This window comes from Micromonospora sp. NPDC005710 (assembly GCF_040630995.1).
Lineage (GTDB): Bacteria > Actinomycetota > Actinomycetes > Mycobacteriales > Micromonosporaceae > Micromonospora.
This window is the reverse complement of record NZ_JBEXYP010000002.1, coordinates 296,071-353,741: the sequence shown is the minus strand read 5'-3', so window position 1 is coordinate 353,741 and position 57,671 is coordinate 296,071. Positions and strand designations below refer to the sequence as shown.

50 protein-coding genes (2 of these 50 only partly in view) are annotated in these 57,671 nt (G+C 71.8%); 31 read left to right on the top strand and 19 right to left on the bottom strand.

The window, feature by feature from the left end; translation table 11 throughout:
• From ABZ406_RS03945 to eccCa, 3 genes are all read right to left on the bottom strand, one after another.
• Nucleotides 1–250, bottom strand: the beginning of a protein-coding gene (locus ABZ406_RS03945; RefSeq protein WP_357755825.1) for a phosphatase PAP2 family protein. It extends 542 nt beyond the left edge of the window; the window shows 250 of its 792 coding nt (coding positions 1–250); the start codon lies at nt 248–250; its stop codon lies off the left edge, out of view.
• A gap of 52 nt (nt 251–302) precedes the next feature.
• The gene (mycP, locus tag ABZ406_RS03940; protein ID WP_357755824.1) at nt 303–1,643 is read right to left on the bottom strand and encodes a type VII secretion-associated serine protease mycosin; all 1,341 of its coding nucleotides are present in this window, start codon (nt 1,641–1,643) and stop codon (nt 303–305) included.
• A 74-nt stretch (nt 1,644–1,717) separates the two neighbouring features.
• Complete coding sequence (eccCa, locus tag ABZ406_RS03935) at nt 1,718–5,695, bottom strand: type VII secretion protein EccCa (RefSeq protein WP_357755823.1); 3,978 nt, start codon at nt 5,693–5,695, stop codon at nt 1,718–1,720.
• A 101-nt stretch (nt 5,696–5,796) separates the two neighbouring features.
• Here eccCa and eccD point away from each other — a divergent pair, with 101 nt between their 5' ends.
• Nucleotides 5,797–7,200 carry a type VII secretion integral membrane protein EccD gene (gene eccD, locus ABZ406_RS03930; RefSeq protein WP_357755822.1) on the top strand — a complete coding sequence of 468 codons (1,404 nt, stop codon included), beginning with the start codon at nt 5,797–5,799 and terminating at the stop codon, nt 7,198–7,200.
• Between the two features lie 31 nt (nt 7,201–7,231).
• On the opposite strand, the gene ABZ406_RS03925 is transcribed toward eccD, so the two are convergent.
• Nucleotides 7,232–7,738: an inorganic diphosphatase gene (locus tag ABZ406_RS03925; RefSeq protein WP_357755821.1), complete on the bottom strand. Its 507-nt coding sequence runs from the start codon at nt 7,736–7,738 to the stop codon at nt 7,232–7,234.
• Nucleotides 7,739–8,262: 524 nt separating this feature from the next.
• Between ABZ406_RS03925 and dacB the strand changes: the two genes are divergently transcribed.
• From dacB to tilS, 3 genes are all read left to right on the top strand, one after another.
• On the top strand, nt 8,263–9,732 hold the full coding sequence (gene dacB, locus ABZ406_RS03920; protein WP_357755923.1) for a D-alanyl-D-alanine carboxypeptidase/D-alanyl-D-alanine-endopeptidase: 1,470 nt from the start codon (nt 8,263–8,265) through the stop codon (nt 9,730–9,732).
• A 93-nt stretch (nt 9,733–9,825) separates the two neighbouring features.
• Nucleotides 9,826–10,896 (top strand): zinc-dependent metalloprotease, encoded by a 1,071-nt coding sequence (locus ABZ406_RS03915; protein WP_357755820.1) that lies wholly within the window; start codon nt 9,826–9,828, stop codon nt 10,894–10,896.
• 10 nt (nt 10,897–10,906) lie between these two features.
• A complete protein-coding gene (gene tilS / locus ABZ406_RS03910) occupies nt 10,907–11,899 on the top strand; it encodes a tRNA lysidine(34) synthetase TilS (RefSeq protein WP_357755819.1) in 993 nt (330 codons plus the stop codon).
• 9 nt (nt 11,900–11,908) lie between these two features.
• Here the strand turns inward: tilS and ABZ406_RS03905 are convergent, their stop codons facing one another.
• Entirely contained in the window at nt 11,909–12,871 is a 963-nt protein-coding gene (locus ABZ406_RS03905) for a helix-turn-helix domain-containing protein (RefSeq protein WP_357755818.1), read from the bottom strand.
• Nucleotides 12,872–13,009: 138 nt separating this feature from the next.
• On the opposite strand from ABZ406_RS03905, the gene ABZ406_RS03900 reads away from it, so the two are divergent.
• The 4 genes from ABZ406_RS03900 (at nt 13,010) to folE (ending at nt 17,084) form a co-directional block, all read left to right on the top strand.
• Complete coding sequence (locus ABZ406_RS03900; protein ID WP_357755929.1) at nt 13,010–13,159, top strand: hypothetical protein; 150 nt, start codon at nt 13,010–13,012, stop codon at nt 13,157–13,159.
• A 100-nt stretch (nt 13,160–13,259) separates the two neighbouring features.
• Nucleotides 13,260–13,835, top strand: coding sequence for a hypoxanthine phosphoribosyltransferase (hpt, locus tag ABZ406_RS03895; RefSeq protein ID WP_357755817.1), 576 nt, complete (start codon nt 13,260–13,262; stop codon nt 13,833–13,835).
• Between the two features lie 529 nt (nt 13,836–14,364).
• Nucleotides 14,365–16,383: an ATP-dependent zinc metalloprotease FtsH gene (gene ftsH, locus ABZ406_RS03890; RefSeq protein ID WP_357755816.1), complete on the top strand. Its 2,019-nt coding sequence runs from the start codon at nt 14,365–14,367 to the stop codon at nt 16,381–16,383.
• A 35-nt stretch (nt 16,384–16,418) separates the two neighbouring features.
• Nucleotides 16,419–17,084 carry a GTP cyclohydrolase I FolE gene (folE, locus tag ABZ406_RS03885; protein ID WP_357755922.1) on the top strand — a complete coding sequence of 222 codons (666 nt, stop codon included), beginning with the start codon at nt 16,419–16,421 and terminating at the stop codon, nt 17,082–17,084.
• Between the two features lie 66 nt (nt 17,085–17,150).
• Here the strand turns inward: folE and ABZ406_RS03880 are convergent, their stop codons facing one another.
• Entirely contained in the window at nt 17,151–17,795 is a 645-nt protein-coding gene (locus ABZ406_RS03880) for a hypothetical protein (protein ID WP_357755921.1), read from the bottom strand.
• 103 nt (nt 17,796–17,898) lie between these two features.
• Nucleotides 17,899–20,460: an FtsK/SpoIIIE domain-containing protein gene (locus ABZ406_RS03875; RefSeq protein ID WP_357755815.1), complete on the bottom strand. Its 2,562-nt coding sequence runs from the start codon at nt 20,458–20,460 to the stop codon at nt 17,899–17,901.
• Between the two features lie 195 nt (nt 20,461–20,655).
• Here ABZ406_RS03875 and ABZ406_RS03870 point away from each other — a divergent pair, with 195 nt between their 5' ends.
• Nucleotides 20,656–21,219 carry a hypothetical protein gene (locus ABZ406_RS03870; RefSeq protein WP_357755920.1) on the top strand — a complete coding sequence of 188 codons (564 nt, stop codon included), beginning with the start codon at nt 20,656–20,658 and terminating at the stop codon, nt 21,217–21,219.
• Nucleotide 21,220: 1 nt separating this feature from the next.
• Here ABZ406_RS03870 and ABZ406_RS03865 read toward each other — a convergent pair whose 3' ends face one another.
• The 7 genes from ABZ406_RS03865 to ABZ406_RS03835 form a co-directional block, all read right to left on the bottom strand.
• Nucleotides 21,221–21,820, bottom strand: coding sequence for a hypothetical protein (locus ABZ406_RS03865; RefSeq protein WP_357755814.1), 600 nt, complete (start codon nt 21,818–21,820; stop codon nt 21,221–21,223).
• Nucleotides 21,821–21,833: 13 nt separating this feature from the next.
• Nucleotides 21,834–23,009: a M23 family metallopeptidase gene (locus tag ABZ406_RS03860; protein WP_357755813.1), complete on the bottom strand. Its 1,176-nt coding sequence runs from the start codon at nt 23,007–23,009 to the stop codon at nt 21,834–21,836.
• The gene (locus tag ABZ406_RS03855) at nt 23,006–23,563 is read right to left on the bottom strand and encodes a hypothetical protein (protein ID WP_357755812.1); all 558 of its coding nucleotides are present in this window, start codon (nt 23,561–23,563) and stop codon (nt 23,006–23,008) included. The genes ABZ406_RS03860 and ABZ406_RS03855 overlap by 4 nt, the downstream gene beginning before the upstream one ends.
• Complete coding sequence (locus tag ABZ406_RS03850; protein ID WP_357755811.1) at nt 23,560–25,515, bottom strand: MFS transporter; 1,956 nt, start codon at nt 25,513–25,515, stop codon at nt 23,560–23,562. Before ABZ406_RS03850 ends, ABZ406_RS03855 begins: the two co-directional genes overlap by 4 nt.
• Before the next feature lies 1 nt (nt 25,516).
• Nucleotides 25,517–28,960: an ATP-binding protein gene (locus tag ABZ406_RS03845; RefSeq protein ID WP_357755810.1), complete on the bottom strand. Its 3,444-nt coding sequence runs from the start codon at nt 28,958–28,960 to the stop codon at nt 25,517–25,519.
• A gap of 70 nt (nt 28,961–29,030) precedes the next feature.
• Entirely contained in the window at nt 29,031–29,393 is a 363-nt protein-coding gene (locus tag ABZ406_RS03840) for a hypothetical protein (protein WP_151488070.1), read from the bottom strand.
• 13 nt (nt 29,394–29,406) lie between these two features.
• Nucleotides 29,407–29,721 carry a hypothetical protein gene (locus tag ABZ406_RS03835; RefSeq protein ID WP_089018638.1) on the bottom strand — a complete coding sequence of 105 codons (315 nt, stop codon included), beginning with the start codon at nt 29,719–29,721 and terminating at the stop codon, nt 29,407–29,409.
• Between the two features lie 356 nt (nt 29,722–30,077).
• Here ABZ406_RS03835 and folP point away from each other — a divergent pair, with 356 nt between their 5' ends.
• The 7 genes from folP to ABZ406_RS03800 all read left to right on the top strand — a co-directional run bounded on the left by folP (nt 30,078) and on the right by ABZ406_RS03800 (nt 34,672).
• Nucleotides 30,078–30,974, top strand: a complete 897-nt coding sequence (folP, locus tag ABZ406_RS03830) for a dihydropteroate synthase (RefSeq protein ID WP_357755809.1) — start codon at nt 30,078–30,080, stop codon at nt 30,972–30,974.
• The gene (folB, locus tag ABZ406_RS03825; RefSeq protein WP_357755808.1) at nt 30,971–31,339 is read left to right on the top strand and encodes a dihydroneopterin aldolase; all 369 of its coding nucleotides are present in this window, start codon (nt 30,971–30,973) and stop codon (nt 31,337–31,339) included. Before folP ends, folB begins: the two co-directional genes overlap by 4 nt.
• Entirely contained in the window at nt 31,336–31,863 is a 528-nt protein-coding gene (gene folK, locus ABZ406_RS03820) for a 2-amino-4-hydroxy-6-hydroxymethyldihydropteridine diphosphokinase (protein ID WP_357755807.1), read from the top strand. The genes folB and folK overlap by 4 nt, the downstream gene beginning before the upstream one ends.
• A gap of 19 nt (nt 31,864–31,882) precedes the next feature.
• Complete coding sequence (locus ABZ406_RS03815) at nt 31,883–32,419, top strand: DUF3180 domain-containing protein (RefSeq protein ID WP_357755806.1); 537 nt, start codon at nt 31,883–31,885, stop codon at nt 32,417–32,419.
• Nucleotides 32,420–32,538: 119 nt separating this feature from the next.
• Nucleotides 32,539–33,753 carry an ABC transporter permease gene (locus ABZ406_RS03810; RefSeq protein WP_357755805.1) on the top strand — a complete coding sequence of 405 codons (1,215 nt, stop codon included), beginning with the start codon at nt 32,539–32,541 and terminating at the stop codon, nt 33,751–33,753.
• Between the two features lie 53 nt (nt 33,754–33,806).
• A complete protein-coding gene (locus ABZ406_RS03805) occupies nt 33,807–34,115 on the top strand; it encodes a hypothetical protein (protein ID WP_357755804.1) in 309 nt (102 codons plus the stop codon).
• Nucleotides 34,116–34,123: 8 nt separating this feature from the next.
• Nucleotides 34,124–34,672 carry a hypothetical protein gene (locus tag ABZ406_RS03800; protein ID WP_357755803.1) on the top strand — a complete coding sequence of 183 codons (549 nt, stop codon included), beginning with the start codon at nt 34,124–34,126 and terminating at the stop codon, nt 34,670–34,672.
• A 54-nt stretch (nt 34,673–34,726) separates the two neighbouring features.
• Here the strand turns inward: ABZ406_RS03800 and ABZ406_RS03795 are convergent, their stop codons facing one another.
• Entirely contained in the window at nt 34,727–35,731 is a 1,005-nt protein-coding gene (locus ABZ406_RS03795) for an ABC transporter ATP-binding protein (protein ID WP_357755802.1), read from the bottom strand.
• Between the two features lie 2 nt (nt 35,732–35,733).
• Between ABZ406_RS03795 and ABZ406_RS03790 the strand changes: the two genes are divergently transcribed.
• The 4 genes from ABZ406_RS03790 to ABZ406_RS03775 all read left to right on the top strand — a co-directional run bounded on the left by ABZ406_RS03790 (nt 35,734) and on the right by ABZ406_RS03775 (nt 40,195).
• Nucleotides 35,734–36,420 (top strand): ABC transporter permease, encoded by a 687-nt coding sequence (locus ABZ406_RS03790; protein WP_238658416.1) that lies wholly within the window; start codon nt 35,734–35,736, stop codon nt 36,418–36,420.
• A complete protein-coding gene (locus ABZ406_RS03785; protein WP_357755801.1) occupies nt 36,417–37,157 on the top strand; it encodes an ABC transporter permease in 741 nt (246 codons plus the stop codon). Before ABZ406_RS03790 ends, ABZ406_RS03785 begins: the two co-directional genes overlap by 4 nt.
• Before the next feature lie 200 nt (nt 37,158–37,357).
• A complete protein-coding gene (locus ABZ406_RS03780; RefSeq protein ID WP_357755800.1) occupies nt 37,358–38,362 on the top strand; it encodes a glycine betaine ABC transporter substrate-binding protein in 1,005 nt (334 codons plus the stop codon).
• 108 nt (nt 38,363–38,470) lie between these two features.
• The gene (locus ABZ406_RS03775; RefSeq protein ID WP_357755799.1) at nt 38,471–40,195 is read left to right on the top strand and encodes a hypothetical protein; all 1,725 of its coding nucleotides are present in this window, start codon (nt 38,471–38,473) and stop codon (nt 40,193–40,195) included.
• 18 nt (nt 40,196–40,213) lie between these two features.
• Here ABZ406_RS03775 and ABZ406_RS03770 read toward each other — a convergent pair whose 3' ends face one another.
• Together ABZ406_RS03770 and ABZ406_RS03765 are read right to left on the bottom strand one after the other, a co-directional pair.
• Nucleotides 40,214–41,401: an NADH-quinone oxidoreductase subunit D gene (locus tag ABZ406_RS03770; protein ID WP_355005951.1), complete on the bottom strand. Its 1,188-nt coding sequence runs from the start codon at nt 41,399–41,401 to the stop codon at nt 40,214–40,216.
• On the bottom strand, nt 41,398–42,651 hold the full coding sequence (locus ABZ406_RS03765; RefSeq protein ID WP_357755919.1) for an SAM-dependent methyltransferase: 1,254 nt from the start codon (nt 42,649–42,651) through the stop codon (nt 41,398–41,400). Before ABZ406_RS03765 ends, ABZ406_RS03770 begins: the two co-directional genes overlap by 4 nt.
• A 320-nt stretch (nt 42,652–42,971) precedes the next feature.
• Between ABZ406_RS03765 and ABZ406_RS03760 the strand changes: the two genes are divergently transcribed.
• From ABZ406_RS03760 to ABZ406_RS03730, 7 genes are all read left to right on the top strand, one after another.
• On the top strand, nt 42,972–43,946 hold the full coding sequence (locus tag ABZ406_RS03760) for a Rossmann-like and DUF2520 domain-containing protein (RefSeq protein WP_357755798.1): 975 nt from the start codon (nt 42,972–42,974) through the stop codon (nt 43,944–43,946).
• 109 nt (nt 43,947–44,055) lie between these two features.
• Nucleotides 44,056–44,904, top strand: coding sequence for a pantoate--beta-alanine ligase (panC, locus tag ABZ406_RS03755; RefSeq protein ID WP_357755797.1), 849 nt, complete (start codon nt 44,056–44,058; stop codon nt 44,902–44,904).
• Between the two features lie 44 nt (nt 44,905–44,948).
• On the top strand, nt 44,949–45,377 hold the full coding sequence (gene panD / locus ABZ406_RS03750; protein ID WP_357755796.1) for an aspartate 1-decarboxylase: 429 nt from the start codon (nt 44,949–44,951) through the stop codon (nt 45,375–45,377).
• 96 nt (nt 45,378–45,473) lie between these two features.
• Nucleotides 45,474–46,370, top strand: coding sequence for a septum formation family protein (locus tag ABZ406_RS03745; protein ID WP_357755795.1), 897 nt, complete (start codon nt 45,474–45,476; stop codon nt 46,368–46,370).
• Between the two features lie 108 nt (nt 46,371–46,478).
• Nucleotides 46,479–48,173 carry an L-aspartate oxidase gene (locus ABZ406_RS03740; RefSeq protein ID WP_357755794.1) on the top strand — a complete coding sequence of 565 codons (1,695 nt, stop codon included), beginning with the start codon at nt 46,479–46,481 and terminating at the stop codon, nt 48,171–48,173.
• Nucleotides 48,170–49,066, top strand: a complete 897-nt coding sequence (nadC, locus tag ABZ406_RS03735) for a carboxylating nicotinate-nucleotide diphosphorylase (protein WP_357755793.1) — start codon at nt 48,170–48,172, stop codon at nt 49,064–49,066. Before ABZ406_RS03740 ends, nadC begins: the two co-directional genes overlap by 4 nt.
• 17 nt (nt 49,067–49,083) lie before the next feature.
• Nucleotides 49,084–49,842, top strand: a complete 759-nt coding sequence (locus ABZ406_RS03730; RefSeq protein ID WP_357755792.1) for a type III pantothenate kinase — start codon at nt 49,084–49,086, stop codon at nt 49,840–49,842.
• Between the two features lie 36 nt (nt 49,843–49,878).
• Here the strand turns inward: ABZ406_RS03730 and ABZ406_RS03725 are convergent, their stop codons facing one another.
• Nucleotides 49,879–50,619 (bottom strand): class I SAM-dependent methyltransferase, encoded by a 741-nt coding sequence (locus ABZ406_RS03725; protein ID WP_357755791.1) that lies wholly within the window; start codon nt 50,617–50,619, stop codon nt 49,879–49,881.
• Nucleotides 50,620–50,706: 87 nt separating this feature from the next.
• Between ABZ406_RS03725 and lysS the strand changes: the two genes are divergently transcribed.
• From lysS to ABZ406_RS03710, 3 genes are all read left to right on the top strand, one after another.
• Nucleotides 50,707–52,215: a lysine--tRNA ligase gene (gene lysS, locus ABZ406_RS03720; RefSeq protein WP_357755790.1), complete on the top strand. Its 1,509-nt coding sequence runs from the start codon at nt 50,707–50,709 to the stop codon at nt 52,213–52,215.
• Nucleotides 52,216–52,327: 112 nt separating this feature from the next.
• Nucleotides 52,328–52,672: an Lsr2 family protein gene (locus tag ABZ406_RS03715; protein ID WP_357755789.1), complete on the top strand. Its 345-nt coding sequence runs from the start codon at nt 52,328–52,330 to the stop codon at nt 52,670–52,672.
• A gap of 521 nt (nt 52,673–53,193) precedes the next feature.
• Nucleotides 53,194–55,737, top strand: a complete 2,544-nt coding sequence (locus tag ABZ406_RS03710; protein WP_196920089.1) for an ATP-dependent Clp protease ATP-binding subunit — start codon at nt 53,194–53,196, stop codon at nt 55,735–55,737.
• A gap of 452 nt (nt 55,738–56,189) precedes the next feature.
• Here the strand turns inward: ABZ406_RS03710 and ABZ406_RS03705 are convergent, their stop codons facing one another.
• Nucleotides 56,190–57,101, bottom strand: coding sequence for an A/G-specific adenine glycosylase (locus tag ABZ406_RS03705; protein WP_357755788.1), 912 nt, complete (start codon nt 57,099–57,101; stop codon nt 56,190–56,192).
• Between the two features lie 96 nt (nt 57,102–57,197).
• Here ABZ406_RS03705 and ABZ406_RS03700 point away from each other — a divergent pair, with 96 nt between their 5' ends.
• Nucleotides 57,198–57,671: the 5' portion of an ACT domain-containing protein gene (locus tag ABZ406_RS03700; RefSeq protein WP_355419506.1), read on the top strand. 39 nt of this gene lie beyond the right edge of the window; 474 of the gene's 513 nt are visible here — the first part of the coding sequence; it begins with the start codon at nt 57,198–57,200; its stop codon lies beyond the right edge, outside the window.

Genomic DNA, 57,671 nt, shown 5'->3' with positions numbered 1-57,671 from the left:
GGACCACCCAGGCCGGGTGGTCCTCGGCGTAGCCGTGCAGCGCGTCGGTGACCGTCGCGTCCAGCCGGTGCAGTGGCGCCCAGGCGTCGAGCACCAGCAGGGTGAGCAGCGCGAACGGCACCAGCACCAGGAACGCCGCCGTCGCGGCCAGGGTGAGTCGCAGCCCCAACGCGTGGTCGCTGTCGAATCGGCGACGCCGCCAGGACGGTTGGCCGGTGGGCGCGAGGGTGGGCGGCCGGTGCGTACTCATTGGTTCGTTCTACCCGGTCGGGCGCTCGGTCAGGCCTGCCGGGTGGTCGCGATCATCGGGATCGCTGGCGGAGCCGACGGACCATCAGTGCCGCACCGCCGACCAGTGCGACGAGAAGAACCACAGTCGTCCACACCTGCTCCGGCGCGGACGTGTCCTGACCGCCGGCCGCCCGAGCCGTCCACCGGCTCTGCTGACCGGATGCGGCGAGACCGAGCGGGTCACTACCGGCACCGGCCACCGGATCGTCATCGGCCGTGCCGGGCGCCGGACCGAAACCGGTGACGCCCGGCGACGTCTGGTCGTCCAGCGGGTTGGCGATCACCGGAGGCACCTGCGCGGTCAACGCGGCCACCGGGTCGACCACCCCGTACCCGAAGCGGTCGTCCCGACCGGTCGGGCCCAGGTCCCGGGCCGTGGCCACCAACCGGTTGACCACCTCACCCGCTGGCATCTGCGGATAGCGGGACCGGACCAGCGCGGCGGTCGCGGCCACCAGCGGCGCGGCGAAGCTGGTGCCCTGCACCCGCCAGTACCCGCCCGGAGGCTTCGCGCCGACCAGCCCGCTGGCGGGTGCGGTGAGCACCGTCGCCCGGCCGGTGATCGAGCCGGACCAGAGGTTGTCACTGCTGCGCTCGAGACCCGACACCGCGATCACACCCGGCTCACGGGCCGGGTACCAGACCTTCGTGCTGTTGGAGGTGGCCAGGTTGCCGGTGCAGGCCACCACCACCACGTCCCGGACGAAGGCGTAGTCCAGAGCGGCGGCCAGGGCCGGGCTGTCACCGCTGCCGCCCAGCGACAGGTTGATCACGCGGGCACCGTTGTCGACAGCCCAGCGGACCCCCTGGGCGACGATCAGCGCGTCGTCGTAACGGTTCTCCTCGTCGAGCACGCGGACCGGCAGGATCCGGGCGTCCGGGGCCAGACCGACCACACCCCGCTTGTCGTCGCTGCGCCCGGCGATCAGGCCGGCGACAGTGGTGCCGTGCCCCACCGGATCCGGACCCGGCGCACCACCGGGGCCGACCAGGTCCTTGCCCGGCAGCACCTGACCGACCAGGTCGGGGTGGTTGCCGTCGACTCCTGAGTCGACCACCGCCACCGTCACGCCCCGGCCGGTCGAGCTGCGCCACGCTGTCTCGGCCTGCAACTCGTCGAGCTGCCACTGCTCGTCGCGGACCTGGTCGGTGCGGGCGACGGCGTCACCGGGGGCGAACGCCATCGGCGCGCCGGCGAGCTGTCCACCGTTCGTGGGCGCGGCGACGGGCACGGCCGCCACCGTCGGGGCCACCACGGCAAGCGCCGCGGCAACGCCGAGCAGCGCCCGGCCGGTCGCCCGTCGAGCCGCTGACGGACCGCTGTACCGCACCCCAGTCACATCCTCAGTCATCCATCCCGACGGAACCATGACGATCGGAGATTACCGGTTTCCCCACCCGTCACGGGAAGAACCGGCGACTCAGGTCATTGCGGCGGCAGTTGCGCCAGCTGAACGAGACGCACCCCCTCCCGCCGGGTGACCAGCCGGCCACGCCCCGGCGGCAGCGGTCCAGGTCGCACCGGCCCGACGAGTGCGCCCTCCTCCGGGCTGCCCGCCATCACCAGGCCGGCTGTCGACAACTCCCGCAACCGCTGCACGAGCGACTCGTACTGGGCGCGGCCCGCCCCACCGGAACGACGGGCCAGCACCAGGTGCAGCCCGATGTCCCGGGCGTGCGGCAGGTGCTCCTCAAGTGCACGCAGCGGGTTCGCCGGGCCCGCCGCCACCAGGTCGTAGTCGTCCACGAGCACGAACAGCTCCGGCCCCGACCACCACGACCGGTCCCGCAGTTGCTGCGGGGTGACCTCCGGCCCGGGGGCCCGCCGCTCCAGGTAACCGGCGGCCGACTCGATCAGGTCGGCGGTGTGTGCCGCTGCGGTGCCGTACCCGATCAGGTGTGGTGTGTCGATGGCGCCGAGCAGGCTGCGCCGGTAGTCGACGAGGATCACCCGGGCCTGCTCGGGAGTGAACCGGGTGATGATCGACGTGGCCAGCGCGCGCAGGAACGACGACTTGCCGCACTCCGAGTCCCCGAAGACCACGAAGTGCGGCTCGGTGGCGAAGTCGAGCAGCACCGGGCGCAGGTCCGCCTCCGCGATTCCGATCGGCAGCCGCAACCCGGTCGTCGAGGTGAGGTCCAGATCCGCGTACGGCAGCACCGGCGGGAGCAGCCGCACCCGAGGCGCCGGGGCTCCCGCCCACCCGTCGGAGGCCCTCTCGACCAGGTCGGCGGTGTCCGTGCCGGCGGTACCGAGCTGAGGCAGCGCGGTCAGGAAGTGCAGGCCCTCGGCGGTGACCCCCCGTCCGGAGCGCTCCGGCACGTTGGCGGCGGCACGCCGAGCCACCAGCGAGTCGGACGGGTCACCGAGGCGCAGCTCCAGCCGGGAGCCGAACAGATCCCGGATCGCCGGACGGAAGTCCATCCAGCGCAGCGCCGTGGCGACCACGTGCAGCCCGTACGACAGACCACGGGTGGCCAGGTCGGTGACGAGTGGCTCCAGGTCGTCGTACTCGCCGCGGATGGTGCTCCACCCGTCGATCACCAGGAACACGTCGCCGTACGGGTCGGTGCCCGGCTGACCAACCGCCGCCGCTCGGCGCTGCCGGTACGCCGCCATCGACTCCACGCCCAACTCGGCGAACCGACGCTCCCGGTCGACCAGCAGGGTGGTCATCTCGCCGACGGTGCGTCGGACGGCCGTCGGGTCGGCGCGGCCGGTCACCCCACCCACGTGCGGGAGGTCGCGCAGCGCGGCCAGCCCGCCGCCACCGAAGTCGAGGCAGTAGACCTGCACCTCGGCCGGGGTGTGGGTGAGCGCCAGCGCGCAGATCAGCGTGCGCAGGGCGGTGGACTTGCCGCTCTGCGGCGCACCGACCACCGCGACGTGCCCGGCGGCACCGTCCAGTGTCAGCCAGAGCAGGTCCCGGCGCTGCTCCAACGGTTTGTCCACCACCGCCATCGGCACTCCCAGCGCGCCGTGCAGTTCCGGGTTGCCCACTGTGAGCCCGCGCTTCGGGTGCACCTCGACCGGGCCGAGCAGCTCGTCCAGGGTCGGCGGCTGACCGAGCGGTGGTAGCCAGACCTGGTGCGCCGGTGGACCCTGTCCGACGAGACGGTCCACCAGCAGGTCGAGCAGTGTCCTGCTGCCCTCCTCCTCCGCGTCCACTGGCACGACCGGGGCGGCCGGCTCGGGCACCGGTACGACGTGGGTGGTGAAGGTGAGCAGCCGTGCGCCCCCCTCGGCGGCGACGTCGCCCGCCGCGGTCCGACGGCGGACGGCACCGGAGACGTACGCGGCCTTGAACCGGGCCAGCGGGTCGGTGCCGGCGCGCAGGTAGCCGTGGCCGGGCGAGCGGGGCAGCTCGTGTGCGTCCGCCACCCCGAGCACCGTCCGGGACTCCAGGGCCGAGAAGGTGCGCAACCCGATCCGGTACGACAGGTGGGTGTCCAACCCGCGGAGCCGGCCCTCCTCCAGACGCTGGCTGGCGAGCAGCAGGTGCACGCCAAGTGACCGGCCCAGCCGGCCGATCTGCACGAACAGATCGATGAAGTCGGGCTTGGCGGAGAGCAGTTCCGAGAATTCGTCGCAGATCAGCAGCAGGGACGGCAGCGGGACCAGCGGGCTGCCGGCCGTCCGGCCCCGCTCGTAGTCGCGCAGGCTCGCGAAGTTGCCGGCCCGGCGCAGCAACTCCTGCCGGCGGACCAGCTCCCCGTTGATGGCGTCCACCATGCGGTCGACGAGGGGCAACGCGTCGGCCAGGTTGGTGATCACGGCAGCGGTGTGGGGCAGCCGTTCGAACGAGGTGAAGGTGGCACCGCCCTTGAAGTCGACGAGCACGAAGTTGAGCTGTTCGGAGCTGTGCGTGGCGGCCAGCCCCAGCACCAGCGTGCGCAGCAGTTCGGACTTGCCGGAGCCGGTCGCCCCGATGAGCAGGCCGTGCGGGCCCATGCCGTCCTGGGCGGACTCCTTGAGGTCCAGCTCGATGGCGCCGCCGTCCGCGCCCACCCCGATCGGCACCCGCAACCGGTCCCGGGCCGAGCGCGGCAGCCAGCCCTGTTCCGCAGTGAAGTTCTCCGGGTCACCGATACCGAGCAGCTCGGGCAGGCCCAGGTCGGCCTGGAGCGGGGCGTCCGGCCCGCGGGCCGCGCCGGCGAGCCGCAGTGGGGCCAACCGTCGGGCGACCGCCTCGGCGTCGGCCAGGTCCAACTGGTCGGCGGTGCCCACCTCGGCGTGCCCGTCGGACGACAACGAGTGCAGTCGCCGGCCGTGCAACTCCAGCAGCAGCGCGTACCTGTCGAGCAGCCGGGGCGGTGGGGTGTCCAGGTCCAGCACGGTGACCGCGTCGATGCCGCCGTCGCCGGTCAGGTCGCTGGCACCGGTCAGGTCACCCCCGTCGAGGACCACCACCACGTGTGGACCGTCGGTGGCCGGGCCGGCCGGGCTGAACCGGGACCTGGTGGCCAGCACGTCGGCAAGCAGCGACTCCAACTCGGCGGCGGCGCTGGTGACCAGCCGTACCGGGCCGAGCGCGTCGGTGCGGCTGGGATGGTGGGCGTGCGGGAGCCACTTCACCCACTCCCAGCAGGCGCGGCGTTCCGGTCCGGCGCAGACCGCCACGAGCAGCTCGTCGGGGGCGTGGAAGACCGCCAGCTGGGTCAGCACGGCCCGGACCAGCGCCTGCGCCGCCGGGTCGCCGGTGGGCGGCCCGGCGGTGGTCGGGGTGGTGGTCCGGCCGCGACCGGCGGGCCGCACGTGCACCCGGGCGAAGCTGCGCAGCGACAGCGCCACCGGCAGGTCCGGCACCACCGAGTACGCGTCCAGGAAACGGCGGAGCGCGCCGGCCGTCATCGGCTCAAGCTCCTCCAGCGGCCTGGTCACCGGAGGGACCAGCGGGGTGGCCAGGGTCTGTGGCCCGACGGCGACCCGCACCACGGCGAAGTCGGGGTCGGCGGGACGCCGCTCCCAGACCCGGTGGCTGTCGACGGTCGACCAGAGACGCGCCGGATCCGGGTGCCGGTAGTAGAGCCCGGATCGTTGCTGACCCGCGGTCCGCCGGACCCTCCGTCGCAGCGTGGCCAGGTGGCGCAGGTACTCCCTGCGGGCGGCCATCATCTCGGACTTCTTCGGGGTGCCGGAGGCGCTGCCCCAGGACGTGACGAGCATCGCCAACGAGGAGAGCCCGAACATGCCGCCCACCACGTACGAGTAGGCGCCCCCGCCCCGGCCGAACATCATCGCCATCGCCACGGTGCCGCCGAGCATGGGCAGCAGCATGAGCATCTGCTGCCACCGTCCACCGGTCACCGCGGGGATCTCCGGCGGCGCCTCGACAGGCAGTTCACCGCCGGGAATCTCCGGCGCCGGTCGGCGCGGTGGGCGCTTGATGACGACTGTGGACACTCGGCCTCCTGACAGCGCTGGGTAACCCGAGCCTGGCTCATGGTAGGTAAAGTCCTGTCGTCCGCGCAGCCTCCGATCCCCCTCAATATGGAGACCAGTCGATGACATCCGGGCTGGCACGTGTCACCATCAGCGCGCCGCAACGACGGCTGGACGTCGCCCTGCCCGAGCAGGTGCCACTGGCCGAGCTGCTGCCCGACGTGCTCCGGCACGCCGGTGTCGGGCTGGCCGACGACGGCGAGCAGCACGGCGGTTGGGTGCTCCGACGCACCGACGGGGCGGTGCTCGTGACCGCGCAGGCGCTGCTGCCGCAGGGGGTCCGCGACGGTGAGGTGCTGCACCTCGTACCGGCCCGTGCGCACTGGCCCGAGTTGGAGTACGACGACGTCATCGAGGCGATCGTCGACGGCGCCCGCCGCCGCGGCGGCGCGTGGTCGCCCACCGCCACCCGGGCAGCCGGTCTGGCGGGTGCCGCCGTACCGCTCGCGGTCGGACTGCTCGCGCTGCTCGCCGGTGGCCCGACGTACCGGGCCGGGTGGCTGGCGGCCGTCGCGGTCGCGCTGCTGCTCACCGTGGCCGGCACGGTGGCCTCCCGCGCCAACGGCGACGGTGCCGCCGGGGCGACGCTGGGTGGGTACGCGCTGCCGTACGCGTTCACTGCCGGCGCTCTCGCGGTCGGCTCCGGCGACCCGGTCGGGCCGTTCGGCCCGGTCCGTTGGGTGGGTGCTCCGGAGCTGCTTGCCGGCTCGGTCGCGCTGCTGCTGGTGGCGCTTGTCGGTCTCCTCGGGGTGGCCAGCCGGCTGCGGGTGTTCGTGGCCGGTGTCACAGTCGGCCTGATCGGCGCGGGTGCCGCGCTCGGTGGGCTGCTGACGACCACTGCGGGTGCCGCCGCGGTGCTGCTCAGCGCACTGGTCTTCGCCGTCGGCGTGATCCCGCTGCTGGCCATCCGCCTGGGCAAGCTGCCGCTGCCGCCGATCACCCTGCCGGCCTCGACAGCAGTGGCGGAGCCGGAGCGGGCCCGGGATCTGCCGGACCGCGGCCGGGTGCACGCCGCGGTGATCCGCACCGAGGAGATGCTCACCGGGATGCTGATCGGCCACGCCCTGCTGGTGGTGGCCACCGCTGTCGTCCTCGTGGTGGCCGGTGGCACTGCCGGTCGGGTGCTGGTGGCGGTCACCTCGGCGGTGCTGCTGCTGCGGTCACGGCTGTTCGTGGCGTTGCGACACCGGGTGCCGACGGTGCTCGCCGGGCTGGCCGGCTACGCGGTGCTGGGCGCGGTGCTCGTCGGTCGGGCCGACGACACCGGGCGGACGGTGCTGGTCCTCGGCGGGGCGGCACTGGCCCTGGTGGCGGTCGCCAGCGGCACCGGGTACGCCCGCCGGCCCGTCTCGCCGTACCTCGGAAGGGTCGCGGACCTCACCGACACGGCCCTGGTGGTCGCCGTGGTGCCGATCGCCTGCGCGGTGCTCGACCTGTACGACAGGGCCCGAGGGTTGCTCGGTTGAGCGACCCTCGGGCCCGGTGCGTCAGCGGTCGTCAGTGGGCGGACTCGCCGCGCGCCTCGGCCTCCCGGGCTCGCCGGTAGGAGTTGTGGACCTCGGCCTCGGCCTCGGTGCGGCCGACCCAGGTCGCGCCCTCCACCGACTTGCCGGGCTCCAGATCCTTGTACACCTCGAAGAAGTGCTGGATCTCCAGGCGGTCGAACTCGCCCAGGTGGTGGATGTCGCGCAGGTGCTCCTGGCGGGGGTCCTCGTAGGGCACGCAGAGGACCTTGTCGTCCCCGCCCTTCTCGTCGGTCATCCGGAACATGCCGATGGTGCGGCAGCGGATCAGGCAGCCCGGGAAGGTCGGCTCGGGGACCAGCACGAGGGCGTCCAACGGGTCGCCGTCCTCGCCCAGCGTGCCCTCGATGAACCCGTAGTCGGCCGGGTACTGGGTGGAGGTGAAGAGGGTGCGGTCCAACCGGATCCGGCCGGTCTTGTGGTCCACCTCGTACTTGTTCCGGTGACCCTTGGGGATCTCAACCGTCACGTCGAAATCCATCTGCACGCTCCCTCGTCTGCCCACGCTGGCTAACGGAACCAATGGCGGCCCTCCGGACAGGTGAATGCCCACCCGCCGACTCCGGCCGCCGCATAGTCTTCGGACCGAAGTAGTGTCACCCAAGCCGTTTTTCGCTGGGGGAGGAGGGGGTCGTGGGGAGGGAAGATTCACACTACCGCCCGGACGGGAGCTCCGCGCACGGTACCGGACGATCCGGCTCCGGCAGTGCCAAGGGGCGGGTTCCGGTGCCGGAGGCGCACCTCCCACGCGCTCCCGAACCAGCGGCCCCGACACCGGAGACGGTGCCTGAGCGCCCCCCACCATTGCCCTGGCGGCCCCCGGCCGGTGCCCCGCCGCCCACACCGCAGACCGGGCACGTGCCGGCCGACGGCGAGCGGCCGGTGAGCGGCCCGCCGCGCGGCAGCGCCAGCGTCCCGGTCAGTCCCGCGCCGGTCAGCCCGTCCTTCGCTCCCGGCCCAGCCGCCCCCGGCGAGGTCCCCCCGTTGGGCCCGCCGATCTCCGCGTTGCCGGCACCTGCCGACGCCGCACCCGCGCCCGCGCCCGCCGCGCCGCGCCGCCGGAGGCGGCTGCCGGTGCTCCTGGCTGTCGTGCTCGTGCTGGTGCTCGCCACTGTCGGAGTCGTGATCACCCGTCCCGGGCCGGTCGCCGGGTGGCTGGGTGACGAGGCCGGGGCCGGCCCGAACGCGGCCGGTGTGACCCCGGAACCCGCTGCGTCGGAGGTGCTGGCCGGTCCGGACTCGAATGCCCCGGTGCCCACCCCGGACGGGGTCCGTGCCGTGCTCGATCCCCTGGTCGGCGTCCCCGTCCTCGGCGACCGGGTGAACGTCTCGGTCGCCGACGTGATCACCGGTCAGACGCTGTTCGCCAAGGGGGCGGACGACGGCACCGTCCCGGCCTCGGTGACCAAGCTGGCGACCGCCGTGACGGTGCTGGCCGCCCGTGGGCCCGGCTACCGGATCTCCACGCGTGCGGTGGCCGGTGCGAAGGCCGGCGAGGTGGTGATCGTCGGTGGCGGCGACCCGACCCTCGCGATCGACAAGAAGAGCTACTACCCGGGTGCGGCGCGCCTCGACGACCTGGCCGCCCAGGTGCGCACCGCGCTCGGCGGCACACCCCCGACCAGTGTCACTGTCGACGGCTCGGTCTACTCCGGCCCGGTCTACGGCCCCGGCTGGGACGACGACATCCCCACCGGCGGGTCGGGCGGCGCGGTGACCGCGTTGATGACCGACGGCGCGCGTACGGACCCGGGCGTCGCGCACGGTTCCGCCCAGCGGTTCGCCGAGCCGGACCTGGCTGCCGGCAAGGCCTTCGCCCGGCTGCTCGGGGTGCCCAACGACGCCGTGCGGCGGGGCACCGCCCCACCTCAGGCGGCGACCGGTGCCAGCCCGGCACCGGGTACCGAACTGGGCGTGGTGCAGTCCCCGCCGCTGATCCGGCTCGTCGACGTCATGATCAGCGAGAGCGACAACCTGGTGGCCGAGGCGCTCGCCCGGCAGGTCGCGTTGGCCCGCAACCAGCCCGCCTCGTTCGACGGGGGCGCCGCCGCGATGGACGCCGAGGTGGCGGAGTTGGGCCTACCGGCGGACGAGATCGACGTCTCCGACGGCAGCGGTCTGTCCCGTCGTAACCGGATCAGCCCGTCGCTGCTGACCGACCTGATCCGGTTGGCAGCGAGTCCGGACCATCCGGAGCTGGCGGGCGTCTTCGGTGGTCTGCCGGTGGGTGGCTGGTCCGGCACGCTCAACGAGCGCTACCGCGACACCGCGGGCACCGCCGCGGGTGCGGGCAGCGTCCGGGCCAAGACCGGCACCCTGACCGGCGTGCACTCCATCGCGGGCCTGGTCACCACCGCCGACGGTCGGCTGTTGACCTTCGCGGTGCTCACCGACAAGGTGCCGGGTGACCGGGACACCGCCCAGCCGGCGCTGGACCGGATCGCCGCCGCGCTGGCCGGCTGCGGCTGCGGCTGACCGTCGCCGGTCCGGGGTGACACCGGGCTCCATCGGTGTCGATCGGGGGCGCGAGGCCGGGCCGAGGTGTCGCGGCGCGGGTACGGTGGGTTCATGGCGCAGTTCGTGGACTGGGATCTGGCCGCCGCGACGGCGGGGGCGTTGAGCAAGTCTGGCCCCCGCGTGTCGTACGCCGAAGCCACCGACGTGGTCGGCGACCTCCGCCGGCTGACCGAGGAGGCGGCCGGGCACGTGGCCGACTACACGGGGCTGCGGGCGCAGGTGTCGCACCCACCGGTCCGGGTGGTCGATCGCCGCGACTGGGCCGCGACGAACATCGCCGGGCTCCGCGAGGTGATCACTCCGCTGGTGAGCCGGCTGTCCGGCGACAAGCAGCCGGGCGCGTTGACCGAGGCGATCGGGTCCCGGCTGACCGGGGTGCAGGCCGGCACGGTGCTGGCCTACCTTTCCGGCCGGGTGCTCGGCCAGTACGAGGTGTTCTCGGCCGATCCGGGTCAGTTGCTGCTCGTCGCGCCGAACATCGTCGAGGTGGAACGCAAGCTCGGCGCCGACCCTCGGGACTTCCGGCTCTGGGTGTGCCTGCACGAGGTCACCCACCGCACCCAGTTCACGGCGGTGCCATGGATGCGGGCCTACTTCCTCAGCGAGGTGCAGGCGTTCGTCGACGCCTCGTCGAGCGGCAGTGACCACCTCGTCGAGCGGTTGCGGCACGGGGTGTCCACGTTGTCCGAGGCGGTCCGCGACCCGGAGAGCCGCACGAGCGTGCTGGACATCGTGCAGACCCCGGCGCAGCGGGCCGTCCTGGACCGGCTGACCGCGTTGATGACCCTGCTCGAGGGGCACGCCGAGTTCGTGATGGACGGCGTCGGCCCGCAGGTGATTCCGAGCGTGGAGCGGATCCGGGCGTCCTTCAACCGCCGCCGGGAGGCGGGTAACCCGCTGGAGAAGGCGATCCGCCGGCTGCTCGGGGTGGACGTCAAGATGCGCCAGTACGCCGAGGGGCGCAAGTTCGTGCACGGCGTGGTGGAACGCGTCGGCATGGAGGGCTTCAACTCGATCTTCAATTCGCCGCTCACCCTGCCCCGGCTCTCGGAGTTGGGCGACCCGGACGCGTGGGTCGCCCGGGTGCACGGCCCGGCCGGCACCATCCCGGCCGCTGGCTGACCACCCGCCGGTGGCCGCGCTCGCTCCGCCGGTGGCCGCGATCCGGGTGGCGGTCCGGCGGGCCCTGACCGGTCTGCCGTCCGGCGGGCCGGTGCTTGTCGCCTGCTCCGGTGGTGCCGACTCGCTCGCGCTCGCGGCAGCGACCGTCTTCGTGGCACCTCGGCTGGGCCGCGACACGCTGCTCGTCACAGTCGACCACGGCCTCCAGGACGGCTCCGCGCCGCGTGCGGAAGCGGTGGCCGCCTGGGGGCGGGACGTCGGGTTCGGCTCGACGACAGTGGTTCGGGTGGAGGTGGCCGGGCGTCCCGGCGGGCCGGAGGCGGCTGCCCGCGAGGCCCGCTACCAGGCACTGACCGAGGTTGCCCGGCAGCAGGACGCGGTGGCCGTGCTCACCGGGCACACCCGTGACGACCAGGCGGAGACGGTGCTGCTAGCCCTCGCCCGGGGCTCCGGCCCACGCGGCCTGGCCGGGATGCCCGCCCGGCGCGATCTGGGCGGGGTGCCGCTGCTGCGCCCGCTGCTGGAGATCGGTCGGGATCAGACGCGCGCCGCCTGCGCGGTGCTCGGGCTGAGCCCGTGGCAGGACCCGCACAACACCGATCCGTCGTACGCCCGGTCGCGGGTGCGGGCCGACCTGCTGCCGGCGCTGGTGCGGGCGCTCGGACCCGGTGTGGTGGACAACCTCGCGCGTACCGCCCGGCTGGTTGCCGCCGACAACGCCGCGCTCGACGAGTTGGCGGGGACGGCGCTGGCGGAGGCCCGGTGCCCCGAGGGAGGGCTGTCCGTTCCGGCGCTGCTCGGCCTGGTCCCCGCCGTGCGCGGCCGGGTGTTGCACTCCTGGGCCCGCGAGCTGGGCGCGCTGCCCGGTGCCCTGTCGCATCGGCACGTCGCCGCCCTGGACGCCCTGGTGACCGATTGGCGCGGTCAGGGCCCGGCCGACCTGCCCGGCGGTGTCCGGGTGCTCCGCCGGGACGGCCGGTTGGCCCCCGTGGTCCCCGGCTGAGACCTCTGGTCAGCCGCTGTGCGCCCGGTCCCGGAAGGTGGTCCGGTAGCTGTGCGGGGTCGCCCCGACCCGACGGCTGAAATGGTGCCGCAGCGCGGCCGCGTCGCCGAACCCGGACTGGTCGGCGACCGCCTCCACGCTCAACGGAGTCTCCTCCAGCAGCCGCCGGGCGAGAAGCACCCGCTGGTTGGTGAGCCAGTCGTGCGGGGTGGTGCCGGTCTCGGCGCGGAACCGACGGGCGAACGTACGGGGTGCCATGCCGGCGCGGGCGGCCAGCTCCTCCACCGTGATCGTCCGGTCCAGGTGACCCATCAGCCACTCGAGCACCGGTTCGAGGGTGGGTGCCTCGGGCGCCTTCGGGATGGGCGCCTCGACGTACTGGGACTGGCCGCCGTCGCGGTGCGGCGGGACCACCATCCGCCGCGCCAGCCGGGTCGCGGTGGCCGAGCCGTGTTCCTGGCGGATCAGGTGCAGGCACGCGTCGATGCCGGCCGCCGTGCCGGCGCTGGTGAGCAGCCGCCCGTCCTGGACGTAGAGCGAGTTGCAGCGCACCCGGGCGCGCGGGTGCCGGCGTTGCAGCTCATCCACGTAACGCCAGTGGGTGGTGCACTCGCGGTCGTCCAGCAGCCCGGCCTCGCCGAGCAAAAAGGCCCCGGAGCAGACGCTGAACAGGTGCGCGCCGCGGGCGTCGGCCCGGCGGAGGGCGTCGAGCACCGGGCCGGGGACCGTGGTGCCTTGGCTGTGCGCCGGGATGGCCACCAGGTCGGCCTCGTCGACCGGGCCGAGGTCGGCGTGCGGAGTGAGGTGGAAGCCGGACGAGGTACGCACGGAAGCCCCGTCGGGGCTGCACACCTGGAAGCGGTAGGCGGGAAACCCGTCGGCGGTCCGGTCGGTGCCGAACACCTCGGCGAGGACGCCGAGCTCGAAGGGAGCGACCTGGTCGAGGGCGAGGACGGCAACGGACCGCAGCATGTGACGAGGGTAACCCGACAGGTGGCAGTAAATCGATGACCAATGGCATTCCTGCCACTGTCCGGTCGGTTGAAAGGCGCGCAGACTGGTCTCAGTCCGGTGCGCACCGGCGGCGAAACCGACAGCAATCATGCGAAAGTGAGCGCCGCCATGGAGTTCCTGCTCTTCCTCCTGTTCCTCGTCCTGCTCGTCGCCGCGTCGGCGACCGGCCTCACCGCCGACAGCCACGATTCGGCCGACTGGAAGCCCAGCGACGACGGCCGCCGCTGGCAGTCCCGCACCAACTGATGTGATTAGCGTTGTTTGCGCAGAAAATCCTTGGCGGGACCGCGCCAAAAGGTGCGGCCCCGCCGACGGAGGCCATCCGACGTACGGCAGGCTAGGAGTCATGGCTGACGGCTCCTGGTACGACGCCGACATCGACCACGTGATCATCTCTGAGGCGCAGATCCGCGAGAAGACGGCGGAGCTGGCCAAGCAGGTCTCCGCCGACTACTCCCACGTGGGCGACGGGCTGCTGCTGGTGTGCGTCCTCAAGGGCGCGGTGATGTTCATGGCGGACTTCGCCCGGGCGCTGGGCCGCAACGGCCCGCCGGCGGAGCTCGACTTCATGGCCATCTCCTCCTACGGCCAGGGCACCACCTCGTCCGGGGTGGTCCGCATCCTCAAGGACCTGGACCGGGACATCGCCGGTCGGCACGTGGTCGTCGTCGAGGACATCGTCGACTCCGGGCTCACGCTCTCCTGGCTGCTGCGCTACCTCGAGTCGCGTTCGGCGGCGAGCGTCGAGGTGGTCGCCCTGTTCCGCAAGCCGGACGCGGTGAAGGTCCCGGTCGGAGTGAAGTACGTCGGCTTCGACATCCCCACCGAGTTCGTGGTCGGGTACGGCCTCGACTTCGGTGAGCGCTACCGCGAGCTGCCCTACGTCGGGGTGCTCAAGCCCGAGGTCTACGCCCGCTCCTGACACCGGGGCAGACCCGTCGGGGTGACCCACCGGTCGGCATGAGCCCGACTCGCATCGGTATCCATCAAGCCGACGTTCAGCGCGCTCTCAGCTGTTGCGGTTACCGTGTAACCCGGTGGCCCGGAGGCAACTCCGCGCTCGACCCTCTCGATCGCGTGACCGGGCGCTCGGGTGGCCGAGCCGGACTCCCCGCCACGCCGGCTTCCACCCGGACTCGCCGTACGTTGGCTGCTGGGCTGGTGGGCCTGCCCACGGTGCGTGTCGTCGATGTCGAAGGCACGCCCGGTGCGCAGGCTCGCAGGCACTCTGCTGGCGTACTGGGTCGTTTGATGGTGCACGACTGCGGGGCTCGCAAGCTCACTCCTCGCGTACACGGTGTACCGTCGAATGACCGCGGCGCGGCAGTTTTCGCGCCCCGGGGTCGAGGCCGGCCCGCACGGCGGCTCCGGCCGCCGCTCACGCGGCGACACCATCAGACGGTCAGGACGTCGATCAGGAGGATGCGGGCGCTCCGGCGCTCGACAACAGTATGGAACGTACGCGTTTCTTCCGCCGACCGGTGGTCTGGATCATCCTGGTCATCCTCGGCGCCGTTGTGCTCAGTCAGCTGTTCACCAGTGGTCCCAGCTACCACCGCGTGGACACTTCCGTTGCGCTCGATCAGCTGCACACCGCCAAGATCAACAAGGTGGTCTTTCAGGACAAGGAGCAGACGCTCCAGCTGGACCTGGCCCAGAAGACCAAGTTCGGCAAGACCGAGACCAACAAGATCGAGGCCCAGTTCCCGTACCAGGCTGGCGACCAGATCTGGAACGAGGTGCTGGACGCCAAGGCGGCCAACCGGGTCACCGGCCCGGCCGACGCCAAGGTCTCCTCGGACAGCATCTGGGTGAGCCTGCTGGTCAACCTGCTGCCGATCGCGCTGCTCGTCCTCCTGCTGCTGTTCTTCATGTCGCAGATGCAGGGCGGCGGCTCCCGGGTGCTCAACTTCGGCAAGTCCAAGGCCAAGATGATCACCAAGGACACTCCGAAGACGACCTTCGCGGACGTCGCGGGTGCCGAGGAGGCCGTCGAAGAGCTGTACGAGATCAAGGACTTCCTCCAGAACCCGGCCAAGTACCAGGCCCTGGGCGCCAAGATCCCGAAGGGCGTGCTGCTGTTCGGCCCGCCCGGCACCGGCAAGACGCTGCTGGCCCGCGCGGTCGCCGGCGAGGCCGGGGTGCCCTTCTACTCCATCTCCGGCTCCGACTTCGTCGAGATGTTCGTCGGCGTCGGCGCCAGCCGGGTCCGTGACCTGTTCGAACAGGCCAAGACGAACGCCCCGGCGATCGTCTTCGTCGACGAGATCGACGCCGTCGGCCGGCACCGTGGCGCCGGCATGGGCGGCGGCCACGACGAGCGGGAGCAGACGCTCAACCAGCTGCTCGTCGAGATGGACGGCTTCGACACCAAGGGCGGGGTCATCCTGATCGCGGCCACCAACCGGCCGGACATCCTCGACCCGGCGCTGCTGCGCCCGGGCCGGTTCGACAGGCAGATCCCGGTGGACGCCCCCGACATGGAGGGCCGCAAGGCCATCCTCCGGGTGCACGCCAAGGGCAAGCCGTTCACGCCCGACGTCGACCTCGACGCGGTGGCCCGTCGTACGCCGGGCTTCAGCGGCGCCGACCTGGCCAACGTGATCAACGAGTCGGCCCTGCTCACCGCTCGTAAGGAGCAGCGGGCGATCTCCAACGACTCGCTGGAAGAGTCGATCGACCGGGTGGTCGCCGGCCCGCAGCGACGGACCCGCGTCATGAGCGACAACGAAAAGAAGATCACCGCGTACCACGAGGGTGGCCACGCGTTGGTCGCCTGGGCGCTGCCGCACGCCGCGCCGGTGCACAAGGTGACGATCCTGTCCCGTGGCCGCTCCCTGGGCCACACCCTCGTGCTCCCGACCGAAGACAAGTACACCCAGACCCGCGCCGAAATGATCGACACCCTGGCGTACGCGCTGGGCGGTCGCGCCGCCGAGGAACTGGTCTTCCACGAGCCGACCACCGGTGCGGGCAACGACATCGAGAAGGCCACCCAACTGGCCCGCGCGATGATCACCCAGTACGGCATGAGCTCCAAGCTCGGCGCGATCAAGTACGGCACCAGCGGGGACGAGCCGTTCCTCGGCCGCAACATGGGCCACGAGCGGGACTACTCGGACTCGGTGGCCGCCGAGATCGACGGCGAGATGCGGGCACTCGTCGAGCTGGCGCACGACGAGGCCTGGGAAATCCTGGTGGAGTACCGGGACGTCCTGGACAACATCGTGCTCGAGCTGATGGAGAAGGAAACTCTCTCCACCGCCGACATGGCGCGCATCTGCTCCCGGGTGGTGAAGCGCCCGCCGCTGGCGCCGTACAACGGCTTCGGCAAGCGCCAGCCCTCCACCGAGCCGCCCGTCCTCACCCCCGCGGAGAAGGACAAGCTCAAGGCCCAGGCCCAGGCCGACGGCGCGCAGGCGTCGATCGGTGGCGTGGCGCCGTCCAACAACTCGGACGGCACGCACTGAGCAACGACCCGACGGCCAGCTCCCCCCACCGGGAGCTGGCCGTTTCCGCGACCGAACCCGACGGCGACGACGAGCTGGACTACGTGGCCGCGCGGCTGATCAGCGGCAAGCTGACCGGCCGCCCCGTCGAGGACGTTGTCGACCTCGGCCGGATCGAGAAGGCCGTCCGCGAGATCCTGATCGCGGTCGGCGAGGACCCGGACCGTGACGGTCTGCAGCAGACCCCGGCCCGGGTTGCCCGCGCGTACGCCGAACTCTTCGCCGGCCTGCGGGTCGACCCGGCCCAGGTCCTCACCACCACCTTCGAAGCCCACCACGAAGAGCTGGTGATCGTCCGGGACATCGACGTGATGAGCCTCTGTGAGCACCACCTGCTGCCCTTCCGGGGCAGCGCGCACATCGGTTACATCCCCGGCCCCGACGGGCGGATCACCGGCCTGTCCAAGCTGGCCCGACTCGTCGAGGTCTTCGCCCGGCGGCCACAGGTGCAGGAGCGACTCACCTCACAGGTCGCCGATCTCCTGATGAGCAAGCTCGCACCACGGGGCGTGGTGGTCGTCCTCGAATGCGAGCACATGTGCATGGCGATGCGCGGCATCCAGAAGTCAGGTGCCAAGACCATCACATCCGCCGTACGCGGCATCCTGCAGAGCGACTCCAAGTCGCGGGCCGAGGCGATGGCACTGATCATCCCCCGCTGACACCGGACGCACCACGGCCGGCCGCCCCCTTCCGGGACGGCCGGCCGTTGCGATCCCGCAGGGGTGTCAGCCAGCGAGCATGGCGAGCAGGAGGCCGGCCGTGGCCAGCACCGCCGGCACCAGGCACACCAACGCGCCGAAACGGACAGTACGGTCCAGCCGCTCGGTGGGGCTGACCCGGAAGAACCGCCCGATGCCGATCCAGCCGGCGACGAACGCGACAGCAGGCATCGGCAGCCCGCAGATCAACGCCGCCACGGTCGCCGGTCCCACCCCCGTCGCCGACAAGACCGCGACCTGGATCAGTGGCACCAGCAGCGCAAACGGGCCGTACACCAGGAGGTTTCGCGCTCGCGCGGGCCACGACCCCGGCCGGATCCCGCGGCGCGCCGACAGCGCGGCGTCCGCCGCCTCGGCCCAACCACGCGCGGCCCGCAGCGCCGCCAGCACCGCCGCCGGGCCACCCGCCATCGACCGGGCCGCCTCGGTCAGCTCCGGCGGCGACGGCACCAGCGAGATCGCCGGTACGGCCAACTCACGCAGCCGTTCCTGCTGACTCACCAGCCCGGTACGGACCACTGTCAACTCCTCCCGGGCGGCCTCCGCCGACCGGGCCTGCTCACCGGCGGCGGCAGCCGCACTCCGGCGTACCCCGTCCAACTGACGGGCGGCCGCAAGGTACTCCACCCAGGCCGCGCCGGGCTCGGCCACCGGCGCCGTCGCCTCCCCGGACGCTGCGGCGGCGCGCTGCCGCCCCGGCCCGGTGACAGTTACGTTCGGATCCACCTCGACACTCCCCACCCGCGCCACCCGATCAGCCGGCCTCGTCCGCGAACGGCACCAGAACGGTGCCCCGCTCGTCCGGGCCGTCCCACAGCACCGCCCGGTCGGGACGCGTCTGCCACTCGACCGGCCGACCGAAGACCGCAGTGAGTTGCGCAACCGGCACGTCCAACACGACCACCGCGGCCAGCTTGTCGACCTCGCCCGCCGGCTCGAACAACGCGGCGAACGGTGGCACCGCCCGCCACCAGCCCAGCAGATGCCTCCCCGCCGGAGGGCCGTCCCGCAGGAGCGACCGCAACCGGTCCACCGGCAGCTCCCGCGGACCCGGCCGGTCCAACCCGAAGACCACCAGGTACGTCGGCAGATCGTCGTCACTGTCCGCGAGCAGCGCCGGCAGATCCACCAACTCCGCCGGATGCCGGGCCGCCAACTCGGCGGTCAACGCCTCCGCCAGCGCCCGGGAACCCGGATCCGGTGCCGCCACCAGGAAGCGCGCTCCACCCGGCGCGTGGTGAGCCGACGTGCTCCGGGCCGCCGTGGCCAACAACCCACCCGCGGCCGGGCCCGAGCCCAACACCGCGAGGTTACGACCAGCCGCCGGCCCCAACGGCACGGCCACCGTCGAACGGGCCACGTCCAGCGCCCGACCCAACAGGGCGGCCGGCCCGTGCGCCTGCCCCGCCAGGGCCGCCCGGTGACGCGGATCGTTGCCCAGCAACGGCCTGGCGTAACCCGCGAAGACCACCGGCGGCACCGACCCGGCCGGACGGGCCCCCCACAACTCGTGCCGCAGAGCCTCCACGACCTCCGGATGATCCAGCGGGTCCGGGTGACGGAGCAACCGTTCGTGACCACGGATCGCACCGCGAGGGCCGCCGAGCCCACCGGCGGTGTTGACCACCGCGCTGCCCACCGGCAGGCCGGCCGCCGAATCGTTCGTCGGCTCCAATACCGGACCACCACCCGGCAACGCCACCCGCACCGGAAACTGCCCGAGCACCGAATCCCGATGACCGGCCTCCGCACGCGCACTCAGCCCCAACTCACCAGCACCCGCCAGGACCAGGTGCACGCCGTACGCCCGACCGGCCCGGGCCAACCCGTCCAACTGGGCGGCCACCTCGGCGGCCAACCGGTCCCGCTCGGCGAAGAGCAGCGGCACATTGTCCACCACGCAGACGATCCGCGGCAGCGGCTGGTGCTGCCGCAACTCCCCGAAGCGTTGCCCCCCGGCCCGGGCACCCGCCTCCGTTCGGCGCTGAACCTCGGCCGTCAACTCGTCCAGCAGGTCCCGGACGTACTCCCGGTCGGCGGCCATCGCGGCCGCGCGCACCTGCGGCACCCACGACCGGTCCCGCTCGGTCTGCAGGAACTCCACGAACGACTCACCGTCGCTCAGATCCACCAGGTAGAACGCCAGGTCATCCGGGCCGTACCGGGCGGCCAGACCGAGCAGCGCGGTCGTCAGGAACGCGGCACGCCCCGCCGCGGACCGGCCACTCACCAACCAGTGCGGAGTCAACTCGGTGAACCCCAACGACACCGACCGGCCCCCGGCATCACCGACGGTGGTGGTCAACCCGTCCGCCGAATCCGACTCCCACAGGCTCTCACCCGTCGGCGGCAGCAGAGCACCCAACGCCAACCGGGAACCCGCCTCCACCTGCTCGGCGAGCCTCCGACAAACCGCGTCGACCAACTCGGCCGGCGGGTCCGACTCGACGAAGACCGGCGAGTTCAAACCCCCCGGCGGATCGGCGCCCGGCCCGGCGAACGACGCCCCCGGCGGGTTACCCAGCAGCGCGTACGCATTACGCAGCGCCAACGGCGTGGCACGCGGCAGTGGCGCCCGCGCCGAGTACGGGCCAGCGGGCGGCCAACCCGCCACCACCAGATGCAGCCCAGCCGCCGGCCCCTGCTCGGCCAACGTCTCGATGCGAGCCAGATCGCTCGGGCCGGTCGACTCCGGTAGCGCGGCAACCACCAGCAACAGCGTCCGATCGTGCCGACGCCGACCACTCGTCCCCGGCGTGACCCACTGCTCCGCCTCGGTCAGCACCGCCCGCAAACCCGCCACGTCCACCGCCGGCGGTGGCAGCAGACCAGCATCAGCGAGCGCCCCGAACGGCGTCAGCACCGCCCCGGTGGCATCCACCGCCCGAACCAACAGCGCACCCGCCGGTGCCGCACCCAACAACCGCAGAAGTACGGCCCGGAGCAACCCGGCCACCCGTGGCTCCCGCGCGTCTACGTCCACACTCAGATGACCCGTGCCGACAAGTGGCACCAGCGCCGGAAAACGAGCATCGTCCAACGGCGCCGCGGTGCCCACCCGCACGAACGACGGCGGACCATCACCAGCCGGCGAATCCACAGTCAGCGAGTCCAGTGCCGCACCAGCCCAACCCGGAGCCAGCACCGCCGCAGCCGTCCGCAACCGGTCGGCCACCTCGTACTGACGGCGCTGATCAGCCGGAGCCGGCCGCGTCTCGTCCAAGATGCCAGCAGCAGCGGTCGCCACCGCCGTCGCCCGACGATGCAGGGCTGCGGCGCGGTTGGTACGAGCCTTCGGACCGGCCACCGCGTCCACCCCCTCTACCCGAGGTTGGCAACCCTTCCCCGAGCAGAGACGGTATCCCAGCCGGGGGCGCCCCTGCGGGAGGTGCCTCGGCGCTGCGCCGGTGTTGTCGTGGATCTCACCGGTGGGGAGGGGTCCGTCACGATCCGCTGGATCTGAGGCATTGGCTCCGGGGCTTCCAGCCGATAACTTCAGGAGGTGGAATCAGTGCAGCCCCCCGCCGGTTCCCAGGTCTCCCGCGTACCGGCCCAGCGGACACCGTCCGAGCCGCTGCCACCCGCCCAGGCACCGCCGGCACCGCAGCCGCCACGCCGCCGGATGCGGACGGTGCTCACTGTCGTCGCAGGCGTACTCGCGCTGCTCCTTCTCGGCGGCGTCGCGACGGCCTACGTGTGGTACACCCGCGCCTCAACCCCGGACCGCAGCGCACCCGACGTGGTCGTGGACAACTATCTGCGCGCATTCCTCGTAGATCGCAACGACGCAAAGGCAGGAAATTTCACCTGCGAGAGCGGGGCGGAATTGCAGGCCGTCCGAGACCTGAGGACTGAGATTGAGCAGCGTGAGGTGAAGTTCGATGTCACCGTAAGAGTCAGTTGGGGCCAACTGACTCGCGCGGCGTCTAATGACGGGGAATCGGTCCGTACCACACTGACCATTTCCGGGTCTGCTGAGGGTGTTGTCCGAAGCAGTCGCCGAGAGGACTGGACGTTCACTGTCGTCGAAGACGATGGTGGTTGGCGAGTATGTGGCGGCGCGCAGGTTAGCTGAATCATTCAATCCACAGCAGGTGTACCGGCACCTCCAAGGTGGTGGGTGACTGGCCGCGCCAGGCCCAGCGGTACCACTCCACCTCCGGCGCAATTCGCACGCAGATGTCCCCCTCGGCACCCGAGTAGGTTTCGGTGACCGCTCGAAGGTCACGGTGTTCCAGGCCGCCCTCGACGTGTACCACCCGTCGACCGGTGACGGCGTCCGCCTCGAAGACCGGTGTGGGGGTCCGGTGTGCCGGACCGTCCAGCGAGACCAGCCGGATACCGGTGTCAGGCGTACCGTCCAGTCCCGCGCGGCTACCAACGGTCTCCACCCACACCCGCTCCACCGGCACCAGCGGCGCGAAGACCTCGACCTGGTCGGCTTCGGCCCGGTACCACTCGTGTTCGGGGATCACCGGCACGTAGGTTCGGGCACTCTGCACCACCCGGTCGTCCGCGCGCAGGTCGCCGCGCCAACCCATTCCGGGTAGCCCGACCAGGACCCGTTGTCCGCGGAGTTCCACCCGCTCGGTGGCGGGGATGATGGCCAGAGGTCTCGGTGGTTGCGGTGCCCAGTCGGGCTGGTCAGCGAAGGGGTCGGGTAACGGTCCGGTCATATCGGTGGTGGCTCTACTCAGCGGCGCGCAGCGGGGCGCCCCGCTCGCGCATGAACGGGACCGGATTCACCGCGCCGGACGCGTGGCGGTTGTTGCGCAGGTGCACCTCGAAATGCAGGTGTGGGCCGGAGGAGTTGCCACTGCTGCCGACCTTGCCGATCACCTGGCCGGCCGTCACCATCTGATTCTTCTTGACGAAGGGTTGGACCACCATGTGGCAGTACCGGGTGATGTAGCCGCTGGCGTGCAGCAGGTCGACGAACCAGCCGCAGCCGCCCTTACCGGGGTATCCGTCCACGTTGCAGTCTTGGCGACCGCGATGGTCCTCGTCGCAGGTCGAGACCAACACCCGGCCGGTCGCTGCTGCGTGGATCTCGGTGCCCTTGGCGGCGCCGATGTCGACTCCGTTGTGGCTGGGCCGGCTGGAGGTGCGGAAGCCGGAGCCGACTCCGCCTGGGATCGGCGCGGTCCAACCGGAGGCGGCGATCCGGCCGCCTTCGGCCGCGTTGCACACCGCCTTGCCGTTGAGCTCGACGGTGCGGGCCGCGCCGCCGGCCAGGGCGTCCACAATCCGGCTGGCTACCTCTTCATGTTTGGCGTACGCGTCCGGGTAGGCGCTGACCTGCACCCGCTGCGCTACAGCGGTCAGCGGACGGCGTTGCCAGCTCTCCACCTTGAGGAGCTTCTCGTAGAACTTGCGGGCCGCGTACGCGGGAGTCAACCGCTCGGCGACGGTGCCCCATCCCGGCCGCTGCTGGAACAGGCCCAGCGAATCGTGGTCCGCCCCAACGCCCTCGTGCGGCAGAGCGAGGGACGCGGGTACGCCGGTGTTCGCCAGGTTGCGGAGAGCCGACTCCTGCATCGCGGTGGCGAGGGCGACCACCCAGCCCCGCGACGGCACGCCCATGTCCTGGCCGACCTTGATGATGATCGCCGCATTGCGGACCTGGGTGTCGCCGTACTCGGTGAACCGCGGCAGCTTGCCTGCGACGTTCACCGCTCGGACCGGTCCGCACTCCCTGCCCGTCAAGGCATCCACGTTCTCGGCGTCGTCGCCGCCAAGCCCGGTGAGGAAGAACGCCGCGGTGCCGCCGGTGCAGCAGAGCAGGAGCAGCAGGCCCGTGAGCATCGCGGCGACCATACCGAGCCGGAGGGGCCCGCGGGTCTTGGCGCTACCAGCGTCGTTCATGGCCGCTCCCAGTCCAGAACGTCGACCAGCCAACCATCGTCGGAGGCGACCAACTCCAGCCGGAGCCCGCCGTCATCAAGGGGCAGCAGCAACTCGACGAATGTCTCGGTCCGCTCCCGCAGGCTCGGCGGGCCGGCAATCTTTTCGGCGGGCACACTCTCGGGCTCGACGCCGGTCAACTTCTCCCGCAGCGCCGGCGTGGAGAGTGGCCGTAGGCCAGCCTGCCACTCTTCGGTGGTCATTCCCGGACGTCCCAGCCAGGCCTTGGCGAAGCGGTCGGCGGTCTGTTCGGGGGTGCGGGCGCCGGGGGGTGTGACGGGCGACGGCGGTGCCGCGCTGTCGAGCAGCCCGTCGTCGCCGGCCGTCGGATCCACTGTGATGATCGGCCCATCGGGACGGCTACTCAACCCTTCGGATGAGTCGACCGGGCTGGAGATCAGCCGGGTCGCTCCGAGCACGCCGACGACCACCACCCCGATGAGCAGCGCCACGCCCAGCCGGGACCGTAGCGCCCGGGTAAAGAGGAATTCCAACGCCCGTCGCATGACCGTCACCTCGCTTCTGAGCGCACCCGAGGTCCGGTGCGATCCGGTGCTCGCTCGGTGGAGCCCGGGCGGTAGACCACGAACGACGGGTTCTCAGCCGGTACATCCGGCTCGGTCCAGGTCGCCGGCTGTCGACGCCGTGGCTGCGGGGCGACCGGACGGTTCCGACCCCTGCCATCCTCAGTCGGCGCGTCGTCGGGCCGCTCTCGACCGTCCGGGCGCACCGAGTCGGCGCGTCGGCCCTCGGCCGCAGCGGTCGGCACCGGGGCCGGATCCTCCCGCCGCGCCTCCGGACGCAGCCGGGTCTGCTCCGCGTTGGGTGACCGTCGACGTCCGCCCACCGGCTCGGCGGTGCCGCCCGGCTCGGCCACGTCCAGCCGAGCGGCGGTCCGCATGTCGCGGAAGAACCGGCGGTGCCAGGACCCGGCTGAACTGACCGCTTCGCTGCTGTCCTTGCCTCCCAGTTGGGTGATCCGCCGGTACGGGCGCAGGAGCAGCCAGCCGACCACCCCGCAGAGCCAGACCAGCACCACCTGAAGCCAACCCGGCAGGGTGGGCGTACTCATGATCAGATCCACCGCGAAGAGGTAGATCGCGGCACCAGTGCCAAAGATGGCAATGTTGAAAACTGCGGCGACCACGGCGTTCGCCAACCGCCGCAGACCGGCGCTGGCTGGCCGGAGCAGACCGATTGTGCCCAGGATGGGTGCCGCGATCACCGCCCACCGGAAGATCAAAAAGCCCAGCAGTACCAGCACTGACGCGGTCAGGTCGAACATTGCGAAGAGCACCGCCGCGAGCACGGCGATGAACCCGGAGCCAATTCGGTCCATGTCTCGGGAACCCGTCAGGAACTCGTACGCCTCCGGGTCTTCGATCTCGATCTGTTCCGCGATGGTCATCCACTGCTGCTGCTTGGCCTTGACCGTCGCTCCCCGGGTGCCTGGGTTGGCACGCAGCTTCTCGGCCTCCTCCCAGGAGAACGCCTTGGCGTCGTACAGGGCAGGGCCATACTTGCGGGCAGTCTCGCTGTCTGCCGAGCCGAGCACTCCACGCAACCAGTTGCGGTAGAGCATGGCCTCGGTGGCGGTGTCACTGGCTCGAACAGCGGGCGGTCGGTTGTCCTTGCATGCATTGGGATCCGGATCATCGCACTGATCAGGCGGGGTGTCTCTAGAAGCCGGGCCGATGGCGTCGTGCACGACGCCGAGCGAGGTGATCAGGGTGCCGTCGGCGATGTTCGCCGATTTGACCGGCCAGGCCGCCAGTGCGGTGACCGCCACCATCACCAGTAACGCCCATCCGGCCGTCGTCATCGCATTGCTCATGTCTGACTGGCGGGAGCGCCAGAGAAGGTAGAGACCCACCACGCAGAGCGTGACAATCCCGAAGACGCTGAAGACCTTCTGGTAGACGGCTTTGGTGGCCTTCTCCACCAGCGGGTCGGCCCAATCCCACATGGAGCGAGGGTCCCAGGCCCGTTCCCGCAGGGCGTTCGAGGCACCTACGACGGCTGTGGCAATCATGAGCTCACCATTGGCGACGGTAGTGGTGAACTTGTAGTCGGGATGGAGGACGGCGGAGGCGCAACCACCATCCGGTCGATACGTGTTGAAGCTGTATCCGCCGTAGCCGTAGTCGCTGTAGATGCCCTTGGGCCCGGGCAACTTGGACGAGTCCGGGCGGGAGGCGAACCAGCCAGCGAGGCCCGAGTCAGGCGCGGACGGCACGGGCGGCTTTCGACACTCGATCTCGCCCTCGCCAATTTGCTTCAGTTTCGCCACGCAGGCGCGGAAGTCGGCCTGCCATTCGGCAGTCGTGCACAGGTCGGCGCGGGCCTGGGCGGCTGGCGGTGCTGCGGCTGCGGCCGCCGCGCCGATCAGTGGCCAGGTGAGGGTGGCCCCGGCCAGGACGCCAAGGGCGAGCAGGAACGACGCGATCCTTGCCCAGGCCCTAGCCATGTCACGCCTCCAGATCGGGCAGGGGGATGCTCGGAAGGACTCCGGCCGCCGCGGCGATCGCGGCGGGAGTGGTGTCGAGGTGGTCCAGCAGCCCTTCGACGTAGGAGACGTCGACGCGGACCTTCTGCACCCGGCCGTCGACGTCGCGCATGACGAACTCCCGGAAGCCGAGGCGGGAGGCCGAGTTGGTGTCGGCGGCGGAGAGCGAGGCGAGTGTCGCCTCGTATCCGTCGTTGACCGGCACCCGGAGCAGCCGGAGGGCTTCGGAGGCGATCTCGGCGTCCTCGGCGATGCGGCCGACGAAGACTGTGGAGACGAGGTTCTGCACGTCGAGGCCGAGGATGTCGCGGGGGTTCTGGGAGGCGACCAACGCGGCCAGGTTCCACTTACGGGAGTCGCGGGCGAGTCGGACCAGGAAGGATCGGCCGGACCGCCAGCCCTCCATGAAGTGCGCCTCGTCGAGGCCGACGAGTTTGCGGGACGACATCGAGCCGCCGTAGCAGCGCCGGACGGCGAGCCGGTGCGCGGTGTGCAGCATCGGCAGGGCCAGGGCCTCTTCGGCTGACCAGTACTCGCGTTCGATCTTGAGGTCGGGCAACCGTAGCCCGGCCATGGTGATCACGGTGAGGGCCGCGTCGGCGCCGAGCAGCCCTTCCGGTGGTCGGCCGAAGAAGAGCATTGCCAGTGGCATCTCGGCGGTGTCCAGCAGGAGGTTCGCCAGTTCCTTGCCGGCGTCGTCGTCGAGCCGCCCGAGGCAGCTGACCACGTCGTCGAGGGTGGAGGTCTCCTCGGCGGGGACCTGGCGGACGGCGTGCCGGAACAGGGTGGCTGTGGACGCCTCCCTGGCCACCTGCGGCGGAACGAGCATCATGCAGATGTCCTGGACCAGCATCCGCCGCTCGGCTCGGGCGTTGGAGACCGCGATCTCGAACTCCCGGTCGCCGGCGGCCCCGATGCCGAACTCGGAGCGCAGCGGCGTCGGGATGAGCGAGTAGGGCGCGAGGGTGCCGTGTTCCGAGCCGGTCAGGTTCAACACCCGGGAGTACGGCCGCAGTTCGGGCATCGCGCAGAGGCGGGCCAGTGGCCCGGACGGGTCGAGCAGTGTCACCTGGACACCTCGGCGGGCGGCCAGGTAGCCCAGGGCACCGAGCAGTGTCGACTTGCCACCGCCCGGTTCGGCGACGAAGACCGCGAGCCCGGAGCGTTCCCGGACCTCCATGGGGAAGTGCAGGTCGAGGAAGACCGGGCGGCGGCAGGTGCCGGCGGTCCGGCCGATCAGATCACCTCGCCGGTCGCCCACGTTCGACGCGGCCTGGGGGAGTGCGGCGGCGAGCAGTGGCACCGGCATGCGGCGGACATAGCCGGTGTTGGCGATCGGCTCGCCGGGGATGAACTCGCGGGCCAGCCAGTCCTGGTTCTTCGGGTGCTGGAGCGAGATGCGCAGTTCCCGGGAGTAGAGCTGGATGAGCCGGCGGGCCCGCTCCAGGCACTCCTCCCTGGTCCGGCCGCCGACCGCGACCCGGTGCCAGCCGTGGGCACGGGCCGAGTCGACAGGCAGGCCGGTGGTCATCTCGTCGCCGATCACCAGGGCGCGCTTGGCCAGTCGTTCCAGTTCCGGAGGGGCGTCGATGCCGTGTTCGGCGTAGTCGAGCTGTTGGGAGCGGATCATCCGGAGCCGGTGTTCGAGATTGCGGAAGGAGTCACCGGACCCGAGGATGTCGACGCGGGTGGAGATCTCCATCGGCCAGGGCAGCCGCTCGTGGAAGTGCAGCCACGGCTCGTGCCGTTCCGGGATCTCCAACGGTTCCATCCGGCCGACCGCGAGCACTGCCACGTGCCGCTCTTCGCCGGTCATTCGATTGACCAGCTTGACCGTCGAGCCGTACGGGGTGCGGTAGCGCTCGACCTGCTCGGTCATGGCGAGCAGGTCGCCGCGCTCCCAGCGCCCGTCGGTGACCGGGGAGAGCGTGCTCGGCGGCGACATGCAGAGCGCCACCGAGCGGTACAGCAGCCACTCCAGCTCCTGGGCGGTGACCCGCCGGCCGCGCATGCCGAACGCGCCGAGCACCTCGTCGAACTGCTCGACGGTGCGGCCGAGCTTGCGGCGTTCGCCGTCGGCGGTGCCCCGGCCGAAGGTGCGCAGTAGCCGCTCGGTGAGTGAGTCGCCGAGGGAGCGGCGGGCGAAGGTGACACCGAGGTAGGTCTGCCCCTCGGCGTGGTTGACGGCCATCAGGTGCCGTTGGGCGGCGACCAGGTGGTCGGCCCAGCCGGTGGTGCCGGGCACGTCGGGCAGCGGTGCCGAGGTGTGCCTGTCGATGGTGCGTGCCCACTCGTCGGCGGGGAACGGCCGGGTGGTGCGGCGTAGGTGCAGTCGGAAGCCGGCCAGGCCGGCGTACTGCTCGGAGATCGCCGACAGCAGCGCCTCGCGTTCGGCATCCGGCCGGAACGCCCAGCGGACCTCGGGCAGCCAGTACCAGGCTGTGACGGTGTTCGGCGTGAAGGTCAGGTGGCCGGCGATCTCGGTGATGGCCAACTCGACGGACGGGTCCCGGTCCCCAAATTTGATCTTTGGAGCGCGTACCCGGGTCGGCTTGACCGGACGGTCCGATCGGCTCGTGGCCCGCTGACGGGACGGGGCGACCTCTTTGCCGGTGGGCCGGCGAGCCGTGCGTTCCAGAGCTGGCCGGTCGGCGGGGGTGATGCTTTCCGGCTGCTCGACCGGTGCCGTGGGCCGGGCCGGCTGAGCTGGCGGTGCGGCCGAGGGTCGTCCGACAGCAGGCGTGCCGGCCGTCCGTCCGGCCGGGCCGGTCGACGTCGCGGATGGGCCGCGCCCGGCACTGCCGTTGGTCGTCGCCGATGCGCCGCGCCCGGCAGGGTTGGTGGTTGTCGCGGATGAGTCACGGCCGGTGGACGGGTCCGGCTCGTCCGTTGGACGGAGCATCGGGCGTCGATCACCGGCCTGGTGCGGCACCCGGGAATCGGTGCCCGGGTGACCGCCTTGCCGGGGCTCGACGTGCCGGCCACTGCTGTCGGGCTGGTCGGCGGGCGTCCACTGTGGCTTGAGTTCGGGAACCATGCGGGCGGGTGGCGGGCCGGCGGTGGGTGGCGGCTGATGCGGGATCGTCGGCTGCTCACTGGTGCTCGGGCCGGACGTGAGGGCTCGGGCCGTGCCGGGTCGCCCCCCGCCGAAGAGGTCGAGGAAGGGCGAGTCGATGTCGGCGTTCTCACCGGCCGACACGGCGGTCGGCTCGGGTGTGGGCGTCCGTCGGGAGACCGGGCGGGGTGCCTGGAACACGCCGACGGCACCGTGACCGGGCGACGTCACCAGCGCTGGGTCGAGGGCGACCTCGTCCTCGTCCTCGGTGTAGTCGAAGGAGTGCGTTCGGTGACCGGTGGGTGCGCCCGGCCGGCCGGCCGGGGAGCCCGGCGTGGAGGAGCGGCTCATGCGATCGCCTCGGTGACCCTCGGCAGACCCTTGCCCGCGCCCCGCGACGGACCGTTCGACGTACGTCCGGTCATGCCAGCTCCTCCCGAATCCTGATCCGGCTGCCGACCAGACGCGGATCGCGCTGCTCGACCGCCGGCTCCCGGGTGCGTCGCCAGTCGGTGAGCGCGGTGCGGATGACCACCCGCGCCGGCCGATCGGGGTCGACGTGCCGGAAGATGAACGACGTGGTCACGATGGCGAGCGCGATCTCCCAGGCGGGGAACAGCTCGACAGTGAACGTGAACAGCCAGTGGATGAACATGTAGAGGGGGACCAGCAGGATGAAGAGCCCGTACTGGGCGTAGGGCAGGTGGACCGGAAGGGTGTAGCCGGGCGGCCCGAGGTAGACCAGGCGGGCCCGGTAGATGTCGTCGTCGGTGCGCAGCCGCATCTGGTGAACGCGCCTATTCGAAGATGAGGTCGATCAGGTAATCGCCGACGAAGAAGAGTGTTGCCGCGCCGGCGATGAAGGCGAGCCCGACGATGGCGATCGCGGAGCTGGTCAGCACCTTGGAAATCTCGCCTCGGCTGGCACGGCCGATGAAGATGACGCCGAGAACGGCGAGCAGGATCGGCGCGATCTTGCTGGCGAAGAAGGTGACGACACTGTTGGTGTCGATCCCCTTCGGTGCCGGCTCCGCCAGCGGAGCCGACGCCAGAGTGGAGAGCGCGTGGGCGACGCTTGACGACGCCGTCTCCATGAGCTCGAAGGCGATCACTGGAACCTCCCCATAGCGCGGCCGGCGGTGCCGCGGTGGTGCAGTAGGTGAGCCTGGCGGGAAAAGTGCTCCACAGGGCATGGCGTTCTTGACCCTGCGTTCGTTACTCACCACGGAGGGTGGCGAGGTTTGGGCGGTTTTCCCCCGCTTCGGCCCTCCCTCCAAGCTTCGCCATCTCGATGCTGGCCAATTCCAAAGCGTACGGGCCGGCCCGGATTGCGACAAGCCGCGAAGGGACTGCCTGATGCTGCCCGGATGACCGATCGTACACCTGTTCTAATCGGCACGTCAGGGGTGGTGGTGCCGGGCCGACCCGGGTCGCTCGGCACCGCTGCCGCGACCGGTACCGTCTAGCCGTGACCGATCTGGTGCGGGCTTCGGGCCCGGTGGTGATGGGCGTCCTCAACGTCACACCGGACTCCTTCTCCGACGGCGGACGGTACGCCGACCTGGACGCTGCCATCGGACACGGCGTCCGTCTGCGCGACGCCGGTGCGCACCTGGTCGACATCGGCGGCGAGTCGACCCGCCCGGGCGCCGAGCGGATCGACGCCGCGACCGAGGCGGAGCGGGTGTTGCCGGTGATCCGTGAGCTGACCGCGGCCGGCGTGACGGTCAGCATCGACACCAGCCGCGCCCGGGTGGCGGAGGCCGCCCTGACCGCCGGCGCGGCGGTGGTCAACGACGTGTCCGGTGGCCTGGCCGACCCGGACATGGCCCGCGTGGTCCGCGACGCGCACTGCCCGTGGGTCCTGATGCACTGGCGCGGGCACTCCCGGGCGATGCGCGAGCTGGCCACCTACACCGACGTGGTGGCCGAGGTCCGGGCCGAGCTGGCCCAACGGGTCGATGCGGCGCTCGCCACCGGGGTGGCCGCCGACCGCCTCGTCGTCGACCCCGGGCTCGGCTTCGCCAAGACGGCAGCGCACAACTGGGAGCTGAGCGCCCGTCTGCCGGAGCTGCTGGACCTGGGCTACCCGCTGCTCTTCGGGGCCAGCCGCAAGTCGTACCTCGGTGGGTTGCTGGCCGCCGCGGACGGCACACCGCGTCCGACCGCGCAGCGGGAGGCGGCCACCGTGGCGACAAGCGTGCTGGCGGTCGCTGCCGGCGCCTGGGGCGTACGAGTGCACGACGTGCAGGCCACCGCCGACGCGTTCGCCGTCTGGGCGGCGACCGGCAGCCCGCGCCTGGCCGTGCCGGCACCCGGCACGAACTGCCCCCACCACGATCACGAGCATGAGGTACGGCGATGACGACGGATCGGATCCAGCTGACCGGCCTGCGGGCGCACGGCCGGCACGGGGTGTACGACTTCGAACGCGCACAGGGGCAGGACTTCGTGGTCGACGCCGTTCTGGAGTTGGACCTCGGGCCGGCTGCCGCCAGCGATGACGTCACCGCCACTGTGCACTACGGCGAACTGGCCGAGCGCCTGGTCGAGGTGGTGACCGGCGAGCCGGTGAACCTGATCGAGACCCTCGCCGACCGGCTCCTCGCGGTCTGCCTGGCCGACGAGCGGGTCGACGCGGCGACGATCACCGTGCACAAGCCGGAGGCTCCGGTGCCGCACACCTTCACCGACGTGGCAGTCACCATGACCCGGACGCGTGACCGGTGACCCGGGCGGTCCTCTCGCTCGGCAGCAACCTGGGCGACCGACTGGAGCACCTGCGGACAGCCGTCGCCACCCTCGGTGACACGGTCCTGGTGCTCTCCGGGGTGTACGAGACTCCACCGTGGGGCGACACCGACCAGCCGGCGTACCTCAACGCTGTGGTGCTCGCCCAGGACGAGAGCGCGACCCCGCGCGACTGGCTGGTGCGGGCCCGCGACGCGGAACGCGCGGCCGGCCGCGAACGTGACCCGCAGCGGCGGTTCGGCCCGCGCACCCTCGACGTGGACGTGATCGCGGTCTGGAGCGACGACGACGAGCCGGTGATCAGCGACGACCCGGAGCTGACCCTGCCGCACCCGCGGGCCCACCTGCGCGCCTTCGTGCTGCGTCCGTGGATCGACATCCAGCCGTACGGTCGGCTGCCCGGTCACGGCTGGCTGACCGACCTGCTGACCACCGGCCCGGCGGCGGACGAGGCGTTGGAACTGCGTCCCCGGCCGGAGTTGGCGTTAGAGTCGACGGCATGACCGAGCGGAACCGGCCGGCATGACGCAGGCGAAGCCCCCACCCCGCGGGTCGGGCCCGGACGGGTCCCGGATGGGTCCCACCCGGATCTCGACCCTGGTCGTGGCCGGCCTGGCTGCGGCGGCGGTGGCCTGGCTGCTGATCAGCAGCCTCTACTACAGCGGAATTCCCCGGTTGCCCTGGCTTCCGGTGGTGACGCTGGCCGGGCTCGCCGTGCTGGAGGCGTACGCCGCGACCAACACCCGCGGTCGGATCGAGCGCAAGCCCGGCCGCGAGCCGGTCAATCCGCTGCTTGTCGCCCGTTTCGTGGTCCTGGCCAAGGCGTCGGCGCTGGCTGCGGCGATCTTCGCGGGCTTCTACGCGGGGCTCACCGGCTGGCTCTTCGCGGAGACCACCCGCGCCGCCCTCGACGATCGACCAGCCGCTGCCGGCGGCCTGCTGGCGTCCCTTGCCCTGGTCGGCGCAGCGCTCTGGCTCGAGCGCTCCTGCCGGGTGCCGGAACGTCCGGACGACGAGCACGAGCAGGACCCACGGGACAGCCGCCCCGGCCAGCGCTGAGCAGGGGGTTACGCCCAGCTGCGGGCGCGGGTACGGTGCCTGCGATCGGAGAGCAAGGGCCGCCCAGGGTCCGTCCGCGCGCCGGACTGGGGACGGTCGGCCACTGGGGAGGCGGCGTCATGGGGTACGAGGAAGCGGGCCGGGACCGGTCGGCCGAACCCTCGCCGGGGGTGCCGGCCGCGGTACTGGAGAACGTCTTCGACGACCCCAGCCACGGCGAGCCCGGCCGGGACCGGATCGGCGTACACCTGGGGTGGGAGCTGCTGCTGCTGGCCGGGCTGGCGGCCGTGAGCTGGCTGCTCTGGCAGGAGGATCCGGGTGCCGTGCGCGACGGCAACCTGCGCACGCTGCTGATCGACGCGGTCGGGTTGGGGTTGCTCGTCCTGGCCGCCGGGCTGAGCCTGCGGACGGCGGCACCGAACCTGGCCGTCGGCCCGATCGCGGTGGCGGCGGCCCTGCACTACGCCGAGCAGGGTGACCGGGGCCTGCCGGCGTCGATCGGCCCGGCCGTGGCGGTCGCCGCGGTGGGCGGGCTCGCGCTGGCGCTGGCAGTGGTGGTGCTGCACGTGCCGGGTTGGGCCGCCAGCCTCGCCGGCGCCGCCGCGGTGGTGGTGTACATCGAACGCCGTTCGGCACCGGTGCTGGTGCAGGGCGACTACGACCCCAGCGGCAGCGCCGGATACCTCTTCGCCGGTTTCGCCGCGGTGGCGGTCCTCGGCGGGCTGTTCGGCGCGGTCCGGGCGATCCGCCGGCTCGTCGGCAGGTACCGACCGATGGCCGACCCGGCCCGTCGGCGGGGCGCGGTGGCCGCGGTGGTGACCGCCGTCGCGCTCGTCATCTCCACCGTGTTGGCCGCTCTCTCCGGCATGCTGCTCGCCGCCAACGACCGAGGGCCGGTGAGTCCCACCACGGGGCTGGACTGGACGGTGCTCGCGATCGGCGTGGCCCTGCTCGCTGGCACCAGCGCGTACGGTCGCCGGGGCGGGGTGTTCGGCACGCTGCTGGCGGTCGGTCTGGTCACCGTCTTCCAGGTGTACGCGCCGGAGCGTGGGTGGGAGCTGAGCAACTGGGCGGTCGGCGGGGCGGCGCTTGGCGTGGGGCTGCTGGCCACCCGGCTGGTCGAGACGCTCGGGCGGCCACGGTCGGGCAGCCTCGAGCCGATCGAGCCGGTCGGCGACGGCACGATCAGCTCGGGCTGGACCATGCCGCAGCCGCAGTCGGTCGACAACTGGCCGCCCACGTTGCCGACCCAGGCCGCGCCGCAACCGGTCGACCCGTGGCGGGATCCGCGGTGGGAGGACGGCCCGCGGCGGTGGGACACCGACGAGCGGTGAGCCGTGTCGCGTCCGCCGAGCCGGAGCTGATCTCGACAGTTAGGCTCGGCGGCATGACCGACACACCTGCCGCCACCCCGGGCGGAACCTCGTTCCAGGAGCTTGACGCGCTGTCCACCGAGGAGTTGCGGGAGCGGGCGTTCGCCCTGGCCCGGGAGCGGCGCGACGTGGGGTTCTACTGGTCGGTGCTGCGTCGCCTGCCGAACGCGGACGAGGCCACGGTGCTGGACGGCGCCCCGAACTCGATCGGCCCGACGATCGACGAGGCCAACGCGTTGTGGCGGGAGTTGACCGGTCACGGCTACGAGGAGTCGGCGCCGCTGCTGCGGGCCGCGTTCATCGACTACCTGATGAAGCACTGAGCCGCCCGGTGCGGCCCAGGTCGGCCCGAGCCACCGGTTCGGGGCCTGGGCGGATCGCGTCGCTCATCCACCGCTCCGGCCCGGTGAGCCGCTACGGCACCGCCGCCGGCACCGGCGCGCTCGCCGTGTTGCTGCTGGTCGGCATCTGCGGCAGTCCGGCGTACACCAGGTGGGCCGGCACCCTGACCGACTCGGAGTCAGCCGGCGCCTTCTACGCGCGGCTGCTCGCCTGGCCGGCGTGGCGGCTGGACGCGGACGGCCAGGCCGGTGGGCTGTTCGCCGCCGACCTGCGGGCCGTGCTGCTCGTGGTCCTCGCCGTCGCCCTGCTCTATCTGCTGCCCGCCGCCCAGGTCGCCAGGGTGCCCGGCCCGGTCAGCCAGTTCTTCTCCGGTTGGGCCGCGTACGTGCTGGCCGGCGGGCTGGCGGCCGTGTTGGCGGCACTGCTCGGCCCGGCACCGTCGCTGCTGGGGGCACTGCAGGACGCCAGCACCGGTGCCGGCTACGGCTTCCTCACCGGGTGGATCATCGGCATCGCGAGCCTCGGCGGTCGCGCCTGACCAGTCCGGCGCGGGGCCAGGCGCGACTGTCGTGCCTGGCCCGACCGGGCCGGTTCAGCTCGTGGGGTGGCCGAGGTCGAGAAGGCGCTGTCGGCTCAGCGTGCCCACCGGCCGGCCGGCGTCGGTCACCAGGAGCCGGTCGCCACCCGAGGTGAGCAGGACCGCCAACGCGTCGTACGCGGAGCCGTCCACCGCGACGGTGGGCAGGTCCGGTGTGGCGTCCGCCGGCACCGGCTCCAGCGCCTCCCGGTCGAGGGGGGTGACAGCCAACCGTCGGATGCCCCGGTCGGCGCCGACGAACTCCCTGACGAACGGGGTGGCGGGCGCGCCGAGCAGCGCGGCGGGCGTGTCGTACTGCTCCAGGTGCCCGCCCTCGGAGAGCACCGCGATCCGGTCGCCGAGCCGGACCGCCTCGTCGAGGTCGTGGGTGACGAGCACTATCGTCTTGCGTACCTCGGCCTGCAGGCGCAGGAACTCCTCCTGGAGGCGGCCCCGGACGATCGGGTCGACTGCCGAGAACGGCTCGTCCATCAACAGCACCACCGGATCGGCGGCGAGTGCGCGGGCCACCCCGACCCGCTGCCGCTGGCCACCCGACAGCTCGTGCGGGTAGCGACCGCCGAACTCGGCCGGGTCCAGCCCGACCAGGTCGAGCAGTTCGTCGACCCGGGCCCGGGTCTGGCCCTTGGGCCAGCGGAGCAGGCCGGGCACGGTGGCCACGTTGGTCCGGACCGTCTGGTGTGGAAAGAGGCCGACGTTCTGGATCACGTACCCGATCCGACGGCGCAGTCGCACCGGGTCGACGTCGGTGACGTCCTCGTCGCCGAGCGTGATGCGGCCGGCCGACGGTTCGATCAGGCGGTTGATCATCCGCAGCACTGTCGACTTTCCGCAGCCGGACGGGCCGATCAGCACCACCAGTTCGCCGGCCTGGACATCCAGGCTGAGGTCCCGGACGGCTTCGGTGCCGTTCGGGTAGCGCTTCTGGATGCCCTGTAGGGAGATCGACGCCGCACGAGGGGATTGGGCCACGCTGGCAGCCTCCGGGGTAACGTCCACGTATGTCCTTCCGCCTGAGCTACCGGGCCGACCCGGGTAACCCCTGGTTCTCCTGGCAGTACGTGCGGGACAACTCTGACACGATCCTCGCCGCGGTGCGCGAACACGCCTCCCTCACCGGGCGGGCGGTGTTGATAGCGGTGCTGATCGCGCTTCCGTTGTCCGTGCTGGCGTACTGGTTCCGGCCGCTCGCCGGGCCGATCCTCGCCGTCAGCGGGGTCGTCTACACCATCCCGTCGTTGGCGCTCTTCGCGTTCATCGCCCCCTACCTGGGCACCGGGGCGACCACGGTGCTGGTGGGGCTGGTCCTCTACGCGCTGCTGCTGATCGTGCGCAACGTGGTGGCCGGTCTCAACCAGGTGCCTCCGGAGGTCCGCGAGGCCGCCGAGGGCATGGGTTACGGCAGGTGGAGGCGCCTGTTCCGGATCGACCTGCCGCTGGCGCTGCCGGGCATCGTGACCGGCGTACGGCTGGCGACCGTCTCGACGGTGGCGTTGGTCACTGTCGGGGTGCTGGTGGGGCACGGCGGCCTCGGGCAGTTGATCTTCGCGGGCTTCCAGAACAACCTCTACAAGGCCGAGATCATGACCGCCGCGCTGCTCTGCGTGGCGCTCGCTGTGGTGCTCGACCTGCTGCTCATCCTGGTCGCCCGACTGGTGACCCCCTGGTCCACCCGGAGGGCACGGTGACCGTCGCGGCGAACCCGATCGGCCAGGCGGTCACCTGGATCAACGACCCGTTGAACTGGACCAACCCCGGTGGCCTGCTGGACCGGCTCGGCGAGCACCTGACGATCTCGGCCCTGGCGGTGGCGCTCGGCTGCCTGGTGGCCTGGCCGCTCGGGCTCTGGCTGGGGCACGTCGGCCGAGGCGGCGGCCTGGTGGTGCTGATCTCCAACGCCACCCTGGCCATCCCCACGCTGGCACTGCTGACGATCCTGCCGGTGGCCTTCGCCAGCGGCTTCGGCAAGACACCAGTGGTGGTGGCGCTTGCCGTCTTCGCCGTGCCACCGCTGCTGGCCAACGCGTACACCGGGGTGCGGCAGGTGGACCCGGAGGCCCGCGACGCGGCCCGGGGGATGGGCCTGTCCGGCGCGCAGCTGCTGCGCCGGGTGGAGTTGCCGCTCGCGGTGCCCTACCTGGCGGCCGGCTTCCGGACGGCGGCGGTCCAGGTGATCGCGACGGCGGCGCTGGCGTCCTTCGTCAACGGAGGCGGCCTGGGCCAGATCATCCGGACCGGCTTCGGCATCGGTATCGCGGCCGGGGGCGGGCAGATCGTCGCCGGCGGTGTGCTGGTGGCCGGGCTCGCGCTGCTGGCCGAGGTGGTCCTCGGCGGCGTCGAACGGCTGGTGACCCCCAAACCGCTGCGGCGCGGCCGCCAGCGCCTGGGCCGGCCCCGGGCCGCCGACGCCACCGGGAGCGCCTGACCCGTCCGGGTGAGCCCGCGTCGAGTCGGCGACCCACTTTCGTCCGATCGGTGACGATGAGGTGACGAAGTCCATCCCAAGTTGTCGGTCGCCTCCGGAGCATGTTGGGTGGACATTCGCGGGCGACCGACAGTCAGGATCGCCCGTCGGACACGCGGCCGGCCCGGAACGGGCCGCGCCGGGACACGGAAGGCGGGCACATGCGCGCACGTACACGTCTGGCGATCGGGGCTGTCAGCGCCGTCGCTGGGGCAGCGCTTCTCACCGGGTGCGGTGACGCCGGTTCGTCCGGCACCGACGCACCCCAGACGAGCGCTTCCGGCGCCGGGTGCGCCCCGGTCGCCGGTCAGCAGCTCATCGCCCTGCAGGACGACAAGAAGCTCCAGAACTCCGACAACGTCATCCCGGCGGTCAACAGCAAGGCGGCGAACCCGCAGTTGCTCGCCGCACTGGACAAGGTATCCGCCACGCTCGACACCCCGAAGCTGATCCAGCTCAACAAGGCGGTGAACGAGGACCGCAAGACCGCCAAGGTGGCGGCCGAGGAGTTCGCCAGCGCGAACAACCTCACCGCGGGCATCGCCAAGGGCCCGGGCGGCGACATCACAGTGGGCGCCGGCAACTTCGCCGAGAGCCAGATCCTCGGCGAGCTGTACCGGATCGCGCTCACCGCCGCCGGCTACCAGGTGAAGGTGCAGCAGATCGGCAACCGGGAGCTCTACGAGCCCGCGCTGGAGAAGGGCGAGATCCAGGTCGTCCCGGAGTACGCGGCGACGATGGCCGAGTTCCTGAACACCAAGGCCAAGGGCGGCACTCCTCCGCCGGTCTCGTCGCCGGACATCAACGCGACGGTCACCGCGCTCAAGGCCGAGGGCGACAAGGTGGGCATCACCTTCGGCACCCCGGCCGCCGCGCAGGACCAGAACGCCTTCGCGGTGACGCAGGCGTTCGCCGACAAGTACGGCGTTCGGACCCTGTCCGAGCTGGCGGCCAAGTGCTCCGGCAGCGCGACGGTGCTCGGTGGCCCGCCGGAGTGCGAGCAGCGCCCGTTCTGCAAGCCGGGCCTGGAGAAGACGTACGGCCTGTCGGTCGGCAAGTTCTCCTCGCTGGACCAGGGCGGACCGCTCACCAAGAGCGGGCTGCGTGACGGCTCGATCAGTGTGGGCCTGATCTTCTCCTCGGACGGTGCCTTCGCCACCAGCTGAGCCTGTTCCGCACGAGCTGAGGACGCCCCCGCCCGGACCGGGCGGGGGCGTCCGCGCGTCCGGGGACCCCGTTCCCTCCGATGGTTGTCGTCGGTAGGCTGCACACCCATGCCAGCCCCGGCCATCACTGACGCCCGGCGTCGACCATCGCTGCTGACAGTGCTCTTCTGGGCGGGCGTCGCTCTCGCGCCAGTGGCGGCGCTGATCCTGCTGGTGGCCGACGGCAACGGCCCGCTGCGTTTCGCCGCGGTGCTCGCCATCCTCGCGGTGGTGCTCATCGGTCTCTCCATCGCGCTGCGGCCCGACGGCGAGGGCGACTCGGCCCGCACCGACGAGCTGCAGGACGAGATCGAGGAGCTGCGTCGAGAGTTGCGCGGCGAGATCGTGGCCGCCGCCCAGCGCGGTAACCAGGCACTCGACCAGGCGCAACGGGCCCAGGAGGGGATCGCCGCGGTCCGCCGCCGCCTCGACGCCAGCGGTGCCGCGCTCGCCGGTGCGGCCCCCGCTGTCGAGCCGGCCGGCCCCGGGCGGGCACGGGTGCCTGCCGTCGAGCCGCCGGTGGACGACGCACCGGTCGCCCGGAGCCGGGTCCAGGGCGACGCGCCGGCCGGCCGGGCCCGGGTGTCCGGCCCCGACGAGGCGCCCCGCTGGGGGCACCCCGAGCACCCCGCCGACGACGAACAGAGGTACGCCCGGGAGGCTCCGGAGCCGGCCGCCGCCGGGATGTACGGCGGGGAACGGCCGGCCGCCACCGCGTACGGCTCGGCGCGCTCCCGGGAGCAGGACCGCCCCGAGGCGGCGCACCGGCCGGGTGGCGTGGTCCGACACACCGAGACCGTGCACGTGACAACGCGACACACTGTGGTGGACGGCGGCCCGGCCGAGTCGTCCGGGCGCTACGGCGGCGGGTACTCCGGGCAGTGGACCGCACCCGCGCAGGAGTGGACCCGGGGCGGCGACGCGGAAGACCGCCCCCGCCCAGCCGGCCGGGCGAGGAGCGAGCCGGAGGAGCGCCCCGGAGCCGGGTACGGCGACGCGCCGGGCTGGACGGGCCGCCACGACGAACCGGAGTGGACCGATCGGCGCGACGGCTACGCCCAGCGCGACGAGCCGGCACCGGCGGCCCGCTCGCACCGCAGCCCGGAGCGGCCGGCAGCGGAGTCGTGGGACAGCCCCGAGGATCGGGGCTGGTCGGAGCAGCGGGAGCGGGCGGGTGCCGCCGCACCGCAGCCCGGGCCGCCGCTGAGGGCCGACGACACCGGCGAGTACTGGTCGCAGTTGCGGACGGGTGACCGGTGGGCCGCCGTCCGCGACGACGAGAACGGGCGCGAATTGCGGGTCGGCGAGCGCCGGGCCGAGGTGCACGCCGACGCCACCGGCACCGAGTACCGGGTGGCCGACCGCTGGGCCGCCGTCCGCCACGAGGACCCGCGCCGTGCCGAGGACGCCGGCCGCTACGGGGACCCGCGCCGTGCCGAGGACGCCGGCCGCTACGGGGACCCGCGCCGTGCCGAGGACGCCGGCCGCTACCAGGAGTCGCGCCGCTACGAGGACGCCGGCCGGTACGAGGAGCGGGAGTCGTACCCCCGGGACGAGCCGGCGCGACGCCACGACCGCGACGGTGGCCGGCGGGCCGAACCGGCACCGCCCGCACTGCCGGTCGGTGGTGTGCCGGTGCCAGACGAGTGGCGCCCGCCGCGCCAACGCGGCCACCAGGCCGAACCCGAGCCGGAGCGGCCCGGCCGGCGGCGGGTCGAGGAGCGCTACGGCTACCCGCCCCAGGACGACGTACCGCGGGCCGGTGGCACGCCACCCGCCGACCGCTGGCGGTGACCGGTCAGGCGGTTCGGCTCACTTGTCGATGTCGCCGACCACGAAGAACATCGAGCCGAGGATCGCGATCAGGTCCGGGACCAGGCAGCCGGGGAGCAGGGTGGCCAACGCCTGCACGTTCGCGTACGAGGCGGTGCGCAGCTTCAACCGCCACGGCGTCTTCTCACCCCGGGACACCAGGTAGTAGCCGTTGATGCCGAGCGGGTTCTCCGTCCAGGCGTACGTGTGCCCCTCCGGTGCCTTGAGCACCTTCGGCAGCCGGGTGTTGATCGGCCCGGTCAGCCGGTCCACCCGGTCGAGGCACTGCTCGGCGAGGTCCAGCGACGCGTACACCTGGTCGAGCAGCACCTCGAAGCGGGCGTGACAGTCGCCGGCGGTCTTGGTGACCACCGGCACGTCCAGCTCGTCGTAGGCCAGGTAGGGGTCGTCGCGGCGCAGGTCCAGGTCGAGCCCGGACGCCCGGGCCACCGGCCCGGACGCGCCGAACGCGGCGGCGTCCGCGGCGGAGAGCACGCCCACGCCGACGGTACGGGCCAGGAAGATCTCGTTCCGTCGGATGAGGTGGTCCAGGTCGGGCAGCCGTCGGCGTACCTCGCCGATGGCCGCACGGGCCCGCCCGGTCCACCCGTACGGCACCTCCTCCTTGAGGCCACCCACCCGGTTGAACATGTAGTGGATCCGGCCGCCGGAGACCTCCTCCATCACCGCCTGGATGGTTTCGCGTTCCCGGAAGGCGTAGAAGATCGGTGTGATCGCCCCGATCTCCAACGGGTACGAGCCGAGGAACATCAGGTGGTTGAGCACCCGGTTCAGCTCCGCGAGGGCCATCCGCAGCCAGGTGGCCCGCTCCGGCACCTCCATGCCCATCAGGCGTTCCACGGCGAGCACCACACCCAGCTCGTTGGAGAACGCCGAGAGCCAGTCGTGCCGGTTCGCCAGCACGATGATCTGCCGGTAGTCGCGTACCTCGAAGAGCTTCTCCGCGCCCCGGTGCATGTAACCGACGATCGGTTCGCAGGCGACCACCCGCTCGCCGTCGAGCACCAGCTTCAACCGCAACACACCGTGCGTGGAGGGGTGCTGCGGGCCGATGTTCAGCACCATGTCGGTGCCGAGCTGCTGATCACCGGTGCCGGGGATCAGCCCGGCCCCGGTGCCGACGGTCAGTTCACGGAGGTCCCCGGCGTCGGTGGTCATGCCCGTCATCGTGCCACGGCCGTTCCGAGGGGGACGCCGACCGGCTGACGCAACCACAGGTGCCCGCCGAGGCCGGCCGGGTCGGTCAGTTCGGCCACCGCCGACGCGGCGGCCAGCGCCCGCACGTAGCCGACCGGGTCGGTGCCGGCCAGGCTGAGCGGCGGTCGCCCGCCGTCGGCCCCGAGCGTCCGCAGCGCCTCCCGCTGCACGACCAGGGAGTACGCGCACCGGGCGACCGCCGCACCAGCGGAGGCGACGGAGTCCATGGCGACGTGTGCGGTGACATCACCCGACCCGTCGGGCACCGGAGGCACCTGCCGCCCAGCCCGGTACCCGGTCAACGTCCCGTCGACGGGCCGTGCCTCCCGCAGGTGCCCGTAGTCGACAGCCACCGCGAGCCCTCGGCTGATCTTCCGGACCGCGTTGGCCCAGGCTTCGTCCCTGGTCCGACCGATCTCGGCCCTTCCCTGGTTGCGGTGGGGGGTTTCGGGGCAGCCCGGCCGGCTCCGGGCGGTCAGGCTTGATCCCTGCGCCGGCCGGGCTGCCCGGAAACCCGACTCGCTCGCGCTTGTCACGTCGCCCCGGGTAACCCCCGGATTCGGGTAATTGTCCGTACTGGGCGAGGCTCCAGGGCTGGGCCACCAGGTCGTCAGCCAATCAAGATCAGCCGGGCTGACCAGCGCACCGATCGACTCGGCACCGCTCTCGGGGTCGACAAGCACGTACCGCCAGCCGTCCTCGGCGTGCACCGCCACGTCGAGCGGGACGTTGTCAAGCCACTCGGTGGCGATCAACAGTCCGGTGATGCCGGCGGGGATCTCGGCTGTCCAGTTGATCTCTTCGGGCAGGTTCTCGGGGCGGTCTGCGTACTCGACTGCTGTAAGGCGGATCCGCGCCGCGAGCGACGGGCGGGCGGTGCCGGACGACGGCTCGTCGGGCGTCTGACCGGCGGAGGCCATGGGAGTCGGGGTTTCCGGGGAGCCCGACCACGGAGGGATCAAGCCTGACTGCCCGGAGTGGGCGGGCTCCCCGGAAACCCCCACCGCAACCCCGATGGACGCCAGGAGTTCCCCACGCCCTGCCCCGACGTCCACGACGTCGAGCGGGTCCGGGTGGCCGAGGGCGGCGTCCACCTGTTCGAGCAGCCGCAGCAGGGCGGTGGCGAAGGCCGGGGACGCGTGCACGCTGGTGCGGAAGTGGTCGGCCGGCCCGCTGCCGGCGACGAAGAAGCCGCCCGGCCCGTAGAGGGCGCTGGCCATGGCGTCCCGCCACCGGATCGGCCCCGGTTCATTCCCGCGTCGCGCGTCGGTCACCGTGCCGACCCTACGGTCGCCCGCGAGGTGCCCGCGTCGCCACGCCCGCGCCGGCCCCCGTCGATCAAGGAGTTGTGGTGGGCGACAATTGCCCTACCCGCTGCTAAAACAGGCACCACTACTCCATGATCGACGCGGGCTGGTCCGGCGTGCGGACGGGGCGTTCCGGCGGTGGTGAAGGTTTTCACACATGCTTGTCCGGGTTCGGTAGGGCGGGCGCATACTTGCGTCGACCGGTACCCCTTCTCGAGGACTGGATCGTCGTCATGAGCGCACCGTTGCGCCCGCGTCCGGCCGCCCCGCACGGGCCCGCCGCCTCGTGGGATCGCGCCGTTCCCGGCGCCCGCGCCACCTCTCGTCTGCTCACCGTCGGTGTCGTTGGCGCCGGTCGGGTCGGTGCCGTGCTCGGTGCCGCGCTCGCCGCCGCCGGGCACCGGGTGGTCGCCGTCTCCGGCAGTTCCGGTGCCAGTCGCGCCCGCCTCGCCCTTCTGCTGCCCGAGGTGCCCCGCCACCCGGTCGCCGCCGTGGCCCACGCCGCCGCCGACCTGCTGCTGATCGCCGTACCGGACGACACCCTGGCCGGTGTGGTGACCGACCTCGCCGAGCGGGGTGCGTTGCATCCCGGCCAGATCGTGGCGCACACCTCCGGAGCGCACGGCCTGGCGGTGCTCGGGCCGGCCGTCGCAGCCGGCGCCCGGCCGCTCGCCCTGCACCCCGCGATGACCTTCACCGGTACGCCGGACGACCTTTCCCGACTGGACGGCATCTCGTACGGGGTGACCGCCCCGGCGGAGTTGCGTCCGCTGGCCGCCCGGCTCGTTGCCGACCTCGGTGGCGTACCCGAGTGGGTGGCCGAGTCGGACCGCCCGCTTTACCACGCCGCGCTGGCCCACGGCGCCAACCACCTGGTGACCCTCGTCAACGAGGCGACCGACAGGTTGCGGGACGCCGGGGTGTCCCGGCCGGAGAAGGTGCTCGCCCCGCTGCTGCGGGCCGCCCTGGAGAACGCGCTGCGGCTCGGCGACGACGCGTTGACCGGCCCGGTGTCCCGAGGCGACGCGGGCACCGTGCAACGGCACCTGGACCGGTTGGCGGCCACCGCGCCGGAGTCCGTGCCCGCGTACCTGGCGCTGGCCCGTCGTACCGCCGACCGGGCGATCGCCGCCGGCCGGCTGCGGCCGGTGGACGCACAGTCGCTGCTCGGCGTGCTGGCCGACAGCGGTCGGGAGGTGGCCGCGTGAGGAGTGAGCCGGTTTTGCGAGCCCCGCAGTCGCGAGCCCAGGGTGACGCTGTGAGCGCGAGGAGTGAGCCGGTTTTGCGAGCCCCGCAGTCGCGAGCCCAGGTGACGCTGTGACCCGGGTGGTGCACACACGCGCCGACCTGACCGAGGCCCGGGCCGGGTTGAAGGGCACTGTCGGGGTGGTGATGACCATGGGCGCGCTGCACTCCGGGCACGAGACGTTGCTGCGCGCGGCCCGGGAGCAGGCCGACCACGTGCTGGTGACGATCTTCGTGAACCCGTTGCAGTTCGGCCCGAACGAGGACTTCGACCGCTACCCGCGCACTCTCGACGCCGACCTGGAGGTCTGCCGGCGGGCGGGTGCCGATCTGGTCTTCGCCCCGTCGGTGGCGGACATGTACCCGGACGGGCAGCCCCGCGTACGCCTCGATCCGGGTCCGCTCGGCGGTGAGTTGGAGGGGGCGAGCCGCCCCGGCTTCTTCCATGGCGTTCTGACAGTGGTGCTGAAGTTGCTTCAGCTCACCCGGCCGGACCTGGCGTTCTTCGGCGAGAAGGACTATCAGCAGCTCACCCTGGTCCGGCGGATGGCCCGCGATCTGGACGTGCCGGTCGAGGTGGTCGGTGTGCCGACCGTCCGGGAGTCGGACGGGTTGGCGCTCTCCAGCCGCAACCGTTACCTGAGCGAGCCGGAGCGGGCCGCGGCGCTGAGTTTGTCCGCCGCACTGCGGGCCGGTGCGCGGGCCGCCGACGACGGTCGGGACGCGGGGGCGGTGCTGACCGCCGCGCACGCCGCGTTCGGCGCCGGTACGCCGGGTGCCCGCCTCGACTATCTGGTGCTCACCGACCCCGAGTTGGAGCCGGGGCCGGTGTCCGGGCCGGCCCGGCTGGTCATCGCCGCGTGGGTGGGCGCCACCCGGTTGATCGACAACGCCGAGATCCACCTCTCCCCGCGCCCCTGACCCGGCCGCACCTACCTCCACCAATCCCGCGAAAGGCCACCCCGATGTTGCGGACCATGCTCAAGTCGAAGATCCACCGGGCGACGGTGACCCAGGCCGACCTGCACTACGTCGGTTCGGTGACCGTGGACGAGGACCTGCTCGACGCCGCCGACCTGATCCCCGGGGAGCAGGTGGCGATCGTGGACGTCACCAATGGCGCCCGCCTGGAGACGTACGTGATCCCGGGCGAGCGGGGCAGCGGTGTGATCGGCATCAACGGTGCCGCCGCGCATCTGGTGCACCCCGGTGACCTGGTCATCCTGATCTCCTACGGGCAGATGGACGACGCCGAGGCCAGGTCGTACCGGCCACGGGTGGTGCACGTCGACGCCGACAACCGGGTGATCGAGTTGGGTGCCGACCCGGCTGCGGCGGCGCCCGGCACGGCCGGAGATCCGGTGCCCAGCCCGCTGGCGGTGTCCGGAGTCTGATCCCGCGTACCGCGATTCCGGTCTGTTACCGGAAGGTCATTTCCGGTTACCCTGGGCAGGCTGGCGGAAGCCGGCCGGTGGCTGGGGGAGGCCGCGATGCGCCGTGCGATGACGTCAGTGTTCGCCGCTGCCGTGACGGCAGTGTTGCTGGTGGGCTGCGCCGGGTCCGGCGGCCTGGACGGTGACCTGACCGATGACTGGAAGGCGTTGCCGGCGGCGTCGGCGTTCACCCCGGCCGCCGGTGTGTGTCACGCCGCCGACTTCATCGACCTGGTCGGTCTGGCCAGCTACGAGCCGGTGGACTGCGCCGGGCCGCACCGACTGGAGACCGTTCACGTCGGAGTGTTCCCGGCGGAGCGGACGAAGGCTCCGGCGGGTGGTTCGCCGGAGCTGCGGGGCGCGTTCGCCGAGTGCGACACCCGGGCTACCGGTTACGTGGGTGACGAGTGGCGGGCGGGCCGGTTGCGGCTGTCGGTGGCGCTGCCGAACGGGCCGGGCTGGGCGGCGGGTTCCCGGTGGTTCCGGTGCGACCTCACCGAGTTGACCACTGTCGAGGCGACGGCCACAGTGGTGGTCCGTTCGGGCAGCCTGCGGGACGCGTTGAAGGGAGCCACCGGGCTGCGCCTCGGTTGCCAGCAGACCCGCGGGGGCGCCGGCCGGGGGTTGCAGACGCTGACAGCGATGGAGTGCGGCAAACAGCACGACGCCGAGTTCGTCGGGGTGTGGCGCGCACCGGACCGGGCGTACCCGACCCGGGATGCCGACTGGGCACCGCTCTACACGGGGTGTCGCAGCATCCTGGCTCGGTACGTGGGCGTTCCGGACGACACCGAGCTGCGCGTCCGCAGCGGGGTGGTGGTCCGACCGCCGGGGGCGGGGCGCTGGAAGGTCGGTGACCGGGGCGTCCGCTGCTACCTGTGGCTCAGCCACCGTACGGTGACCGCCTCGCTGAAAGGGGTGGGCCCGGCTGGCCTACCGATCCGGACGAAGTGACAGCGGCCTGACGGTAGGCGCGGCGGGGCGCGTGCCGGACGGGGTAGCCCACAACACTCGTCCCGCCCCCGCCGCCCCGAGCGAGGATGGTTCGGGTTGACTGAGGGCATGGATCTCCCGACCGTCGACCTGCCTGCCCTGCCCGCGCTGCTGGCGGCGCCCGCGCCCGGTTGGGTGGAGACCACCGACGTGATCGTGGTGGGTTCCGGCGTGGCCGGGTTGACCGCGGCGCTGCACCTGCGGGAGGCGGGTCTGCACGTCACGGTGGTCACCAAGGTCAACATTGACGACGGCTCGACCCGGTGGGCGCAGGGCGGCATCGCCGCCGTCCTCGACCCGGCGGACACCCCGGCGGCGCATGCCCGGGACACCGAGGTCGCCGGGGTGGGGCTGTGCGACAGCGCGGCGGTCCGGGTGCTCGTCGAGGAGGGCCCGACCCGGCTCCGTGAGCTGATGCGGATCGGCGCCGAGTTCGATCGCCACGCGGACGGCTCGCTGATGCTCACCCGCGAGGGTGGGCACCGGGCGGACCGGATCGTGCACGCCGGCGGGGACGCCACAGGTGCCGAGGTGCAGCGGGCCCTGCACGCCGCCGTGCAACGCGACCCGTGGATCCGGCTGGTCGAGCACGCCCTCGTGCTGGACCTCCTGCGCGCCCCCGGCGACGGCCCGGACGGGCTCGGCCCGGCCTGCGGGATCACCCTGCACGTGCTGGGCGAGGGCAGTGAGGACGGCGTCGGCGCGTTGCTGGCCCGTGCTGTCGTACTCGCCACCGGCGGAATGGGGCAGGTCTTCTCGGCCACCACCAACCCGGCGGTCTCCACCGGGGACGGCGTGGCGTTGGCGTTGCGGGCCGGCGCGGCGGTGACCGACGTCGAGTTCGTCCAGTTCCACCCGACCGCGCTGATCACCCCGCCGGGCGCGGGGGTGCCCGGCGCCGGGCACGCGCAGCAGCCGCTGGTCTCGGAGGCGCTGCGCGGCGAGGGCGCCTACCTGGTGGACGGGGACGGCAAACGGTTCATGGTGGGCCAGCACGAGTTGGCCGAGCTGGCACCCCGGGACGTGGTGGCCAAGGGCATCCACCGGGTGCTGCTGGCCACCGGCGAGGATCACGTGTTCCTCGACGCGCGGCACCTGGGTGGTGACTTCCTGGCCGGCCGGTTCCCCACCATTGTGGCGTCCTGCCTGGCGATCGGCGTGGACCCGGCGACCGACCTGATCCCGGTGGCGCCGGCCGCCCACTACGCCTCCGGCGGCGTCCGCACCGATCTGCGCGGTCACACCTCCATCCCCGGCCTGTACGCCTGCGGCGAGGTGGCCTGCACGGGCGTGCACGGCGCGAACCGGCTGGCCAGCAACTCGCTGCTGGAGGGTCTGGTCTTCTCCCGGCGGATCGCCGAGGACATCGCTGCCGGCCTGCCGGAGCAGGCCCAACCGGCGGACACCGGGGCGTGGCGGGGAGGTGCGGGCTGGGTGCTGCCCGCCGAGGTGACGCCGACCCTGCAACGGGCGATGACCAGAGGGGCCGGGGTGCTCCGGTCCGCGGCGACGCTGGCCGGGACGGCCGGGACGCTCACCGAGCTGGGCGTGGCCCGGGGTCGACCGCGCACCGCCGACTGGGAGGCGACGAACCTGCTGACTGTGGCGTCGACGCTCGTCGCCGCCGCGTACGCCCGGAGCGAGACGCGGGGCTGCCATTGGCGGGAGGACTTCCCGACGGCCGACGAGCGGTGGCTGGGCCACCTCGTCGGGGCGGTCGGGGCACAGGGCCGGGTGACGCAACAGTGGGAAGGACGGGCATGACGGAGTCGACGCAGGCGGCGTTGCGGGCGGCCGGGCTGGATCCGGAGCACGTACGGCAGGTGATCGAGGGCGCTCTGGTCGAGGATCTGGGCCCGGATCTCCTCGACGTCACGAGCGTGGCCACCATTCCGGCGGAGCAGACCGACACCGCCGAACTGGTGGCGCGCGCGGACGGGGTGGTGGCCGGGATGGCGGTGGCCGCCGCAGTGTTCGAGTTGGTGGGCGAGGTGACGGGCTTCGGTCGTACCGTCGAGGTGTCGGTGGTGGCCCGCGACGGCGAGCGGGTGGCCCGCGGTGACGTGCTGGCGACGGTGTCCGGACCGACCCGGCTGCTGCTGACTGCCGAGCGGACGGCGCTCAACCTGCTCTGCCGGATGTCCGGGGTGGCCACCCACACCCGTGCCTGGGCCGACGCGTTGGCGGGCACGAAGGCGATGGTGCTGGACACCCGCAAGACGACGCCGGGCCTGCGGGCGCTGGAGAAGTACGCGGTGCGGGCCGGCGGTGGCACCAACAAGCGGATGGGCCTCTACGACGTGGCCATGATCAAGGACAACCACAAGCTGGCGGCCGGCGGCATCACGGCGGCGTACCGACGGGTCCGGGAGGCGTTCCCGGAGGTGCCGGTGCAGGTCGAGGTGACGGGAGTCGACGAGGCGGTGGAGGCGGTGGAGGCCGGGGCGAACTTCCTGCTCTGCGACAACATGTCGCCGGAGGTGCTGGCCGAGGCGGTGACCGCGGTGGGTGACCGGGCGGAGCTGGAGGCGACCGGGGGGCTGACCCTGGAGGTGGCCGGCCGGTACGCGGCCACCGGCGTGGACTTCCTCTCGGTGGGTGCGCTCACCCATTCGTCGCCGATCCTGGACATCGCGATGGACCTGCGTACCGGGTAGTTGTCTAGGCTGCGTCCGTGCTGCTCTGCATCGACATCGGAAACACCAACACCGTGCTGGCGACCTTCGACGGCGACCGGCTGGTGCACTCCTGGCGGATCAAGACCGACGCCCGTTCAACGGCGGACGAGCTGGGTCTGATGTTCCGGGGTCTGCTCGCCGGGGACAACGTCGAGATCACCGGTGTGGCCGCCTGCTCCACGGTGCCGGCCGCGCTGCGATCGCTGCGTACCATGCTCAGCCGTTACTACGCCGACCTGCCGAGCGTCGTGGTCGAGCCGGGGGTACGGACCGGGGTGCAGTTGGCGATCGACAACCCGAAGGAGGTCGGCGCGGACCGGGTGGTGAACACCCTTGCCGCGTACACCCTCTACGGCGGGCCGTCGATCGTGGTGGACTTCGGCACCACCACGAACTTCGACGTGATCAGCGAGCGCGGTGAGTTCCTCGGCGGTGCGTTCGCCCCGGGCATCGAGATCTCCTTCGACGCGTTGGCCGCCCGGGCCGCCCAGCTGCGCAAGGTCGAGGCCACCAAGCCCCGCTCGGTGATCGGCAAGAACACCGTGGAGTGCCTCCAGGCCGGCCTGTACTTCGGCTTCGCCGGGCAGGTGGACCGGATCGTCGAGCGGATGACCGAGGAGTTGGGTGAGGTGCGCGCGGTGATCGCCACCGGTGGCCTCGCCTCTCTCGTGATCAACGAGTGTCGCAGCATCACCCACCACGAGCCGATGATCACGCTGATCGGCCTGCGGATGGTCTACGAGCGCAACCTCTGACCCCGGCCGCCGTCGGGCGCCGGCCTGGTGCGCACGTCAGCGCCGCCGGGCGCGCAGCACGAGCGTCCGGTACGGCAGTTCGACGGTGTCCCGGCCGACCAGGGCCGGGTGGGTGTTCAGAAGGTCCGTCAACTCCCGTGCCACGAGTTGCTGATCCTCGGTGGAGGCGGTGAGCCAGTACGAGCGGGTGCGGACCACGCCGAGCAGTTCCTCCGGCGTGAGCGTGGTGCGGTGCGGGAACTCGCGCTGCTCGACGGTGTCGAACGCGGGGCCGAAGTCGGGGCGCTCACCGATGAGCTCGAGGGTCGACCTGTCCCCGAAGTGCGCGATGCGACCCAGTTCCGCCACCCAGTCGACGCTGTCGTCCCGAATGTTCCAGATCGGGGCGAAGGTGCCGCCGGGGCGGAGCACCCGGGCGATCTCGGCGTGCGCGGGCTCCCTGTCGAACCAGTGGTACGCCGTTCCCACGAGCACCGCGTCCGCCCCCGCGTCCGGCAGGGGTACGGCCTCGGCGCTGCCCGCGAGCGCCGTCGTGCCCGGGGTGCTGGCGGCGAGTTGCGTCCGCATCCCCTCATCGGGCTCGACCGGTACGACGTCGTGGCCCAGGGCCAGGACGGCCCGGCTCAGGAGGCCGGTGCCCGCCGCGAGATCGACCACCCGGGCCCGGCTCAGCCCGTCGAGCGCCCAGCTGACCGCAGCCTCCGGATAACCTGGCCGAAACCGGTCGTAATCACTCGCGGCGGCGCCGAACGACAGGGCATGAGTGTGATCGACCATGACGGGCAGGTTATCCCGTAACGGCCTCCGGAGCGCTTGAGTACGCTCGGGCCTGACCCCTGTATCTCCGTGACGAGGAAGCGTGCCGTGACCGAGCAGAACCCCGTGCCAGTGGACCCCGCCGACGACCTTCCCGAGCAGATGAAGGTCCGCCGGGAGAAGCGGGACCGGATGCTCGCCGAGGGCGTCGAGCCCTACCCGGTCGGCTTCCCCCGCACCACCACCCTGGCGCAGGTCCGGGCGCGCTACGCCGACCTGCCGACCGACACCGCCACCGGCGACCAGGTCGCAGTCACCGGCCGAGTGATCTTCGTACGCAACACCGGCAAGCTCTGCTTCGCGACCCTGCGGGACGGCGACGGCACCGAGTTGCAGGCGATGCTCTCCCTGGATCGGGTCGGGCCGGAGCGGCTGGAGGCGTGGAAGCGCCTCGTCGACCTCGGCGACCACGTCGGCGTCACCGGCGAGGTGATCACCAGCCGCCGGGGTGAGCTGTCGGTGCTGGCCCAGCAGTGGGAGATGACCGCGAAGGCGCTGCGTCCGCTGCCGGTCGCCCACAAGCCCCTCTCCGAGGAGGCGCGGGTCCGGCAGCGTTACGTCGACCTGATCGTCCGGCCGCAGGCACGGGAGATGGTGCGCACCCGGGCCGCCGCGGTCCGCAGTCTGCGCGATTCACTGCACGGTCAGGGCTTCATCGAGGTGGAAACGCCGATGTTGCAACTGCTGCACGGGGGTGCGACAGCCCGACCGTTCGTGACCCACAGCAATGCGTTGAACACCGATCTGTATCTGCGAATCGCTCCGGAACTGTTTCTCAAGCGCGCTGTGGTCGGCGGCGTCGACCGCGTCTTCGAGATCAACCGCAACTTCCGTAATGAGGGTGTCGACTCTTCGCACTCACCGGAGTTCGCGATGCTGGAGACGTACCAGGCGTACGGGGACTACGACACGATCGGCGAGTTGACCCGCAATCTTGTGCAACAGGCGGCGATCGCGGTGAGCGGCTCGACGGTGGTGACCCACGCCGACGGTCGGGAGTTCGACCTGGGCGGTGAGTGGCGGTCCGTGCCGCTGTTCGGCGTGCTTTCCGAAGCACTGGGCGAGGAGGTCACCGTTCGCACCGAACGCTCCCGCCTGGTCGAGTACGCGGACAAGGTGGGATTGGCAGTGGACCCGAAGTGGGGCCCGGGCAAGTTGGCCGAGGAGTTGTTCGAGGAACTGGTCGTCCCCGGCCTTCAGGCGCCCACCTTCATCCGGGACTACCCGGAGGAGACCAGCCCGCTGACCCGGGCGCACCGCACCGAGCCGGGGCTTGCCGAGAAGTGGGACCTCTACATCCTCGGTTTCGAGTTGGGCACCGGGTACTCCGAGCTGATCGACCCGATCGTGCAGCGGGAGCGGCTGGTGGCCCAGGCGCAGCTCGCGGCTCGCGGCGACGACGAGGCGATGCGTCTCGACGAGGACTTTCTTCGGGCGATGGAGTATGGAATGCCACCGGCCGGCGGTATGGGAATGGGAATCGACCGGCTCTTGATGGCCCTCACCGGGCTGGGAATTCGGGAAACGATCCTCTTCCCGTTGGTCCGCCAGGAGTAGTCCCGTCCGGGCACACGCCGAGCCGTAACCGGATCCTATTGACGCGACGAGCGCCACGCGGGTTATTGTGCTCTCGTTAGCAGGAGCACCCTGCTCGAAAGGAATGTGGGACGTGGCCAAGCAGATCATTCACAAGCTGGTCGATGACCTGGACGGCGGGGACGCGGACGAGACCGTCAAGTTCGCCCTCGACGGCGTTCAGTACGAGATCGACCTGTCGAGCGCCAACGCCGCGAAATTGCGCGATGCATTTGCCTCGTACGTGGGTGCCGGCACCAAGGTCGGCCGGGGCGGCGTGGTGATCGGTGGACGGGCCGCCCGCGGTCGGGGTGGCGCGACCGCCGATCGGGAACAGAACAAGGCGATCCGGGAGTGGGCCAAGAAGTCCGGCAAGGACATCTCGGACCGGGGCCGTATCCCGCAGGAGATCGTGGACGAGTTCCACGCTAAGCGCTGATCCGCGAGCAACCTGGTGGCCAGCCGCCACCGCCTGGGCGACACCGACACCGACGCCGGGCCGGAGTACTTCTCCGGGCCGGCGTCGCCGTTTCCACGGCCGGCGCCCCCCGTGTCCGCGGCCGGGAAGCAATCCGTGTCGGCCGACGTTGTCCACAACCAGTGGACCGGTTTTCCACAGCCTGTGGACAACCTCCCCCGGGGCCGGGCGCGGCGCTCGTCGTGACCACCGGTCCACCCCTTCGGGGCCGTCCGGACCGCCTCCGGACCCCCGATCGGGCCTCCGTCGGGGCAGTCGGATTTCGCTCTGCGCGTAGCGACAGGGCTACCGGAACACCTCCTGAGCGCGGACGGTTGTGCAAAACGACGTGGAACCGACCCAGAGCAGAGACACACGACCTCAGCTGAGTCGGTCAGCGACGATAGAGTAAGGAGGCACGGACGCCCGTCCTGGACGTTCGTGCACCGGCCCCGCCAAGATCTTGACCATCAAGGCGCACGGCACGTGAGGAGCACGAGGGCATGTTCGAGCGGTTCACCGACCGAGCGCGACGGGTTGTCGTCCTGGCCCAAGAAGAGGCCCGGATGCTCAACCACAACTACATCGGTACGGAACACATCCTGCTGGGCCTGATCCACGAAGGTGAAGGCGTCGCGGCAAAGGCCCTGGAGAGCCTCGGCATCTCCCTGGAGGGCGTCCGCCAGCAGGTCGAGGAGATCATCGGCCAGGGCCAGCAGGCGCCGAGCGGGCACATCCCGTTCACGCCGCGGGCCAAGAAGGTGCTTGAGCTGTCGCTGCGCGAGGCGCTGCAGCTCGGCCACAACTACATCGGCACGGAGCACATCCTGCTCGGGCTGATCCGTGAGGGCGAGGGCGTTGCCGCCCAGGTGCTGGTCAAGCTCGGCGCCGACCTCAACCGGGTCCGCCAGCAGGTGATCCAGCTGCTCTCCGGCTACCAGGGCAAGGAGCCCGCCGCGGCGGGTGCCGCGCCGGGTGAGGCCGCGCCGTCGACGAGCCTGGTGCTGGACCAGTTCGGCCGCAACCTGACTCAGGCCGCCCGCGAGGGCAAGCTCGACCCGGTCATCGGGCGCGAGAAGGAAATCGAGCGGGTCATGCAGGTGCTCTCCCGCCGTACCAAGAACAACCCGGTCCTGATCGGTGAGCCCGGCGTCGGTAAGACCGCCGTGGTGGAGGGGCTGTCCCAGAAGATCATCAAGGGCGAGGTGCCCGAGACCCTCAAGGACAAGCAGCTCTACACGCTCGACCTGGGCGCGCTCGTCGCCGGTTCCCGCTACCGCGGTGACTTCGAGGAGCGCCTCAAGAAGGTGCTCAAGGAGATCCGCACCCGCGGCGACATCATCCTGTTCATCGACGAGATCCACACCCTGGTGGGTGCGGGTGCCGCCGAGGGCGCGATCGACGCCGCGAGCATCCTCAAGCCGATGCTGGCCCGTGGTGAGCTGCAGACCATCGGCGCCACCACGCTCGACGAGTACCGCAAGCACCTGGAGAAGGACGCCGCTCTCGAGCGCCGCTTCCAGCCGATCCAGGTGGGTGAGCCGTCGCTGGCCCACACCATCGAGATCCTCAAGGGCCTGCGTGACAGGTACGAGGCTCACCACCGCGTCAGCATCACCGACGCCGCTCTGGTGGCTGCCGCAACCCTGGCCGACCGCTACATCTCCGACCGCTTCCTCCCGGACAAGGCGATCGACCTGATCGACGAGGCCGGTGCACGGATGCGCATCCGTCGGATGACCGCGCCGCCAGACCTGCGTGACTTCGACGAGCGCATCGCCCAGGTGCGTCGCGACAAGGAGTCCGCGATCGACGCGCAGGACTTCGAGCGCGCGGCCCAGCTGCGCGACAAGGAGAAGCAGCTCCTCGGGCAGAAGGCTCAGCGGGAGAAGGAGTGGAAGGCCGGTGACCTGGACGTCGTCAGCGAGGTCGACGACGAGCAGATCGCCGAGGTTCTCGGCAACTGGACCGGCATCCCGGTCTACAAGCTGACCGAGGAGGAGACCTCGCGCCTGCTGCGCATGGAGGACGAGCTGCACAAGCGCGTCATCGGCCAGGAGGACGCGGTCAAGGCGGTCTCGAAGGCGATCCGGCGTACCCGGGCCGGCCTGAAGGACCCGAAGCGCCCGTCGGGCTCGTTCATCTTCGCCGGCCCGTCCGGTGTCGGTAAGACCGAGCTGTCCAAGGCGCTCGCCGAGTTCCTCTTCGGCAGCGAGGACGCCCTCATCCAGCTGGACATGTCCGAGTTCCACGACCGCTACACCGTGTCGCGGCTCGTGGGTGCCCCTCCCGGCTACGTCGGCTACGACGAGGGCGGGCAGCTGACCGAGAAGGTGCGGCGTCGGCCGTTCTCGGTGGTCCTCTTCGACGAGATCGAGAAGGCCCACCCGGACGTGTTCAACACGCTCCTGCAGATCCTCGAAGACGGTCGGCTCACCGACGGCCAGGGTCGGATCGTGGACTTCAAGAACACGGTCATCATCCTGACCACCAACCTGGGCACCCGAGACGTCGCCAAGGCGGTGTCGCTGGGCTTCCAGCAGTCGGAGGACTCCGAGTCCAACTACGACCGGATGAAGCAGAAGGTCAACGACGAGCTCAAGCAGCACTTCCGGCCTGAGTTCCTCAACCGGATCGACGACACGATCGTCTTCCACCAGCTGCGTCAGACCGAGATCCTCTCGATCGTGGACATCATGATCCAGCGGATCGAGGGCCAGCTGCGCAACAAGGACATGGGTCTGGAGCTGACCGACAACGCCAAGAAGTACCTGGCCGCGAAGGGCTTCGACCCGGTGCTCGGTGCCCGTCCGCTTCGTCGCACGATCCAGCGCGACATCGAGGACAACCTCTCCGAGCGGATCCTGTTCAACGAGCTGACCCCGGGTCAGATCGTCGTGGTCGACTGCGAAGGCGACCCGGACGACATCGACAACTCCAAGCTCGTCTTCCGAGGCTCGGACAAGCCGGTTGAAGTTCCGGACGCCGTCCCGGCCGACCTCGGTGGCACCGCCGCTGGCACCGCCGCCGCAGGCGTGGACGAGTAACAACGATCAGCGAGGGCGGGGCCCCGGTGGCGCAACAAGCCACCGGGGCCCCGCTTTGTCACGTCACCCACCGGCCAACCCCGCCGTTTCCCCGCTCGTCGTCGCCGATCCCACCCGGCCGCGCCCACCTGAGGCCCCGCGCCCACCGAGCCAGGCGCCGTGTTCGCGCGAAGCGCCGTGCTCGCCGAGCCGTGTGCCGTGCTCGAGCCGCGCAACATCAGGGAAGGTGTCGCCTCGCGGCGTTCGGAGGCAGCACTTTCCCTGATGTTGCGGGCCGGCGCAGGGAGGTGGCCGCAAGATCGCACTACATCCTGGTTGTAGTGGCATCCCAGGCGCTTGACACCACTACATCCAGGATCTAGCACGATCTTGGGAGGAAGGGCCGTGGGGCGCGAGCATGCGGGGTGTGCGGGGGCCCGTGTGTCTCCGCTGGATGGGCGGGAACGGGTGCGTCAGGAGGTGAGGTCGGCGGTCGGGAGGGACGGGCCGTCGCCGACCAGGCGGAAGGAGTCGGTGCCGGCCGGTTCGACAAGCCCGTCCTGCACCAGGCCAGCGAGGGCGCGGGCGCGTTGCACGTCGTCGGTCCAAACCTGGTCCAGCCGCTGGTGGGGGACCGGCCCGGTGCTGTCCCGGAGCACTCCGAGCAGCAGGCCGCGTACCTGCCGGTCGGTGCCCGCGTACCGCTGGGGTCGGCGGGTCGGTCCCGCCGGCGCCACCTGGCCGGACGCCCGCCACGCGCACACCGACTCGACGGGGCAGGCGGTGCAGCGAGGTGACCGGGCTGTGCAGATCACCGCGCCGAGTTCCATGAATGCTGCGCTGGCCAGCGCCGCCGCGGCCGGTTCCGGTGGAAGCAGCTCCTCGGTGGCGACCAGGTCGGCTGGTCGGGTGGCCGGTCCAGCGTCGGGTTCGCCGGCAACCGCCCGACACACCACCCGGCGGACGTTCGTGTCGACGACCGGGTGTCGCTGCCCGTACGCGAAGGCGGCGACGGCCCGTGCCGTGTACGTGCCGACGCCGGGCAGTGCCAGCAGTTGCTCGAGCCGGTCCGGCACCTGGCCGCCGTGCCGCTCGACGATCGCGACCGCGCAGTCGCGCAGCCGGACGGCCCGACGGGGGTAGCCGAGGCGTCCCCACATGCGGATCGCCTCGGCGGGGGTGTCCGCCGCCAACGCGGCGGGGTCGGGCCAGCGGGCCAGCCACGCCTGCCAGGCCGGCACGACCCGGACCACTGGTGTCTGCTGGAGCATGACCTCGCTGACCAGGATGGCCCACGGGGTGACCCCGGGTTCACGCCAGGGCAGGTCACGGGCGTGTTGTTGGAACCACCGGCTGACCAGTGTGGCGAAGTCGGGTTGAGTCATGGCGTCGTCGATGATGTCACGTTCGGCGTTCCCGTTGGGTGGGCGGCTCGGGCGGGGTGCCACGTGCTCGTCCGGTGGGCGGGGGAGAATGCGCGGATGAACGAGCTGGCGATCACCGTCATCGGTCGGGACCGGCCGGGCATCGTGGCCGACGTCGCGGAGGTGCTGGCCCGACTGGGTGCGAACCTCACCGACAGCACGATGACGCGGCTGCGGGGACATTTCGCGATGACCCTCATCTGCACCGGCCCGGCCGCCGCTGAGGTCGAGGCGGCACTGGCGTCGCTGGCCGCCGAGGGTCAGTTGTTGGCGACGGTACGCGCTGTCACGCCGGACGGTGATGTGCCTCCGGCGGGTGAGCCGTACGTGATGGCGGTGCACGGTTCGGACCGGATGGGGATCGTGGCGGCGATGACGCGGGTGCTGGTGGACGCGGGTGGAAATGTCACCGACCTGAGTACGCGGTTGACCGGGGCGCTGTACGTGGTTCTGGCGGAGGTCGAGTTGCCGGCCGGTGTGGCGGACACTCTGATCGACCGGTTGCACCGGACGGCTGCCGAGTTGGGCGTG

Excerpts from the sequence above, each read along its gene's own strand:
- mycP (WP_357755824.1), bottom strand. The coding sequence starts at position 1,643 with ATGACTGAGGATGTGACTGGGGTGCGGTACAGCGGTCCGTCAGCGGCT.
- eccD (WP_357755822.1), top strand. The coding sequence starts at position 5,797 with ATGACATCCGGGCTGGCACGTGTCACCATCAGCGCGCCGCAACGACGG.
- ABZ406_RS03925 (WP_357755821.1), bottom strand. The coding sequence starts at position 7,738 with ATGGATTTCGACGTGACGGTTGAGATCCCCAAGGGTCACCGGAACAAG.
- ABZ406_RS03915 (WP_357755820.1), top strand. The coding sequence starts at position 9,826 with ATGGCGCAGTTCGTGGACTGGGATCTGGCCGCCGCGACGGCGGGGGCG.
- ABZ406_RS03905 (WP_357755818.1), bottom strand. The coding sequence starts at position 12,871 with ATGCTGCGGTCCGTTGCCGTCCTCGCCCTCGACCAGGTCGCTCCCTTC.
- hpt (WP_357755817.1), top strand. The coding sequence starts at position 13,260 with ATGGCTGACGGCTCCTGGTACGACGCCGACATCGACCACGTGATCATC.
- ftsH (WP_357755816.1), top strand. The coding sequence starts at position 14,365 with ATGGAACGTACGCGTTTCTTCCGCCGACCGGTGGTCTGGATCATCCTG.
- ABZ406_RS03865 (WP_357755814.1), bottom strand. The coding sequence starts at position 21,820 with ATGACCGGACCGTTACCCGACCCCTTCGCTGACCAGCCCGACTGGGCA.
- ABZ406_RS03860 (WP_357755813.1), bottom strand. The coding sequence starts at position 23,009 with ATGAACGACGCTGGTAGCGCCAAGACCCGCGGGCCCCTCCGGCTCGGT.
- ABZ406_RS03850 (WP_357755811.1), bottom strand. The coding sequence starts at position 25,515 with ATGGCTAGGGCCTGGGCAAGGATCGCGTCGTTCCTGCTCGCCCTTGGC.
- ABZ406_RS03845 (WP_357755810.1), bottom strand. The coding sequence starts at position 28,960 with ATGAGCCGCTCCTCCACGCCGGGCTCCCCGGCCGGCCGGCCGGGCGCA.
- ABZ406_RS03840 (WP_151488070.1), bottom strand. The coding sequence starts at position 29,393 with ATGCGGCTGCGCACCGACGACGACATCTACCGGGCCCGCCTGGTCTAC.
- folB (WP_357755808.1), top strand. The coding sequence starts at position 30,971 with ATGACGACGGATCGGATCCAGCTGACCGGCCTGCGGGCGCACGGCCGG.
- ABZ406_RS03815 (WP_357755806.1), top strand. The coding sequence starts at position 31,883 with ATGACGCAGGCGAAGCCCCCACCCCGCGGGTCGGGCCCGGACGGGTCC.
- ABZ406_RS03810 (WP_357755805.1), top strand. The coding sequence starts at position 32,539 with ATGGGGTACGAGGAAGCGGGCCGGGACCGGTCGGCCGAACCCTCGCCG.
- ABZ406_RS03805 (WP_357755804.1), top strand. The coding sequence starts at position 33,807 with ATGACCGACACACCTGCCGCCACCCCGGGCGGAACCTCGTTCCAGGAG.
- ABZ406_RS03790 (WP_238658416.1), top strand. The coding sequence starts at position 35,734 with ATGTCCTTCCGCCTGAGCTACCGGGCCGACCCGGGTAACCCCTGGTTC.
- ABZ406_RS03780 (WP_357755800.1), top strand. The coding sequence starts at position 37,358 with ATGCGCGCACGTACACGTCTGGCGATCGGGGCTGTCAGCGCCGTCGCT.
- ABZ406_RS03775 (WP_357755799.1), top strand. The coding sequence starts at position 38,471 with ATGCCAGCCCCGGCCATCACTGACGCCCGGCGTCGACCATCGCTGCTG.
- ABZ406_RS03770 (WP_355005951.1), bottom strand. The coding sequence starts at position 41,401 with ATGACGGGCATGACCACCGACGCCGGGGACCTCCGTGAACTGACCGTC.
- ABZ406_RS03765 (WP_357755919.1), bottom strand. The coding sequence starts at position 42,651 with ATGGCCAGCGCCCTCTACGGGCCGGGCGGCTTCTTCGTCGCCGGCAGC.
- ABZ406_RS03760 (WP_357755798.1), top strand. The coding sequence starts at position 42,972 with ATGAGCGCACCGTTGCGCCCGCGTCCGGCCGCCCCGCACGGGCCCGCC.
- panD (WP_357755796.1), top strand. The coding sequence starts at position 44,949 with ATGTTGCGGACCATGCTCAAGTCGAAGATCCACCGGGCGACGGTGACC.
- ABZ406_RS03745 (WP_357755795.1), top strand. The coding sequence starts at position 45,474 with ATGCGCCGTGCGATGACGTCAGTGTTCGCCGCTGCCGTGACGGCAGTG.
- ABZ406_RS03740 (WP_357755794.1), top strand. The coding sequence starts at position 46,479 with ATGGATCTCCCGACCGTCGACCTGCCTGCCCTGCCCGCGCTGCTGGCG.
- nadC (WP_357755793.1), top strand. The coding sequence starts at position 48,170 with ATGACGGAGTCGACGCAGGCGGCGTTGCGGGCGGCCGGGCTGGATCCG.
- ABZ406_RS03725 (WP_357755791.1), bottom strand. The coding sequence starts at position 50,619 with ATGGTCGATCACACTCATGCCCTGTCGTTCGGCGCCGCCGCGAGTGAT.
- ABZ406_RS03710 (WP_196920089.1), top strand. The coding sequence starts at position 53,194 with ATGTTCGAGCGGTTCACCGACCGAGCGCGACGGGTTGTCGTCCTGGCC.
- ABZ406_RS03705 (WP_357755788.1), bottom strand. The coding sequence starts at position 57,101 with ATGACTCAACCCGACTTCGCCACACTGGTCAGCCGGTGGTTCCAACAA.